Origin of the sequence: Catenibacterium sp. AM22-6LB, assembly GCF_003435615.1 — a bacterium.
GTDB classification, from domain to species: domain Bacteria; phylum Bacillota_I; class Bacilli_A; order Erysipelotrichales; family Coprobacillaceae; genus Catenibacterium; species Catenibacterium mitsuoka_A.
Genome location: NZ_QTUM01000002.1, coordinates 1 through 50,535, shown reverse-complemented (window position 1 = coordinate 50,535; position 50,535 = coordinate 1). Strand labels below are relative to the sequence as shown.

Sequence of the window (50,535 nt, the reverse complement as noted above, 5' to 3'; positions counted from 1 at the left end):
AAGGAAGACTATCGTTCCATCAAGGAATTATGTCATATTGCAAAGAATCTTACTAATCAGGCAATCTATAACATCAGACAGCATTACTTTGCAGAAGGCAAGTATCTCAATTATGAGAAGAATTATGCTCTTTTAAAGTCATCTGATAACTATAGAACGCTTAATTCCAATATGGCACAGCAGATACTGAAGGAAGTAGATGGTTCATTTAAATCATTTTTCGGTCTTCTTAAAAAGGCAAAGCAGGGAGAGCATGCACTTAAGGACTGCAGACTTCCACGCTATCTTCCCAAGGATGGATATACTACACTCGTCATTGGATTTGTAAGACTTAAAGGGAATAAGCTCATACTTCCATATTCAAACAGCTTCAAAAAGACACATAAGGCTGTTGAGATTACTGTTCCACCTATACTGCTTGATAAGAAAGTGAAGGAAATACGTATCATACCAAAGGCAGATGCCAGGTTCTTTGAAATTCAGTATACCTATGAAGCTGAATGCATTCAAAGGAATCTCAATACAACAAATGCACTGGCATTAGATCTTGGTATCAATAATCTTGTCACTAGAGTATCAAGTAAAGGTGAAACATTCATCATCGATGGAAGAAGACTTAAGTCCATTAACCAGTGGTTCAACAAGAAAAATGCAAGATTACAGTCCATCAAGGATAAGCAGCATTTTGGAAAGAAGCCAACCAACAGACAGAAGGCATTAGCACGCAGGCGTAACAATAGAATAAATGACTACATGAACAAGACTGCACGCAGGGTAATTGATTACTGTATCGATCATGATATCGGAACTCTTGTTGTAGGCTATAATGAAACATTTCAGAAGGATTCCAACATAGGCAGAAGAAACAATCAGACTTTCGTCAATATTCCTTATGGTAAGCTTAAAGACAAGCTTGAATATCTCTGTGAACTGAATGGCATCATACTTGTAATGCAGGAGGAGTCCTATACATCAAAAGCAAGCTTCTGGGATAAGGATGTCATACCAGTCTATAAGAGTGATGATACTGAAGAATACCATTTCAGTGGAAAGAGAATACATCATGGACAGTATAGAACAGCGAGTGGACAAGTTCTGAATGCAGACGTGAATGGTGCATTAAATATCATGCGTAAAAGTAGCGTTGTGGATGTAAATATCCTATACAGTAGAGGCGAAGTGGACACGCCTATAAGAATAAGGATTGCCTAGCAATAGGTGGAGACTTAAATATCAATCTTCTTAAACGGATGCATAAGCATCCTAGAAGCCTTGACTTCAAATACGGAGTATTAAGTTGAGGTAGTTCACATACCTCTCTATTTTCAAAATACAGTCTGTCAACTGATTAAGACTTTCAAAATCAAAAATTTAACTTTCTGATTGTATGTTTCAATCATTGCTTTTATTTCTGCATTTTTTTGTTAACTCATTACTAAAGCAAGGAGAATGTGACGTGCACTTATCCAAATATTAATTCATTTTATTTTCGTAATCTTACAATTCATGATAAATATTATCTACGTAAACAGTATCATTTTTAATACGATAAGGCATAAAATAGCGATGAGATAAAAAATTGATTCTTCGATATCCTAATTCTCTTAATTTTGGATTGTCACAGAGTTTCAAGCTTCCAGCAACATTTGACAAACCGATTTTTGTTGCCTCAAAGTCATTTAATAAATGTCTTGCAACCTGCTCAGTTTTCTTTTCAAACAAAAGATATGCAATGAATCTATCAAAATCTTCCTCTGCACCCTTCATTAAAACAATCTTATAATCCATATTTTGTCCTCAGATCAGAAATCACATGATCTGCATTCCTAAACTCTCCCTGTTCTCTAGACTTTTCTAATTTTGCAAGCATCTCTTTCTCAGTCATCGGAGCGTATGGATTTAACCCAGTCTGTCTTTTTATTTCAAAAGGAAATCCATTTGTCGCAACAGCCTGTGTTAAGAATATTCTGATTGCTGTTGTTGTATCTGTACCCAAATCTTTAAATAAAGCATCTGATTTACTCTTTAACTCGTCTTCTACTCTAACCTGAATTGTACTAGCCATATTCGGCACCTCGCTTCCATCTTTTTCTATATTATAATGCTATATCATATCTACTTCGATACATATGTATTGCTTTTGTAAAGTTTACTCCATCCACTTACATAATAATGATGTTGCATTCCACGACCTCATCGCCTTCCTATCAAGCGAATATTCGCAATCCGCTTTACTACCTGCTTTTTTCATGCATGAAAAAAGTCCCTCATTGAGGGACTCATATATTACATATGTTTCTTTGCAAAATTCCAAGTATCTCTGCACATATCATCAAGTGTCTTTTCAGCCACCCATCCTAACTGTTCTTTTGCACGAGTAGGATCTGCATAACATGTTGCAATATCACCTGCACGTCTTGGCTTGATTTCATAAGGAATCTTGATTCCATTAACTCTTTCAAATGCCTTAACGATTTCTAATACACTATATCCTTTACCTGTTCCTAGGTTACAGATATGAACACCTGGTGTTGCATATTTTTCAATCGCAAGAACATGACCCTTAGCTAAGTCTACAACATGGATGTAGTCACGTACACCTGTTCCATCCGGTGTATCATAGTCATTACCAAATACACCTAAGCAAGGAAGTTCACCAGTTGCAACCTTCATAATATAAGGCATAAGGTTGTTAGGAATTCCCTTTGGATCTTCTCCTAATAATCCTGATTCATGTGCACCAATTGGGTTGAAGTAACGAAGAAGTGTAACAGACATTTCTGGTACAGCATGCTGTACATCTGTTAGGATTCTTTCCATCATAGCCTTTGTAGAACCATATGGGTTTGTAGTCTGTCCTAATTCACAATCTTCAGTTAATGGGACAACCTTTGGATCACCATATACTGTCGCACTTGAAGAGAATACAATTGAAGGGACATGATACTTCTTCATAAGCTTAGCAACAATAAGAGCTGTCATTAAGTTATTTGTATAATATTCAATAGGCTTTACTACTGATTCACCTACTGCCTTGAAAGCTGCACAGTGAATGACTGCATCTAATTTATTTTCCTTGAATACTGCTTCTGTCTTATCTTCATCTAAAACGTTGAATTCATAGAACTTTACTTTCTTACCAGTAATTTCATGAATGGCATCTAAGGCTTCTGGTTTTGAATTTGAGAAGTCATCGATGACTACAACATCATGGCCGCTCTGTAGTAATTCTACACAGACATGACTACCAATATAACCTGCACCACCTGTAACTAGTACGTTCATATTTATTCCTCCACTACTTTACAACCGCCAAGTTTTCTTACTTTAAGTACATGACAGCTGCCTTCTCCAAATAATTTTTCAATTTCTTTCTTATATTCTGGGACAAAGTCATTTTCTACAAATGCCTGAATTGTACCTGCGAATCCACCACCATGTACTCTAGATACACCATGGTCTCCTAATACGATTTCACTTAATGCTAGACCTGCAGAAACTGCCTGATGCTTATAATCAAAGTCTGCATAAACATTCTGCAAGAACTTATAGCTTGAGTTACCAGATTCCTTGATCAACTTCTTGAATAAGTCAAAGTTATCATTTTTTAATGCTTCTACAATCTGAGGTACTCTCGCATTTTCCTTGAAGAAATGAATAGCTCTTAGAATTTCTCTATCATTCTTAACAGCCTCTCTTACATCAGCAAGATGATCAAAGAATTCCTTTTCATCTACTTCTCTTAAGAATTCCTTACCAAAGTAATGAGCGACATCCTTCATTTCAGCAGGAATAGCGCCATATGCATCTGTTAAGTCTGCATGGCTTCCCTTTGTATCAACGATACATAAACTATGATCATATTTAGAGAAGTCTACATCTACATGATTTACAACAGGATGTTCTGTATCCTTAAAATCAATAGAGATCAATCCACCAACGGCACATGCACACTGGTCCATTAATCCACAAGGCTTACCAAAGTAGACATTTTCAGCATACTGACCTACTTTTGCGATTGTAACCATATCGATGCTCATATCATTATATAAACCATCAATGATTGTACCAATAATTGTTTCAAAAGCAGCTGAACTAGATAAACCAGCCCCTACTAATACATCACTTGTAATGAATGCTTTGAAACCACCGATATTGTAACCTAGTTCTTTAAGTTTAGAAACAACACCTCTGATTAGTCCTTCTGAAGTACCTTCTTCTTCATCCTTCTTATCTAAATCATTTAAATGAATAGGTGCAATGTTGAAACTGTCAGATACAACATTGATTACATCATCCTGTCTAGCGACTACACCAATCGCATCTAAGTTGATTGAACCTGCTAATACACAACCATGCTGATGGTCTGTATGGTTACCTGAAATTTCACTTCTACCTGCAGCACTATAGATGCTGACATTTTCATCACCATAAAGTTCAATGAACTTATCTAATGCATTGGTATATCTATCTTTCTGATAATCTACAAGACTTGCATCTTCATATAAGTCTTTCAACATTTCATCATATTTATTAGTTTTAAATTCTTCTTTTAATAAGCTTGCTTTCATTTTGTTACCTCGAATGTATATACTGTTTCTTCTTTAAATTTTTTATTTGCCTTTAAAATGACCTTTGGTTTTTCTTCTTTATGAATACTGTCTGGTAAATAACTTGTTTCAATACATAATGCATCTTGTGGATGCATAGTGTAACCATATTTATCTAACTGTCCATCTAAGTAGTTTGCACTATATACCTGTGCTGATGGATATGTAGTAGATACAGTTAATTTAATACCAGTTTCTGGAGAATAAAGTTCTGCCTGATTTTTATCTGTATTAAATACAAATGGATGATCATAACCACGGGCTGTGATTAACTGTGGATGATTGTCTTTGATACAGTCTCCAATCACTTTTTCACTTCTAAAGTCAAATGGAGTATTTGTGACATCTAATAATTCACCTGTATATAATCCATCACCATCAACGCAGCCTACTTCGTCAGCATTGAGTTTTAATACATGATTATGAACACCTGATGCATGTCCATTTAAGTTGAAATATGAATGGTTTGTGATATTGATAATTGTATCCTGATCACTTGTTGCTTCATAGCGCATATGAAGTGATGTTCCTTCGATTGTATAATAAGCATAGAAATCTAATGTACCTGGATAGCCTTCTTCACCATCTTTAGATACATAGTGGAACTTGACACCATCTTCAATAAATTCATAATCAAATACCTTGTAAGAAAATCCTTCAATACCACCATGTAATGAGTTAGGACCATTATTAATAGGAACATTATAAGTCTTCCCATTTAATGTGAAAGTTCCCTTCTCAATACGGTTGCATACTCGTCCTACCAAAGCACCAAGATATGTACCATCTCTCTTCTGGTAATCTGATACTTCAGGGAAGCCTAATACACAATCACATGGATTTCCTTCTTTGTCCTTCACTACAGCTTTAAGTAGTGTGCAGCCAAAGTTTGTGACTTCTACATAGAAGTCTTTGTTTTCTAAGCCGATGACAACAATATCGTCATCTAATTCTTTCTTAATTTCTACCATAATCCCTCCACGAAGCGACTGAATCCTTCAATTCCTTCATCAGTCATTTTATATACACCAGCATCTTCTAATACTGCTACAAACTTCTTAGTGACTTCTACTTCTAGGAATTTATCAACATCCTCGTAGTCACAACTCTTAAGATATTTGTACCAGTCTGCATGCTTCTGTAATGATTCATTTGAATCAAAATCCGCATTACCTAATAGACACTGTTTGATATCTTCTAATTCGTTCTTTAATCTTGCAGGAAGAACAGCTAAGCCCATTACTTCAATCAAGCCGATGTTTTCCTTCTTAATGTGGTGATGCTGTGCATGAGGGTGGAAGATTCCTAATGGGTATTCTTCAGTCGTACGGTTATTTCTAAGTACTAGATCTAACTGATACTTTCCGTCCTTCATACGTGCAATTGGTGTTACTGTGTTATGTCTTACACCATCTGTATATGCAATGATATCTAGTGACTCATCACTATAATCAATCCATTTTTCAAGAATAACATCAGCCAAAGCAATGATTTTTTCTTTGGAAGTAGAGGTAAGTCTTAGAGTTGACAATGGCCAATACAACATATCTACCTGTACCTGGTCATGTTCATAACTCTTGATTACTTTCGCATCTTCCATAGGAAAATGATGACGACCGCCTTGGTAGTGATCATGGGTAAGGATAGAACCACCTACGATTGGTAGATCAGCATTACTTCCCAGCATATAATGAGGGAACTTATCTACAAATGCGAATAGATGCTCGAATGTATTGTGGTCAATTTTCATTGGCTGATGTTTTTCATTAAATACGATACAGTGTTCATTGTAGTAAACATAAGGTGAATACTGTAGGTAATAGCGATGATCTGCAAGGTCTAATGGGATAATACGATGATTCTGTCTCGCAGGATGCTTCATATTACCTGCAAATCCAACGTTTTCTTTACATAATAAGCAAAGAGGATAGTTTGTAGATTTGACATTCTTTGCAGCTGCAATCGCTTTAGGATCCTTTTCTGGTTTAGAAAGGTTAATAGTAATCTGAATATCACCATATTTAACATAATGGTTAAACTTGATATTCTTATCAATACGTGATTTACGAATATAGTTACTACTAATACTTAAATCATAGAAGTAGTCTGTTGCTTTTTCTGGAGATTCATTATAAAGAGTGTTGAACTTATTTACTACTTCACTAGGACGAGGCATGAGGCAGTTCATAAGTCTTGTATCAAATAAATCTTTTTCAGTCACAGAATCTGAAATCATACCTTTTTCTACTGCATAGTCAAGAATATGATCAATGATATCCTGTGCTATTTCTAATTTTTCATCGATTTCTTCTAGTTCAAATTCATCTAACTGAAGTAAGTCTAAAATTAAATTTGCGGCATAGTACAAATCATCTGTACCAATCATGCCTTTTTGTAACGCAAAGTTGAGTAATCTGTTGATCTGATGGTTCATTATGGGTTCTCCTCTTTTTTATTTTGTTATTTTCTTCATCTACTATGATAAACTTTTTAGTAAAATAATCAATACTTTTTTAATTATTTTTACTATTTTGTTTACTTGCTATTTTACTAAAATAAAAAAGAGAGGTTTTATTACTTCTCCCTGCATGAATTTCTAATAACTAATTGACATGGCAATTGTATTCTACATGGATAGCTGATATCCTCTTCTGTGATCATTCTATGTAACAATGAAGCCCCCATCTCTCCCATCTCACTTGAAGGTGCATAGACAGTAGATAATGTAGGTCGTGTGAAGTTACATGCATCCACATCATTGAATCCCATAATAGACACTTCTTCTGGCACCTTGATTTTTGCATCTAATAAAGCCTGCATAGCCCCCATCGCAAGAGGATCATTGGCACAGAATATTGCGGAAGGTATTTTTCCTTCTTCAATCACACGATTCATGACAGAATAACCTTCATCTCCAGTCATTTCATGATTGGTTGTAAATATCTCATATTTTATTCCTAAATATTCACAATATTTAATAAAGCTTTTCTTTCTAGAAATTGTTTGTAAAGACATCTCATCATATTCATTTCTTCCCATAAAACCAATTGTTTTATGTCCCTGCGAATGAAAATAGTTGACTACTTTACACATCGCGTCATCAAAATCCAATGAGATACAGACATTTGTGATAGGAGACAAATCCATATCCAGCAAAACAATTCTACTAGATAACTTACTAAATGTATCAAGATACTTCTTTTCAAACTTTCCAATACAAATAATACCATCCACACCTTCTAATACCTGTTTCATATTCATATCATCATATCTTACTTTTGTAGAAGCCATCTTTTCTTTTCTTAAATATTTCTCTACACCCTGTAAAATAGATAAGAAATAAGTATCTCTAAATTCCTGTTCAAATGTATAACACTGGATAATACCTATATTAAATGTTTTCTTCTTTTCTTTTGATTTTAAGGAGTAATTGAGTTCACTAGCCACTCTTAATATCTTCTCTTTTGTCTCAGGTAAAACCTTCAATGTTTTATCTTCATTTAATACTCTTGATACAGTTGCGATAGATACATCAGCTGCTTTCGCAACATCCTTAATTGTAGCCATTTATTTTTCCTCCTCAATATTACTATAATAATTAATATATCACAATCTAGATAAAACGAGGTAAAATTTTAGTAATATTTTAACCAATTTTAACGATATATTATTTTTTCCTTATTTTCATTGTATATATCAAACTTTTTTCTACCTTGCCTATAATTTCTTCATTTTTTTATTGACGAGTGTATTTCTACATGGTATTATAGGTGAGCAGTCAAGAAATGGGCCTGTAGCTCAGTTTGTTAGAGCGCACCCCTGATAAGGGTGAGGTCGATGGTTCAAATCCATTCAGGCCCACCATGTTTATTTAAAACCTTTTGGGGCCTTAGCTCAGCTGGGAGAGCGCCTGCTTTGCACGCAGGAGGTCAGGAGTTCGGATCCTCCTAGGCTCCACCATTTAGAAGTTAACAGACACATTTGTGTCTGTTTTTTTATTTCATTGCGTAAAAAAGAACCATAGTCCTATATATAAAGGATTATGGTTTTTTACTTTTAGTATCCTGCACCTGTGTCTGTATTCTTCATGATTTTTACAAGACGGCTTGTACCAAGTCTGTCAGCACCAAGTTCGATGAACTTTTCAGCATCATCAAATGAACTAATACCACCTGCTGCTTTTACTTTAACTCCTTCACCTACATGATCATGCATTAACTTTACATCATCAAATGTAGCACCTGCAGTTGAGAACCCTGTTGATGTCTTAATGTATTCTGCACCTGCATTTGTGACTAATTCACACATCTTGATCTTTTCTTCTTCTGTAAGAAGACATGTTTCAATAATAACCTTTAAGATTTTACCATCACATGCTTCATGAATCTGACGGATTTCATCTTCTACTTCTTCATATCTCTTATCTTTTAAGAATCCGATATTAATAACCATATCAATTTCAGATGCACCATTCTCAATAGCATCCTTTGTTTCAAATACTTTTACTGCAGTCGTACTGTATCCATTTGGGAATCCAATAACTGTACAGATAGGAAGTTTACCATCCACATATTCTGCTGCCTGTTTCACATAAGCAGCTGGAATACATGCAGATGCTGTACCATATTTGATTCCATCATCTAGGATCACCTTAATGTCTTCCCAAGTGGCACTCTGAGCCAATAATGTGTGGTCTACTTTTTTTAAAATATCATTTGTATTCATTTTATTTTTACCTCTCTTTACATATACCATTATAACAGTTTATCTAAAATAAAGTAGTCAATTGTGTTCTCTGGCATCTTAATTCCAATTTTTTTGTAATTATTGCACCTATAATCGTAAATGTCTCAGTTGCTTCTTACTCCCTTTTTCCTGGTAAAAAGAACAAGTTAAGCTCAAATTATAGTTTTCTTTGTTTCTATATTCCTATAATGCTATAATGGTTGAAATGTTAACAAGGGGGGTTAATATATGTTAGATGCATTTGCGAATAACTGGACAATACTTGTTGTTTCCTTCTTTATTTATAGTTTCTGTGGGTGGATATGGGAATCACTTATCTGCCCTATTGCCACAGGTCATAAGATACATAACAGTGGTTTCTTAACTGGACCTTGTATTCCTATTTATGGATCAGGTGCAATTGTTGTATGTGCTTTGTTTCCTATTTCTAAAGATTGGTCTCTCATCTTTATAGAAGGAGCGATTGTCGCATGCTTTATTGAATATCTCACATCTTATTTTATGGAAAAGATGTTCCATGCAAGATGGTGGGATTATTCTCAAATGAGATTTAACTTAAATGGTCGTATCTGTTTAGAAGGTTTCTTTATTTTTGGTTTCTTCTCTGTGACTGCAGTGAAGAATGTACAGCCACATCTGACTCATATGCTTATTCAATATGATTATATTCCAATGGTTATTGCTTCTACTGTGTGTATCACATTATTCACAAGCGACTTAATTACTACATTTGTAGAAGCCACTCATCTTGCGAAAAAACTTGAGACAGTCTCTCAGGATCTTAAGAAGTTTGCAGATGAACTAGAACTAGATATTCATAATGAAATTACAACAGATGATATCTTTAAGATTGCACGTCAATTAAAGGATAGTCACCGTGAACATCTTATTAAGAAATATTCACATCGTCGTTTAGTCAAGGCATTCCCTGATATCTTAAACAAATATCACACAAAAACTCAGAAATAACGCATCTGAGTTTTTTTCTTTTGTGTAAACGTTTATAATAAACAAGAGGAGGTATGACCATGGAAAAGAATGCATTATTTAAACTTAGTTATGGTTTGTATGTATTAGGTGTAAATGATGGTAATAAGCCTAATGGCTGTATTATTAATACAGCTGTTCAGCTCACAAGTAATCCTTATCGTATTGCAGTGACTGTGAATAAGGCGAATTACACCCATGATGTATTGATGAAGTCAAAGAATATGACTTTATCTGTGCTTGATATCACATGCCCTTTTGATATCTTTAAACGATTTGGTTTCCAAAGTGGTAAAGAGGTTAATAAGTTTGATGGTTTTGATATGTATGATTTGAAAGACTCATTACCTTACTTAACACAATATGCGAATGCATATATGGAAGGTCATGTTATAGAAACATTGGATGAGTTAACACATACGATGTTTATTGTAGAACTTGATGATGCTGTTATCTTAAATGAGCATGATTCTATGACATATGACTATTATTTCAAGAATGTGAAACCAAAACCAGAAAAGAAGAAAAAAGGATGGGTATGTAAGATTTGTGGATGGGTCTATGAAGGTGATGAATTACCTGAGGATTTAATCTGTCCTATCTGTAAACATCCGGCATCTGATTTTGAGCCACTTTAAGTAGGAGGAAAACGAATGTTTAATGTAAGACAAATAAGCGATGATTTTTATTATGTAGGAGGCAATGATAGACGTTTAGAACTATTTGAAAATGTTTATCCTGTTCCTGATGGTGTAAGTTATAATTCTTATTTATTAGTAGATGATAAGACTGTCTTATTAGATACTGCAGATGCAGCGATTGCTCATCAGTTCTTAGAAAATTTAGAACATGTGCTAGATGGTAGAACACTTGATTATGTAGTAGTCAATCATATGGAGCCTGATCATTGTGCAACACTTTGTGATATTGTAGTACGTTATCCTGATGTAAAGATTGTGGGTAATACTATGACATTCCGTATGATGAAGCAGTTCTTTGATTTTGATGTAGATAGCCATGCTATAGTCGTCAAAGATGGTGATACTTTAGAAACTGGACATCATGTATTAAACTTCGTTACTACGCCAATGGTTCATTGGCCTGAAGTTATGATGACTTATGATTCTACAACAGGTATCTTATTTAGTGCAGATGCATTTGGTACTTTTGGTGCACTTCATGGCAATCTATTTACAAGTGAAATGGATCTAGATGAATCATTCTGGGATGAAGCAAGACGTTATTATACAAATATTGTTGGTAAATATGGAGTACAGGTGACTAATGCCTTAAAGAAAGCCTCTACTCTTGATATTTCAATGCTTTGTCCACTGCATGGACCTATCTGGGATGAAGATATTAACTTAATGGTAGAACATACTGCTTCTTGGGCTGCTTATAAACCAGAAGTCAAGGGTGTTATGATTGCTTATGGTTCTATTTATGGCGGTACTGCCAATGCAGCTGAGATTCTTGCAAGTAAGCTAAGTGAAAAAGGTATTCACAACATTAAAGTATATGATGTATCTAAAACTGATCCATCTTATATCTTATCTGAAAGTTTCAAATATTCTCATCTGGTATTCGCAAGTGCATCTTATAATGCGGGTTTATTCACACCTATGCAGAACTTATTGATAGAAATCAAAGAACATCTTTTGCAGAATCGTACATGTGTTTTAATTGAAAATGGTACATGGGCACCAAGTGCTAAAAAGACTATGAAAGCTATTCTTGAACCATTATCTTGGAATTATATCGGTGAAGAGCTCACTATTAAATCACGTATGAAAAATGCAGATTTTGAAAAAATTGAAACTCTTGCTGATGTGATTGTAGAAGATATGAATAAAGAACATCAAGTAAAGGAAGAAGCTCCTGTGCGTAAATGGCGCTGTAAGATCTGTGGTTATGAATATAGCGGAGAAGAACTTCCTGAAAACTTTATTTGTCCTCTATGTAAACATCCTGCTTCAGATTTTGAAGAAATAACTGAATAATACATACAGCCAAGTCGAAGAAACATTTGTTTCTTCGACTTTTCTATTGACAACATATAAACATATTCATATAATTAAATATGTAAAAACGTTTATATGAGGAGGAGCCATGGAAAAGAGAAATGAATTCTTAAATGCGAATGAAGATGTTGTTTCAAAGGTTTTAGAGAATCAGCCTGATGATGAATATCTTTATGATTTAGCAGATTTATTTAAGACATTTGGTGATTCTACAAGAATCAAGATCCTCTATGCTTTATTTGAAGGTGAACTATGTGTTGGTGATTTAGCTACTATATTACAGCTTTCTCAGCCAGCCATTAGTCATCAGCTTAAAGTATTAAAGGATGCTAAACTAGTAAAGTTTAGAAGAGAAGGAAAGGTTATCTTCTATTCATTAGATGATGATCATGTAAGAAGTATTTTATCTATTGGTATGAATCATATTGAAGAGTAAAGGAGAAAATAATATGAAAAAGACTTATAAGGTAGATGTAGATTGCGCAAATTGTGCAAATAAGATGGAAGAAGCAGTAAAGAATACTCAAGGTGTTAAGGATGCCACTTTAAGTTTTATGACTTTAAAATTAAAGGTTGAGTTTGAGGATGGTGTAGATCCTCAGGCAGTTATGGAAAAAGCAAGAGAAAATTGTAAAATTGTTGAGGATGATTGCGAAATCTTCCTTTAATAAGGAGTGATAGAAATGACAAAGAAGCAAAAGAATGTTTTAAATAGAATTATTATTGCGATTGTCTTATTGATCGTAATTACTGTATTTAAGACAATTGTCCCTGTACCAGGCTATGTAGAGTTTATCCTCTATTTAATCCCCTACTTTGTGATTGGACATGATATTTTAAGAAAATCTATTAAGAATATCAGTCATGGTCAGGTATTTGATGAAAACTTCTTAATGGCTGTCGCAACAATCGGGGCTATGTGTCTTGGTGAATATCTTGAAGGTTCTGCCGTTATGGTTTTCTATCAGATTGGTGAATTATTCCAAAGTATTGCGGTTGGTAAGAGTCGTAAGAATATCGCTGCTTTAATGGATATTCGTCCTGATTATGCTAATATCATGGTGGATGGCGAGATTGAAGAAGTAGATCCTGATGATGTAGAGATTGGTAGTGAAATCATTGTTAATCCTGGTGAAAAGGTTCCTATTGATGGAATTATTGTAGAGGGTGATACAACACTCAATACAAGTGCCTTAACAGGTGAAAGTGTGCCTCGTAATGCCCATTGTGGTGATGAAATCTATAGTGGTTCTATTAATATGACAGCACGTATCACAGTTAAAACAACAAAAGAATTTGGTGAATCAACAGTTTCTAAGATTCTTGATCTTGTAGAAAACTCAAGTATGAAGAAATCTAAGACAGAAAACTTTATTACTAAGTTTGCGAAATATTATACACCTGTTGTATGTTATAGTGCGCTCGCTTTGGCTATTATTCCCCCTATTGTCTTAACTTTTATGGGACAGCCTGCTCATGTCGGTGACTGGATCTTTAGAGCCCTCACATTCTTAGTAATCAGCTGTCCTTGTGCTCTTGTTATTTCTATTCCATTAAGTTTCTTTGGTGGTATTGGATGTGCCAGCAAGAACGGTATTCTTGTAAAGGGTTCTAACTACCTAGAAACATTATCTGATGTTAAATACTTTGTATTTGATAAGACAGGTACATTGACTAAGGGTGTATTTGAAGTGACTGATGTTGTACCTGCCGAAGGTTTTGATAAAGACAACTTACTTGAATATGCTGCTTATGCAGAAAGTGCTTCAACACATCCTATCAGCGTCAGCTTAAAGAAAGCTTATAATCAGAAAATCGATAATACACTTGTAGATCATATTCAGGAAATTGCAGGACATGGTGTAGAAGCAGACTATAATGGTCATCATATTCTTGCAGGTAATGCGAAATTAATGAAATTAAAAAGTATTGATTATAGTGCTTATACAAAGGCTGGTACACTTGTATATGTAGCAGTTGATGACAAATATGCAGGTTGTATTGTGATTTCTGATATTATCAAGGATCATGCAAAAGAGGCTATTAGTGGTTTGAAATCATTAGGGGCTAAGGAAACTGTTATGTTAACAGGTGATAGTGCTTCTACTGCAGATCTTGTAGCCAAGACAATTGGCATTGATACAGTACACAGTGAACTTCTTCCTGCAGATAAGGTAGAAGAAGTAGAAAAGTTGTTAGCTAAGAAATCAGACAAAGAAAAACTTGCCTTTGTTGGTGATGGTATCAATGATGCACCAGTACTCTCTCGTGCTGATATTGGTATTGCGATGGGTGGTCTTGGTAGTGATGCTGCCATTGAAGCAGCAGATGTTGTTTTGATGGATGATGATCCATTAAAGATTTCACTTGCTATGAAGATTTCTACTAAGACATTAAGAATTGTAAAACAGAATATTGTCTTTGCGTTAGCTGTTAAGTTCATCTGTTTAGTATTAGGTGCACTCGGTATTGCGAATATGTGGCTTGCAATATTTGCAGATGTAGGTGTTATGATTCTTGCAGTCATGAACGCAACACGTGCTCTCACAATTCATAATTAAAGGTATCCTCAGGGATGCCTTTTTACATAATGACAATATACTTCTACTATAATGACTTTGTATTGATGGTAAACGTACTTGTGAGTATACTATATTTGAATGGAGATGTTCTATATGACAACAACAAACCTAAATATTCGAACTGATAAAGAAATCAAGGATCAAGCGGAAAAAATATTCAATGAACTTGGTCTAAATATGACAACAGCTGTAAATATTTTCCTGAGAACCGTTATCCGTGAACATGGTATTCCTTTTAAATTAAAACTGGAAGTACCAAATAATACTACAGTTTCTGCCATTGAGGAAGGCAGAAAAATGATGAAGAATCCTTCTTCTCCAAGATATTCTAGTATCGATGCACTTAAAGAAGCATTAGACGTATGAAATACGATATCTAGCAAATTAAAAAAGGTGAAAAATATGCTGTTATATATGCATAATCTTCACCTTTTTTTCTATCAACTCATCTAAATGAGTATACCTTTTAGATGATCACACTCATGCTGAATGATCTGTGCTGTAAAACCAATAAAAGTTTTAATCTTCTTTTTAAATGATTCATCAAAGTAAGACACCTTGATTGTGTCATAACGCTTTACTGTTTTTTGTCCTACATGAGATAAACATCCCTCTTCACATTCATGATAGTTACCACTTGTTTTAATGATTTCAGGATTATACATCACACGCATCTTTTCATCTTCTAAAAAGATAATAACTGCTTTATTATAGCCAATCATATTCCCTGCCATACCAACACATTCATGTAAATGTGCTTGAAGTGTATCCTTCAAATCAATGCCTATATATAAATCTTCTTTCGTTGCTTTTTCTGCTATCTGTGATAAGAAGAAATCATCCTTTACTATTTCTTTAATCATTCACTTATCCTCCTAAAACATATTATAGCATAAGAAAACAGGCTCATAAGAGCCTGTTAAGCATATTATAATCCTTTTTCAGTTAATTCTCTTGCAACATCATCTTTGATAGTTACGCCTTCTTCTTCAAGTCTTGCAATAGTATCCGCAAACTGAGGAAGGTATTTCTTATGGGCGATTAATAATTCATCCATAATACGTTTCGCTTTAGTACCAGCTACAATCTGTGGGTTGATTATGAAAGCCTGTAATAGAGTTCCATAATCACCTGTTACAGCAGCTTCTTCAACACATAATTCCATGTTCTTCATGCACTGTACCCATCCTCTTTCTGCTGGTTCTAATGGACCAAAAGCGATTGGACGTGCACCAGTACTTCCAATATAAGAAGATACTTCTACTGCACAATCAACTGGAAGATCAGGTACTGCACCATTATTCTTAGTAGTTACAACGATATGACTTAACTTATTTTCATAAATAGAGGCAATTGTTTCACAAGCCGCATCACTGTAATGTGCTCCACCACGTTTTGCAAGCTGTTCTGGCTTATGATCTAAGTTAGGATCCTTATATAATTCAAATAATTCATGTTCAGTCTGCTGTACCTGCTGACCTCTTGTTCCAACATTTGGATCATTGTATTCCTTTAAACCGTGTGCTAACATTTCTTCTTCACGATAGTAATATCTATGATATCCACAAGGAATCATATTCATACGTAATAACTGTTCTTTAAAGAATGGGATATCATGAATATTAGCTGGAATACCCATATCTTTACCTTCATACATTGCATTGATGATATCTTTAGTCACTTCATGACCATGTTCATCAAATACTTTATGCCAATGGAAATGGTTTAAACCTGCAAACTTATAAGTTAACTGATCCAATGTCTTTCCGATTGTTTTTGGTTCATCCATCATAGCACCTACTGGTACGTTACATAAACCAATAACCTTATCCCACTTACCATATTTCATAACTGATTCAGTAACCATTCCACTTGGGTTAGTGAAGTTGATTAACCATGCATCAGGACATAATTCCTTCATATCTTCGACAATGCTTAAGATAACTGGAATAGTACGTAATGCTTTGAAGATTCCTCCCGCACCATTTGTTTCCTGTCCTAACATTCCATAAGAGAATGGAATTCTTTCATCCTTGATACGTGCATTTAATAAACCTACTCTGAACTGTGTAGTAACGAAGTCTGCTCCTGGTAATGCTTCTCTACGATCTAATGTAAGATGTACTTTTACATCATAAGGAGATGCATCCCACATTCTCTGTGCCATTTTTCCTACGATTTCAAGTTTTTCTTTACCATCTTCGATATCACATAGCCAGATTTCTCTGATTGGTAATTCATCATATCTCTTGATGAACCCTTCCATTAATTCTGGTGTATAGCTGCTGCCTCCACCAATAGTAACGATTTTTACGCCTTCTTTATTCATTCTTGCGTACCTCCTTTGACAACATCATTATACGTAAAAGAAATAAAGAAAGCAGTAAAATGTAAGCGAAAACAACAGTGTTCTCTTTTTGTTCCTTATTTCTAAGGATTTTAGGGAACACTGTTCTATTTAATGATTGGGTTATCTGTTTTTCTACCATGGTCTGTAAATATGTTTTCACATTCCATAGAAGTCACTGTTTTATTTTCTAAATGTTCATCATAGCTAGTATTAAAATAACCTGCATAAAGAACATCAAGTAGATAAAGTAAAGAAAGATTAAAAGAGAATGTACCTAAATTATTAATTAACTTTTCTCTTGTGGATACATATAAACAGCAGTCTGACTGACTAGAAAGAGAGTTAGTCCCATAGGTTGTAATAGTAATAAAAGACAGTTTTCTTTCAATTAATTTATGACAGATAAAAAGACATTTTGATGTTTCACCAGAATAGCTGATGAGAATAAATAATGTATTGCTGGTACAATAACATGCTTCATAAAAAGCTTCATCCATGCTATCCAAAATATCTACCTTCTTACCAATTTTCATCATCTTTTCTTTAAAGGTATACGCAATTCCCTTCTGGGCACCTGATACGACAATCGCAATATGTTCCTTCTTTTCAATACGATTGATGGCTTCCTGAAGTATATCGTGATTGAGTAAAGAAATCGTATCCTGCAACGTTTCATCATAAAGTAATCCTACTTTATTCGCAATCACAATGTTCTTGTCATTTTGGGAGAATGGTCTATTACTATCTATTTTCTGAAAGTGTGTGGATAAGTATCGTATTTCTTCTAAATATTGTTTTTTGAAATCATTGAATCCTTCAAATCCTAATTTCTGAACAAAACGGACAACAGACGATGGGGCTAAAAATACTTCCTTTGCGACTGTTCTTACAGTCGCATTTTCTAGTTGTATGCCCTGATCTATCAAGTACTGTCCCAATCTTTTTTCATTAGGATTCATTGGACATTTTTCTAATGATTCTCTTATTAACATAGTTCTTTAAAAGGTATGAATGGCTCAGTCGTTTTATCTAATCTCTTTTCTAGATAAACTACATCTAGCCACTGATCAAACTTATAGCCACATTCATGGAAATGAGCAGCTTCTTTAAAACCATATTTTTCATGAAAAGCGATACTTGCATCATTTGGATAAGTGATACATCCATAAAGATTCGTAATATTCATTCTTGTAAGATAGTTAATCAAAGCATTATAAAGAAGATGACCTATTCCTTTATGACGCTTTTTATCATCGATATAAATAGATAATTCTGCAGAATGATCATAGGCGCGACGATCATACAATGTCCCTGCATAGGCATATCCTATCACATCTCCCTCTTCTACTGCGACTAGATATGGATATTTTTCTAAAGTATGACTGATACGATCTGCCATTTCTTTGACTGTCGGTGGTTCTAATTCAAATGTGATAGTTGTATTAAGGACATAAGGTGCATAAATTTTCTGGATAGACTCTGCATCCTCTACTGTTGCGATTCTAATAGTAATCATCATTGCTCCTCCTTATTATTTATCATATTTTATAATATTCTCAAAAAATTATAAAGCCTTAAACAATCTACTTAGCACTATTTGTGAAAACAATTTTGTGTCTGATAATCAGTATTTTCTTTTAAAAGATTACTGATTTTCAAAAATGAACTCTAGTTAAAGATTACGTTAAGATTAAATTTTAAAATTGATTACTTTACAATCGTCGCTTAGAAATAAGCACATCATCTTATGAAACGGTCAATATAGTACGTGACATTATATTTATGCATATGAAGAGAGGGATTCTCTACTGGTTTCGCATAGAAAAAAAATACCATGTATCACATTTTTTACACGTTTAACAGATGATGAATACGCAGAGCATTATTTTAATTTTAATGTCTGCAGGATGAGTGCAAGATTATCATTTGTTAAATTACAGTTTTCGATTAAGTTTTCAAGTTGATCACACTGTTCACCGTCATCTATAACGTCGAAACGACTGCGCCATATTGTCGGTAAGATTCTATCATCGTTATCAGGGTCAAAACAACCAAATGAACGTTCCATGTATTCATATGCGATAGGATTGACATTCGGTTTAAAGAATGTACAAACACAATTGAATAACCATTCCGGGTCGATATTTGAGATAAAACCATCATATACACTTGCCGTTATTTCAGGGTCATATCCTGCTTGAATAAAAGCATTCCGACACTGTTCTTGATATGGTCGGTATTTTTTCTTAAGTTCAGGATTGCGTTGAATGTCTTTAGCTTTGATACATTTAAAATCAACATCTGGATGTTCCACATCTAAAAAATGACGTTTATCATAATTGTTTTTGCCTTCTGTCTGTTGGTTGACTTCCTACCAAAGTGTTGCCTATCCTTGATGAACTGTAATCTTGCATTTTCCTTGTTTTTCTTTTAAAGTAAAGAATACTCAATAAGAAAACATATATTAAGGACTGAATCCATTATTGGGTTCAGTCCTTTTAATACTATATTCCTGATACAACTTTAATCATTAATAATACTAATACAATTGGAATTAATGGTTTAATAATCTTAGAACCGTTATTCACAACCATTCCAGCACCTACATAATGTCCTGCAATACTAAAGCATGAAGCAGCAAGTCCTAATCCCCATAGAATCTTACCTGCTAAGATAAATGTAACTAATGCTGAAATGTTTGAAGATAGATTTACTACCTTTACATTTCCTGTCGCCTTGTCTATTGGCATCTTCGCAAACTTAGTAAATACAAGTAATAAGAATGTACCTGTTCCTGGACCATAGAATCCATCATAGCAGCCAATCACAAATGAGCATACAATCGCAATCAAATATTGTTTAGTCTTTGTCATTCCCACTGGAACTTCTACATCCATATTCTTATCTTTTAATACACAGATTGCGACAACTGGCAAAAGAACAACTAATACCATCTTTAGAATATAATCACTCATAATGAGTGTAAGATTTGCACCTGCGACAGAACCAATGAGTGCGCCAATGACTGTTCCTGGTACAAATCCCCAATCTACTTTCTTATTCTTAATAAGTCTTGCAGTCGATACAACAGTGCCTGTTGAAGATGATAGCTTATTTGTCGCAATTGCGGCGTGTACTGGTATTCCTGCAAACATATAGGCTGGAAGTGAAATCAGACCTCCCCCACCTGCAATTGAATCTACAAAGCCCGCTAGAAATACTAACGGACATACAATGAAATAAATCCCCATTTTCCCTTTTCCTTTACATAAGATATAAGAGGTGAATACATCGATTCCCTATTTTAGCGATTTAAGAAAGAGATGTAAACTACCTTTTTATCTGAGAAACATTTAATATGTTTTGTTAGACAGTGTCTAGCAAAGTTCAAAACTCTATTTTAAGGTAAAACAAAAACTCCCAAAAGGGAGTTCTTGAATGTCTCTTGTAATAAGTGATAAATAATATTATCTCTTTGAGAACTGTGGAGCACGTCTTGCTTTTTTAAGACCGTATTTCTTACGTTCTTTAACTCTTGAATCACGAGTTAATAAGCCAGCTGCCTTTAATGTTGGTCTGTAATCAGAACCAGCTTCAAGTAAAGCTCTTGCGATACCATGACGGATAGCACCAGCCTGACCTGAGATACCTCCACCATTAACATTAACTTTTACATCGAACTTATCCTTTGTACCAGTTAATTCTAATGGCTGGTCAACGATCATTAATAATGCGTCTGAAGGAAGGTATTCCTTAGCAGCCTTACCGTTGATTTCGCATTTACCAGTACCTGGTGTTAAGATAACACGAGCTACTGAAGATTTTCTACGACCTGTTCCTCTGTACTGTACGTTTGCCATTTATTCTTCCTCCTACTTTAACTTTAATTCTACTGGTTTCTGAGCAGCATGTGGATGTTCACTACCAGCATAAACAAATAATTTCTTAGCCTGCTGTCTGCCAAGAGTGTTGTGTGGAAGCATACCTTTGATGGCTGTTTCTACGAATCCAGTTGGATTCTGTTCCTGGAACTGTCTAGCAGTTTTAACTTTTAAACCACCTAAGAATCCAGAATGGTGATAGTACTTCACCTTGTCTAACTTCTTACCTGTCATTACTACTTTTTCTGCATTGATGATAACTACATAGTCACCAGTGTCTACATGTGGAGTATAAGTAGGCTTGTTCTTACCTCTTAATACTGTAGCAACCTGAGATGCTAAACGACCTAATGTAAGACCAGTTGCATCTACAACATACCATTTTCTTTCAATTGTGGCTTCTTTAGCCATTGTTGTTTGTCTCATTCTTTTTTCTCCTTTTAAAATAACCTTACCGGGGTCTTTTTAAAATGATTTTATCCAGGGAAACGTATTGTCCGTTGATAAGGGTCAGACTGTTTCCTGAACAAACAAACTCATGCATTCTTGTATCAAGGTGTAATACCCCTTGAACAGAACAATCTTATTATAGCAACACACGCACTTTTGTCAATGATTAAAGGAAAAATTCTCTTGAATTTTTCTATTGTTTTCCTTTCTTGAATTCGATGTGATCAAGAACATGAAGATGGTATTCTTTAGCTAGTTTTTCTAGGTAATGATACATCTCACAGCTGAGTTGTTCAGGTGAATGAGCATCTAATCCAAGAATAATATCATTGCCTATCATAGAGGCAATCTGAAAGAAATAGGCATTAGCATAAGGATAAACATCCTTCCCATTCATCTTCACTTCACCTTTACGTACACCTCCTGCATTAAGTTCTAGAGGGGTGTTTGTGGCTTTTGCCTTCTTACATATACGTAAGATAACTTCTTTGCTGACATCGTCTATTTTTCCATATCCCATTAAAAAGAGATCAGGATGGGCTATGTAAGTGAATAGTCCTGTATCCATGGCTTTTTCTAATTCTTCTACATAATTAAGTAAATCTTTTTTTGTAAGATTCTTTCTACCATAGTAACAGTCATGGATGCTATGTTTATGGAAATGATGTCCTAGAATCAAATAATCGACTTCTCCAGAGCTTAATAAGTTCTGATAGTAATCTAGGTAGTCTTCAAAGAATTCTGCCTCAAATCCCTTATATATCTTGATATAGTGGAAATGCTTCTGACAGTTGTTAAGCGCATCTAGATAATCTTCTTTTTCATCATAAGGCATACGCATCTTAGGACCATTTCTTAAAAAAGCGCCTATACATGATTTAAGACCTTGAATAGAACGAATTGAAGGAAGTGAGTGAAGAAGATGAGAACGGTAATGAGGTAAAGCGATATGACAGCTCATGCCTATTTCTTGATAGCCTTCATGTAATGCTGCTTCTATCATTTCATATTCATTTCCTACTGCATGTCCACAGCGATATGTGTGGGTATGATAGTTAATCATCTTCTTCATAATACACTTCCTGTAAGTAAAGACCTTCTGGTTTGGCCTTAAATAAACATTTTTTCTTTCCTTTAGAGTTAAGCAAGTCTTCTACAAATTCTTTTGTACGCCAATGGGATCCTACTTGAATAAGTGCACCAGAGATTAAACGGACCATATAGCGACGAAATCCATTTCCTACAAATCTCATTGTGACAATCCCATCTTCTTCTTGTATATCAATTGTTTCTATAACACGGATTGTATCTCCTAAACCGTTAAAGACACAAAATGAGGCAAAGTCATGTTCTCCTAAAAAAATCTTTGCACACTCCCTCATAGCTTCTATATCTAATGGACGATTGTGCTGATAGACATAGAGTCTCTCTATTGGGTTATAAGGTTTTGTAGAAACAAGATAACGATATTCTTTCTTTTTTGCACTATAGCGTGCATGAAAAGATTCATCAACTATGAATGAATCCTTGATATAGATATCATCAGGAAGGAAATTGTTTAAGGCACGAATCCATTGTTTTTCAGGTATTTCTTTATTGATATCATAATGAAAGACCTGCCCTACTGCATGGACACCCGCATCTGTTCTTCCTGATGAGTGAATTGTAACTTCTTCATGAGTAATCTTATAAATGGCTTTTTGTATTTCTTCTTGTACTGTACGTTTATCTGGCTGGATCTGCCATCCATAGAAGTGTGTACCATCATAAGCCACTATACATTTTATTCTCATAGTATAAAGCTCAATACTACAACACCTGTCACAACAATAAGTGAAAAGATGAGAGAAAGTGTATCACCTAAATCCCACTTTACCTGATGGTAACGTGTTCTTGTTGCTTCTGGGTTATAGTTTCTACTTTCCATAGCATTTGCGAGATCATCTGCACGCATGAAGGCAGAGATAAATAACGGAATAATTAAAGAGACAATGGCAGAAACCTTCTCTTTAAATGTGCCTTCCTGGAAGTCTACACCTCTAGATGCCTGTGCTTTCATGATTCTTTGTGTTTCTTCTAATAATGTAGGAATGAATCGTAAAGCGATAGAGATCATCATCGCAATTTCATGAGTTGGAAAACCAACCTTCTTAAGTGGTCCAAAGAGTTTTTCTAGACCTAGTGTTAAGTCTAATGGCTTTGTACAGGCTGTTAGAAGGGTTGTCATAGAGATAATTAAGATTAAACGTATAAGAATATAGGCTGTCTGTTTTAAGGCTCCAGAATAGATTTTAACAGGTCCTAGAGTACATACGACAGAACCAGTCTGTAAGAATAAGAGATTGAATAAGGCAAGAAAAGCCATCATGAAAATCATTGGCTTCATAGCCTTCATAACATCCTTGAATGAAATCTTAGATAAAAGAAGACATAAAATGACATAGGCAGATAAAATACCATAACCAATAAAACCTGCATCAAAAAATACAGCAATTAAGAATAATAAAAGAAGACCTATTTTTAAACGTGGGTCTCTTTTATGTATAAAAGAGTTAAGAGGAAGATAACGTCCTATGATCATGCTATCCATTGTATTCTCCTCCTATTGCGTTAACTAATTCATCTATATCTTTAATAGATGGGTTGATATGGAAACCACCCATATTAAGTTCTTGAATGAAATCAGTAATAACAGGTAAATCAATACTCATTGATTCAAGATAGTCTCTTTCACTAAAGAGTTCATCTACATCGCAATATCGTTCTACTTCACCATGGTTCATGACTACTACATGATCACAATATTGTAATACATGGTTCATATCATGAGAGACCATGATAACTGTCTTACCACTTTCCTGGAACTTCTTAAATAATTCCAACATTTCTTTAGCCCCTTGTGGATCTAAACCTGCTGTTGGTTCATCTAAGACAAGAATATCTGGTTCCATGGCAAGTATTCCAGCAATGGCTACTCTTCTTTTTTGTCCACCTGATAATTCAAATGGTGATCTTTCAAGATATGATTCATCTAAGCCAACGAGCTTTAATACCTTACCTGCACGTTCTTTCGCCTCTTCTTCAGACATACCGAAGTTAGTAGGACCAAAGATAATATCTTTCTCGATAGTTTCTTCAAATAACTGATATTCTGGAAACTGGAAAACTAAACCAGCTTTTTTTCTTAATGGTTTTAAAACTTCTGGTTTTTCTCCAGCACGAATCACAAATTCATCAATATCTACTTCACCATTAGATGGTAAAAGCAAGGCATTGATATGCTGGATGAGAGTAGATTTACCACTTCCAGTATGACCAATAAGAGCTGTAAAGGAACCCTGAGGGATTTTTAAAGAGACATCCTTTAAGGCAATATATGAAAATGGAGTGTTTTCTCCATATATATAATTTACTTTTTTAAATTCAATTGACATAATTCTTTCACCAGCTTTTCTTTATTTATGATTGGTTTAATTGGATAGCCTGAATCATGAAGTTTTTTAGAAATCTTATAGGCAAATGGTACATCTAAGCCAATACGTTCTAACTCTTCCTTTTGTGTTAATACTTTTTCAGGAGTTCCTTCATCAATAATATGACCATTATCTAATAATATGACATAATCTGAAAGAGCTGCTTCTTCTATATCATGAGTAATAGAGAGAATAGTCATATTCTGTGTTTGATTGAGTTCATGAACAAGATTGTTGATTTCAATCTTACCGCGAGGATCAAGCATACTTGTGGCTTCATCTAAAATAATAATAGATGGATGCATTGCAAGGATTCCTGCAATGGCGACACGCTGCTTCTGTCCTCCTGAAAGTTTTGTAGGTTCATGATCTAGGAATTCAGTCATGTTGACTTTTTTCGCATATGTCTGAATGATATCTTCCATATCTTCTGTAGGAACACATAGGTTCTCTAAACCAAAGGCAATATCATCTCTGACTGTTGAACCAATAAACTGGTTATCAGGATTTTGGAATACAATACCTACCTTTTCTCTAACATCATAGAGATGTTCTTCATCTAAGTGGATACCATCTACAGTGATATCACCTGTTTTTGGTTCAAGTAAACCAATAATTAATTTCGCAATCGTACTTTTACCAGAACCATTATGACCTAATACAACTGTATAGCTGCCTTTAGGTACTGAAAAAGAAATTTGATCAATTGTTTTGGCACCTTCTTCGTACTCAAAACTTAGATTATTTATGTCTACCGCATTTGCCATAGTTAGCCTCCTAATTATTAAAACACGTGTTCTAAGTGTATCATTTTATTTTTGTTTCATCAATATATTCATATTCTGAGTACTGATCATCTATTTCCCCGGCAATACTGAGTTTATAGTTAAGATTCTCTTTATAGTTAAGTGAGAAATAACAGCTATAAAGAATATCTAATATACAGGTAATAGATTCAGTGGATGCAAAATCCCCAATCTTAGTATTCAACATTTCTCTTGATGAGATTCTTAAGCTCACATCTGATAATTTAACAAGTGTACTTTTAGAAATACTTGTAATCGCAATAATTGGTGTATGTTTACTTTTTAGTTTCTTCGCAAGATGGATTATATGTGTTGTTTCACCAGAATAAGAGATAATAATGGCACAGTGTTCAGGACCACTCATGGATGCTTGAACTAGGTCATTACCAGATATCATAACGGTATCGACACGTTCTTGAATAGAATACATCTTCTGGGCAAAAGATTGAGCCAAATGTTGTTTATTAGGTCTTGTATATATATCAATATACTTGGCATCTCTTAAGAGTTTTAATGCATTCATAAGATCATCATGTTTCATCAAGTGTTTTGTATCTTCTATTGTCTCTTCATGTAGTTTAAATATATTATTTGATATAACAGAAATATCATCACTTATTAGAAACGGAATAGACGCATCGATGTCCTGAGATGCATACATATACTCTAATTCTTCTAGAAATGCTTTTTTGAATTGATTCCAGCCATCATAACCCATTTTCTTTGCGATACGTATTAATAGTGAAGGGCTAGTAAAAGTTGCTTCAGCGATCTCTTTAGTAGTCATATTTTTGATATCCATGCCTTTATTTAAAATAAATTGGATAATGAGTGCTTCAGAATCACTGAAATGTGTTTGTTCAATTTGATGAATGATCATAGTTTTCACCTCTATCGCCCATTATAGTGAAAAGAGGCCTAAAACGCAAAGAAAACAGCTTTTAGGCTGTTTTCTTTAAGTCATCTATCTTTTGTTTAAATTCTTTTAGTCGTCTTTGTTCTTCTTGATAGCTAGAATAAAGATGATCGACTTCATCCATATAATATTGATTTTTCTCTTTTGAGAAATAATGTCCTATGCTATTTTTAGCACGTTCATTTAGTTCTTTTTTTATTGCTTCTAGATTTTCCATATGACCTATTAATTGATTCTTCTTTTTATCATATGTTTTCTCTAGTTTTTCTACATTTATAAGTATATCGTTATTCTTATCAATGTCTTTTAAATGTTTCTGATCATTAAAATAACGATTGAATGAATCTTTTGCTTTACTAATAGCCTTCTTATAAAGCTCATCTTTGTCATCACACTTCAACTGAGTGGATAATATATGCAAAGATATATTATAGTGATCGGAAGTGGGAGTTTGATTTACTGAAGGTTTTGGACGCTTTTTGCTGACTTGTCGAGGGTCAGTGGAATTTGTATAAGAAGCTTGCTGAAGGCTTTTTATGTTTGATTTCATACTAGTGACTCCCTCCTTTCCGATTACAGTTGTATCATAATCAAGAATTTGCTAGATGACAACAACATTTTTTTAATTGTAAACAACGTATACAAATGAATTCCCTTACAATGTAAAATTGTGTGAATGTGATTTGAACAAAAAAAATACCAGAATCAACCTGGTATTCGTATTACTTAATCAGTTTAAATGTAGTTTTATTCATTGTAGAACTATCATGTCCTATGAATAATTCAAATTCGCCAGGTTCGCTATCATAAGTCATGTCGCTTCTATAAAACTTTAACATATCATTATTAATAATAAATTCAACTACTTTCTTTTCTTTACTTCTTAAGCTGACTTTTTTTATAGCTTTTAATTCTTTTACTGGTCTTGAAACAGAAGCTACTTTATCCTTTAAATAGAGTTGTACCGTCTCTGTCCCATCATAATCAGATGTATTTTCAATTATGACAGTGGCTTCAATCAATCCATCCTTTTTCAATATTTCTGAATTCAATGTAATAGATGAATATTTAAAATCACTATAAGATAAACCATATCCAAAACAGTAAAGTGGATCATTTGGTGCATCTATATATTTAGAAATGAAGCGATTATTATCTGACTTATTAATTAGTGGCCTACCTGTTGGTAAATAGCTATAATTAATAGGACATTGCCCTACATGATAAGGAAATGAAATAGAAAGTCTTGCTGAAGGATTCGCTATACCAAACAATATATCTGCAATACCATTACCACCCTCTATTCCAGGGTACCAGCATTGCATAATGGCATTACTAATTTTAGTGATTTCATTGAGAATGAGTGGTCTACCACTAAATACAAGAGTAATAATAGGTTTATTTAGTTTTGATAATTCTTTTATTAAATTCATCTGCACATCTGGTAACTTTAAATCAACTCGTGAAGCTGCTTCACCACTTTGATATGGATGTTCACCTACTGCAAGAATAATAACATCTGAATGGTCAGCACATTTTATAGCTCTTGCAAGTTCATCAGAATCATCAATTAAAGAACTATCTATACTACTTTTTCCAAATAATTGATTTAATTCATTTACAACAGTATAATCATCTAACATTTGACTACCAATACAAGAACAAAGATTATTGCTGTATTGTTTGAGTCCTTTTTTTAGATTGACAACTTCCTTATCATCAACTGTAAAAGACCACATTCCACATAGTTCCCTGCTTTCGCTATAAGGCCCAATGAGTGCTATTTTAGTATCCTTCTTTAAAGGCAGAATATTGTCTTCGTTCTTTAATAAAACACAAGATTTTGTCACTGCTTCACGCGCTTTTGATTTGAATTCCTTAGATAATATATATTGCTTTTCTGCTATTGAATTTGCTCCTCGATATGGATTTTCAAATAGACCCAAATCATTTTTTAACTTTAATACTCTTAAGGCAGCTTCATCTATATATTTTATATCTAATTCACCATTTTTAATGAGCTGACTTAAATTATTAGCATAACATGCAGTCATCATATCAATATCAGTACCTGCTCTTATAGCCATAGAAGCTGCAATTTTTTCATTCTCCGCTACTCCATGATTAATTAACTCTTTTACTGCAGAATGATCAGATATGGTTACTCCATTAAATCCCCATTCATTTCTTAAAACGTCTCTTAATAATTTTTTATTTGCAGTAACAGGAATACGATTTATCGTATTAAATGATGTCATCACCATCTTACAACCTGCATTTATTGCAGCTTGATATGCAGGAAGATATTCTTCTCTAAGAGTTCGCTCAGATAACTCTACAGTATTATAATCTCTGCCTGATAAAACGCCTCCATAACCTGCAAAATGTTTTATACATGAAGCAATATTCTTATTTGGATCATTAGTTCCTTGGTACCCCTTAACCATTGCAGAAGCATATTGGCTATTTAAATACGTATCTTCACTATATGTCTCCATTACACGTCCCCATCTTGCATCATGAACCATATCAACCATAGGCGAGAATGTAACATGAATACCACTCACTGCTGCTTCTTTTGCAGCTATTTCAGCTGTTTCTTCAACCATTTGAAAATCAAATGAACACCCCAGTGCAATAGGAATTGGAAATACTGTTTTATAACCATTAATAATATCAGCCATAAATAGTAAAGGAATTTTATGCTTACTTTTTTTTAAATATTCATTCTGAATAGTTCTTATGTCTTGTGCATTAGTTGCATTTAATATAGATCCAACATAAGGTATCATATTCTCATCGATTCCAATAGAACTAATGGGACCTGTTTTTATTGCATTATTTCTACTAAAAAAATCAGGATTTAATTGAATTAACTGACCAATTTTTTCTTCTAAACTAAGTGAATTAAATAACTCAATTAAATTATCTTCTCTCATCTTTATCCTCCATTTTTTAATTGCTATAAATAATTATAGCTCATCCCTATATTTATATAATTGTTAAAATAGAGATGAGCTAATCTTTGTACCGATTGTAAAATAATAAACCAAAAGAAATAAAACAATCGTCTTATTTGATTTAAGGTAGGTCAAACGCGTTCTTCTATTTATAATCCATTATTTTCAATTACATTTCGATAGTAGTAAAAACTATCTTTTTTGATTCTTTGACATTCTTTAATGTTGAAATTATCACGATCTACAAATATTAACCCATATCTTTTATCAAATCCTTGTGATGAGGATAAAATATCCACAAAACTCCAATGCTGATAACCAATAAGATTTACACCTTCATCTAAAGCCTTCTGCATCTGCTCAATATGATCATGCAAATATTGAACACGTTTTATGTCATGAACTTTTCCGTCACATAACTCTTCCAATTCACTCCATCCGTTTTCACAAATCATAATAGGCTTTTTAAAACGTACATAACACTCTTTTAATGCCATTTTTAAAGCTCTGGGATCATAGCTCCAATTCCATTGTCCATATTCTAAATATGGATTCTTTTTAATATCAACATCTATTCCAATATTAAAACTTCCATTTCTAGAAGTTGCACTTACTGTTTGAGTACAATACCAATTCACTCCTAGATAATCAGCTGTACCTTCTTTTAAGATAGAATCATCTTCCTCTAAAATATTAGGAACCGTATCTTCTTTTATCCATTTATTCATTACCACAGGATTAATTGTTCCATAAACATATGTTTCCATAGGTGCAAAAGCCATCATATCTTGAATATCATATGCAAGTGCAACATCATCAGGATGACAAGTTTCTGGATAAAAAGTTGGATAAGATACACATGGTCCGATATGTGCATTAGGATACATTTTATGACATGTAATAATCGCCTTTGCACTCGCTAAATACATATTATAATCACACTGTACTAATTTTTTTGAAAGTTGTGGATCATCCTTTTTTAGCCCAAGCATATCATGCATCATTACCATTACATTTTGTTCATTAATTGTTAACCAATAATTCACTTTGTTTCCAAATAGTTTAAAACATGTACGACAATAATTCTCATATAAATCAATACATTTTCTTGAAACAAAACCTTCATACTTTTCTACTAATGCCCATGGTATATCAAAGTGTAATAATGTCACAACAGGTTCTATATGATTTTCAACTAATAGGTCGATAAGTTTCTTATAATAAGCAACCCCCTCACTATTAATAGTCCCCTCACCATCAGGATAGATTCTTGCCCAACTAATTGAGAAGCGATATGATTTTAATCCTAATTCTTTCATTAAAGAAACATCTTGCTCTAAATGATGATATCCATCGCTTGCTACAGAACTGTCTGCTTGAATATCTCTTTTTGCTTTACATCTTTCATCCGCCACTGTCCATCCTTTACCATCTTCTAAATAGGCACCTTCATACTGGAATGCACTTGTAGCAGCTCCCCACAAAAATTTTTTAGGAAAACTCATTTTAATTACCTATCTTTTCTTCTTCTAATGCAGCATTATCTGCTAACTTAAAGAATGGATAATAAATTGCGGTATTAAGTGCTACTAAAATAATAACTAAAACCAATAATGCAATACCACCTGATAAGAAATACTTAATAAATACAGGAGTAGTCCAAGGTAATAATTCCATCATTGGATTGTAAGTGAATGGTACAACTATTAAATATATCCACGCTACAATTCCAGAAATAACACAGTTTAGAGTCATCGGAATAAAAAAGAATGGATTTAAAATAATTGGCATACCAAAGATTAGTGGTTCATTAATATTAAAGATATGAGGAACTAAAGCTAATTTAAACATCTGTTTATAACGTTTAGATTTAGCACTAATCATAGAAATTAATAATCCAAGTGTATTACCATTTCCTCCAATACCTGCAATAAGATAAACAAGTAAAGGTAATACATATAACATATCCTGACCTTTTCCAAACTTATCAATATTATCTAACATCATGACATATAAAACACTGCTGACTGGTCCCTGAATAGTCTGTGGATGAATTCCAAACCACCAGAATACATTACTTAAGAATAAGACAAAGATTAATGCTGGAATAGAAGTACCAATAGCTAATAAAGGTTTTGCGATAATCTGAGATACAAATTCAGTAACATACTTATATGAAGTATATGAGAAACCTGCACGTACTGCAAATAATAATCCAAAAACAATCATTGCAACGAAAATGGGTTCTAATGATTCAGTAACCATTGATGGAACTGAATCCGGCATTTTGAAAGTAATATTTTTTTCACATAAATAACAATATAGGTGACCAACACAAAGAGAAACAATTAAAGCAAGCACAATAGCTGAAGCGCCTAAATTACTAATAGGTAATGCTGCAACTGTTTCTTTTCCTACTGTAACACTCTGAGGCATAAGTAAGATAAAACCTGCAAGAGAAATAAAACCACAAGTAATTCCGCTCTGTTTTCTATTAACTGCGAAATTATATGCAATTGCAAATACTACATAAATAGAAATCACACTAGTACTAGCAGTTAATGCTGCATCAATAGAATCTTTAAGTCCTATTTTTGCTAGCCAATCAGTAAATCCTGTAATAGGTAAGTTCCCTATTATTGAAAAAATAATTAATCCCAACGTAATAGGCATTAATTTTACAAATCCAGCTGAGATAGCCTTTAGAGACTGGTTATCACTCAACTTCTGAGCAACTGGAGTAACAAAATCTTGTAATCCTTTTTCTAAATTTTTAAACATTTTTTATATCCCCTTTCAAATTTGATTACAATACCATTATACGGATAACGCTTACACAGAATGGTATAATCTATAGTAATTTGGTAAATTATATTGTTTGTTTTATTTGATTGATGTTAATATAAATAAGAGGTATCTTATGATTGAAACATTTTTAAAAAATATTGATTATTTCTATGAAACTACAAAAATCCCTATTTTTATACTTAATTCTAATAATGTGATTACCGCTTGTACTCAAGATTTTTTTAAGTTACCTAAGGATTGTTTTAAACATTTATTAAAGTCTTCTATTATTAAATGGAAAAAAATTGGTATCTTGAATACAAAAAGTGATATTATCTTCTTTATTAAGTATAAAGACAATATGATTTGTATTGGTCCAATGTTGTTAAATTCTATATATCAATATCGTTCAATAAAACAAATCACTTTTTTTAATTTCTTAAAAACTAAACCCCAATTAGATGAAGTCCAAAAAAAATGTACCACCTTTAATGATCATTCATTTACTTATATACAGATTATTTATCATCTTCTAACGAACGATGTACTCACTATAGAGGATATTAGAAAAATTCTTCATGAGAATAAGCAAAGTGAATCAAAAGATGATCTAGAGGAATTAAAAATAACTAAAAGAGAATATACAAATCAAATTTACACTTTTCTTGATGAGCAAAAATTTTTAAAGTATATACATGATGGAGATAGTATATCTGCACGTACTCTTATTGCTAAACTGATTAAAAACGAATCAGAACTGCTTTCTAACGATAAAATTCAATCAACAAAATATAAAATAGTGTCCATTGTTACATTAATTACTAGACAGGTAATAGAAACTGGTGTCCATCTTGAAGATGCCTATGGTTTAAGTGATGTATGTATTAGAAAGGTAGACACAGCACAAGATATGAATCGATTAAATGAAGTACTTATGCGTACAATTATTGACTTTTGCACCTTAGTAAAGAAAAACCTATCAACTCAATATCCCTTATGGACAAGAACATGTATAGAGTACATTAATCAAAATTTACATAGAAATATTTCACTTGATGATATTGCAAGTGAAATCAATATGAATGGAAAATATGTATCTGTACAATTTAAAAAAATAACTGGAGAAGGCCTCGTCGAATATATAAACAGAAAAAAAATAGAAGAAAGTCAATTTCTTCTAATTAATACAAAATTATCTATTTTAGAAATCTCAACAATATTAAATTATACCGATCAAAGTCATTTCACTAAAATATTTAAAAAATATACTAAAATGACTCCTAAACAGTATCGTAATATGTATTGAAAAAGAAGTGGCTATATAATAATACGCCACTTCTTTTTCAATTAAAATACCACAATTATTTTTGGTATTATTTCTTAAGTTTAGCTAATTTTTTCTTTAAATCTGCAATTCTGTTATTTTCTTCTTCATAATCAGCTAACATCTGATTAACAGCTTTCTTTGCATATTCAGCGGCATCTTCAGTAAATGTCTTATTTAGTTTATCTGTTGCTGTAACTTCGATTTCTTTCTTTAATGCATTAAGGTTTTCTACATGGCCATCCAACTGAGCTTTCTTTTTATCAATGATTTTTTCGATTTCTTCTGCATTACAAACTACATCTTGCTCATGATTTTCTGGGAAAACTGGTGCATCTTTAAAGTAACGATCATATGATTCTTTTGCTTTTTCAATAATTTTGTTAGTATTCATAATTATTTCCTCCATTATTTCTTGATTTCATCAAGCTTCTTTTCTAAATCATCAATTCTTTTTCTTTCTTCTTCATAATCTTTAAGCATCTGGTTAACAGTTGTCTTAGTATATTCTTCTTTATCTTTAGGGAATGTGTTATTAAGAACGGTTGCAGATTCACCTTCAAGTTCTTTCTTAAGTGTGTTTAAGTTATTAACATGTCCTTCAAGCTGGTTTACTTTTTTATTGATGATTTCTTTCATCTTTTCTTTATCAAAGACTACATCCTGTCCATGGTTTTCTGGTAATTTTGGTGCATCCTTGAAATAACGATCATATGAGTCCTTTGCCTGATCTAAAATCTTTTTAACATCTATATTCATAATTGCTTCCTCCTCTTTTCTTTACGAGTTCATCATAGTCTTATATTTACTCATAAACAATGATTTAAAAACTACTTTAAACCTAGTTGACAAAGAGAAGCACTTACATTTTATGAATTTGTGAATACCATTTACAAAATAGAGGAAAAGAAAAACCCCTATGAAACCATAGGGGCTTTGTGATTAGAATAATCCGATGATTGCCATTGGGGCATTGTCACCTTTACGGTTATAAGTTTTGATAACTCTAGTATAACCACCGTTCTTACCTTTGAACTTAGGTGCAACATCATCAAATAGAACCTGTACAGCTGTCTTTCCAGTTGCTGGATCTACTACATTCTGAAGAATAGCAGCAGCCTGTCTTCTTGCATGAAGATCTCCTCTAATACCAAGAGTGATTAATTTATCAACGACTTTACGTACTTCTTTAGCACGAGTAGCAGTTGTTTCAATCTTACCATGCATGATGACATCAGTAGCTAAGTTACGTAACATAGCTTTTCTATGACTAGATACACGGCCTAATTTTCTATTGTTTGCCATTAGTGTACTCCTTCCACAAACTTAGTCCATTGGTTTAAAACCAAGACCTAATTCATTTAATTTTTCTTTAACTTCTTTTAAAGACTTCTTACCAAGGTTACGAACCTTAATCATATCGTCTTCAGTCTTAGAAGCTAATTCTTGAACAGTCTGAATTCCTGCTCTCTTTAAGCAGTTGTATGAACGTACAGAAAGGTCAAGTTCTTCAATAGTCATATCAAGAACCTTGTTACCTGTATCTTGCTGTACTTCACTCATAACGTCCATATTCATTGCCTGATCAGTTAATTCAACGAACATATTTAAATGTTCAACTAATACTTTTGCAGCAATTGCAAGAACTTCATGAGGTTTAATTGAACCATCAGTTGTAATCTCCATAGTTAACTGATCATACTTTGCTGACTGACCAACACGAGTTGGTTCAACTAAATATGCTACATTAACAACAGGAGAGAAGATAGAATCAGTAGGAATTACGTCAACACTGTTAACGAACTTCTTATTCTGATCTGCACTCATGTAACCTCTATCTTTATGAGCATACATTTCCATATAGAAATGCTGACCTTCAGCAACATGAGCAATTACTAAATCATTAGAAATCATCTTAACTTCAGAAGGACATTGAATGTCTGCACCAGTTACAGTAGCTGGACCAGTGACATCAATAACCATTGTTACATCTTCATCAGAATCTAATTCAAATACTAATTTCTTAATATTTAAGATGATAGCTGTAACATCTTCTAAGACACCATCAACTGCTGAGAATTCATGAATAGCGCCATTGATTTTTACTGCAAATACTGCAGCACCTGGCATAGATGATAATAATACTCTTCTTAAAGAGTTACCTAAAGTAGTACCAAAACCTCTTTCTAAAGGTTCGATGATAAACTTACCATAATTTTCATCTTCATTGTATGTATCAACAGTGAAATTTGCTTTTTCAAACTTTTGCATTGTTTCCCTCCTCTTTGAGATATTTATTTTATATAAATGTAATATAAATCAAATTATCCACGAGGACGTTTTGGTGGACGACATCCATTATGTGGGATTGGAGTAACGTCAGTGATTGCAGTTACTTCTAAACCAGCAGCTGAAAGAGCTCTAACAGCAGCTTCACGTCCTGGACCAGGACCTTTTACACATACTTCAACAGATTTCATACCATGATCCATAGATGCCTTTGCAGCAGCTTCAGCAGCCATCTGAGCAGCATATGGAGTAGATTTTCTTGAACCTTTGAATCCAAGAGCACCAGCGCTTGACCAGCTAATAACGTTACCGTGTTCATCAGCAACTGTTACGATTGTATTGTTGAATGTTGAATGAACATGAGCAATACCTTTTGCTATATTCTTCTTTACACGTTTTTTACCACGTACAACTTGTTTTGCCATTTGTTCTGCCTCCTACTACTTCTTCTTTCCAGCAATTGGAGTAGCTTTACCTTTACGCGTTCTAGCGTTAGTCTTAGTTCTCTGTCCACGTACTGGAAGTCCTTTACGATGGCGAAGCCCTCTGTAGCAACCAATTTCCATTAATCTCTTAATGTTTAACTGAGTTTCTCTACGAAGGTCACCTTCAGTTTTAATATGTTCAACTTCTTTACGAATTTTTGTTTCTTCTTCTTCTGTAAGATCCTTTACTCTAACATCTTCAGAAACGCCAGCAGCTGCTAAGATTTTCTTAGCTGTTGTTGGACCAATACCATAGATATAAGTTAAAGAAACTACCACACGCTTATCGCGTGGGATATCAATACCAGCTATACGAGCCATTGTCTATTGTTCCTCCTAAAAATAATTAACCTTGTCTCTGTTTATGCTTTGGGTTTTCACAGATTACCATTACTCTACCCTTACGCTTGATTACTCTGCACTTGTCGCAGATTGGTTTTACAGATGGTCTTACTTTCATCTTGTGTCTGCCTCCTTTGGGAAGATCTATTTGTGTCTAAATGTGATTCGCCCACGTGTTAAATCATATGGAGAAATTTCTACTGTTACTTTGTCCCCTGGTAAAATGCGAATGTAATTCATACGGATTTTACCAGAAACGTGAGCTAAAATAACTACTCCATTATCCAGCTGGACTTTAAACATTGCGTTTGGTAATGTTTCTACGACCGTTGCCTGGACTTCAATTACGTCATCTTTCTTCTTTGCCAAAATCGATCAACTCCTTATGTACCTTTGTCATGATTTCATAGCCATCTTCAGTGATAGCTACAGTATGTTCATAATGTGCAGCTAATGAATGGTCTGCAGTCTTAACTGTCCAGTTATCATCCATTACTTTAACCTCGGCTTTGCCTAAGTGCGCCATAGGTTCAACTGCAATACACATACCTTTTCTTAATTTTGGTCCTCTGCCTGGTTCACCCCAGTTAGGAATGCTAGGATCTTCATGAACCTCTGTGCCAATGCCATGTCCTGTATAGTCTCTAGGCGTTGAGCAGCCATGACTTTCAAGGTAAGTCTGAACAGCATGTGAAATATCAGAAACTCTGTTACCTGGTTTAACTTGTTCTAAACCAGCATAAAGCGACTGTTCACATACTTCCATAAGATGTTTTGCCTGCGGAGATACATTGCCAATCGCAAATGTCCACGCAGAGTCCCCATGATATCCTTTCCAGCATGCACCTACATCTACAGAGATAATATCTCCATCTTTAAGTACATAACCATTGGGAATGCCATGAACAACAACATCATTTACAGACGTGCAAACAGCACCAGGAAAATTATAAAGATTTAAGAAAGATGGTGTACAACCATTCTTTCTTATAATCTTTTCACAGAAATCAGATACCTGTTCTGTTGTTAAACCCGGTTTAAGCCATTTAGCGAGTTCCTGATGAACTAAACCTACAACATGACCAGCATGTCTCATTAGGTCAATTTCACGTTCATCCTTGATTGTAATCATTATTTGGCCTCCAGATTTTTCTTGATATCTGCATAAACAGCATCCATAGACTGGTCGCCATTAACGTTAGTTAATTCGCCCTTCATTGTATAATAGTCAATAAGTGGTCTAGTCTGCTTTTCATAAGTATCAAGTCTAACCTGTACAGCTTCTTCGCTCTCATCAGGACGCTGATAGAGTTCTCCACCACACTTGTCGCATACGCCTTCAGTTTTTGGTGGATTGAAAACGACATGATAAGTGGTTCCACAATCCTTACAAGTTCTACGACCTGAAAGTCTCTTGATTAACTTTTCAGATGGCACATCAATATTGATGACAGCATCAATATCAAAGCCAAATTCTTTCGCGATACTTTCTAGTTCTCTAGCCTGAATGATAGTTCTTGGGAAACCATCAAGAATAAAACCGTTCTTAAAAGAATCAATATTTTCCTTTAAGAATTCCCTTACCATTTCAACTGTGTATTCATCTGGAACAAGATGCCCAAATTGAATAAAATAACTAGCAATTACCCCGAACTTTGTTTTTTCCTTTAAAGCTTTTCTAAAAAGGTCACCAGTTGAGATCTGGTACAAGCCGTACTCCTCCACTAATTTTTTAGCCTGAGTCCCTTTGCCTGCCCCAGGAGGGCCCATAAGAATAATATTCAAATTCTATTCCTCCTTCTAATTGCTACTTTCTTATATAACCATGATATTCTCTTCTTGTCAACATACTTTTTATTGCTCTTACAGTTTCTAACGCAACACCAGTTACGATAATCAATCCTGTACCCCCTAGAGACAATGCATTATTTGATGTCATCTTCCAGATTTCTGGAGCGATGATTGGAATAGATGCAATGATTGCTAGGAATAAAGATCCTACCACAGTTACACGATTTAAGACAGTTCCAATATATTTCTTTGTATCATCACCAGTACGAACACCAGGAATTGCGCCACCACTCTTCTTTAAATCTTCACTGATCTTCTTAGCGTCGATCTGTAAATTAGAATAGAAGAATGTGAATAGAATAATCATAACAATATAGAGAACGAATCCTATAGGTTTCTGATAATTCAAGATATTGTCAATCATCTGAGTTGTAGAAGTAGACTTCATGAAACTGATGATTGTTCTTGGTGCTGCTAAAACTGATGCAGCAAAGATAACTGGAATAACTGAAGAACTATTAATCTTAATTGGAAGATTAGTAGATTCTTTAGTATGCATGACTGTCTGTGTATTTGTTGCATAGATAATAGGAATTTTTCTTATTGCTCCTTCTTCAAATACAACAAACACGACAATGGCTAAATATACGATAACAAATAAGATGTACCAAGCTAAGCTTGTTGCAGTCTTATAAGCACTTCCGAATGTAACCATTGATTTAAAAGACGAGATAAAACTATTTGGAAGGTTAGCGACGATACCAGTGAAGATCAATAGTGAAGTACCATTACCTACACCTTTAATAGTAATCTGATCACCTAACCACATTGTGAACATAGAACCTGCAGCCATAACTATAACTACATAAACATATGTCCAAATAGAACTACTCGCTAGAATACTATAACCCTTATCGAATGCATATGTCAATGACCCACCTTGAATTATTGCTAATGCAAGCGTTAACACACGAGTTACTTTATCCTTTTTCTTTTTACCTGTATTACCTTCTTTATTCCACTGAGCTAAAGCTGGGATAACATCCATAGATAATAACTCAATAATAATAGAAGATGTAATATAAGGAGAAACCCCCAAAGAAAATAATGAGAATTTCTCCAATGTTCCTCCACCAAGCATATTCATAATTCCGAAGATTCCTGAAGAGGTAGCGGCGCTTGTGATTGCACTTGTATCAATATAAGGAATCACAATGCCTGCTCCTAAACGGAATACGAATAGTATACCTAGTGTAAAGACGACCTTACGACGCAATTCACCTTTTTTAAATACTTCTTTAAAAAAGTTTAGCATCTTAGATCACCTCAGTTTTTCCACCTGCAGCTTCAATTGCCTTTACAGCTGATTTTGAGAATTTGCTAGCCTTTACTGTTAAAGCAACATTTAATTCGCCTCTGCCTAAGACTTTTAAACCGTCTAATGCTTTCTTAACTAGCTTAGCTTCCATAACTGCTTCTAAATCTACAACAGCACCATTTTCGAACTTATTTAAGTCTTCAACGTTGATGATTGCATATTCCTTAGCATTATGATTAGTGAAGCCACGCTTTGGTAAGCGCATGAATAATGGAGTCTGTCCACCTTCAAATCCTGGTTTCTTACCTCCACCAGATCTAGCGCCCTGACCTTTCTGACCTCTACCAGATGTCTTACCATTACCAGAGCTTGTACCACGACCTACACGATTTCTGTTACGACGTGCGCCGTCATTGTATTTGAGTTCATGTAATTTCATTGTTTACACCTCCTACTTGTCTTCAACTTTTACTAGGTGTCTTACTGCGTTGATCATGCCTTTGATTGTTTCTGTTTCATACTTTTCAACAGAAGCATGCATTTTGTTTAATCCTAACGCTTTAAGAGTAGCCTTCTGGTTTTCTTTACCACCAATAGGGCTTTTTACAAGCGTAATCACAACTTTTTTATTTTCTGCCATTTTTACGCTCCTCCTATCCATAAATCTTTTCGACTGTGATGTCTCTTAATTCTGCTACCTGTTCAGCAGTCTTTAATGATGCTAAACCTTCGATTGTTGCTCTTACCATGTTAATTGGAGTTCTTGATCCAAGTGACTTAGATAAGATATCAGAGTAACCTGCTAATTCAACTACTGCACGGACAGGTCCACCAGCGATGATACCAGTACCTTTTGCAGCTGGTCTTAAGAATACTGAACCAGATTTGAAGTTACCTGTAATTTCATGAGGGATTGTACCATTAATTGATGGAACAGTGATAAGGTTTCTCTTAGCAGCTTCTTCAGCTTTTCTAATTGCATCAGGTACTTCGTTAGCTTTACCTGTACCGAAACCAACACGACCCTTTCTATCACCAATTACTACTAAAGCAGCGAAACGCATTTTACGTCCACCCTTAACAACTTTAGTAACACGGTTGATAGTAACAACTCTAGTTTCGAATTCCTTAGGAGCTCTCTGTCTTCTGTTGTTTTTTCTATTTCTTCTAGGGTTATTGCCTCTTCTAGAGTTTTCTCTAGAATTTTCTCTAGGTTTACGTTCTTCCATTATTTGACCTCCCTCTTAGAATTTTAATCCAGCTTCTCTTGCAGCTTCTGCAAGTGCCTTTACTCTACCATGATAGATATATCCACCACGGTCGAATACTACTACATCAATATTTTTAGCAAGTGCTCTCTTAGCGATTTCTGCACCAACAGCAGCAGCTGCTTCAATGTTTGAACCATTTTCTAACTTCATGTCTACAGAAGATGCTGATACAAGAGTTACACCCTTAGTGTCATCGATGATCTGTGCATGAATATGAGAGTTTGAACGGAACACATTAAGACGTGGTCTTTCTGGAGTTCCAGAAATCTTATTACGAACTCTAGCATGACGTCTTAAACGGATAACGTTACGTGATTCATTCTTTGCCATGATTCGATTTTCCTCCTTAGTTTATAACTACTTCTTACCAGCAGTTTTACCTTCTTTTCTGATGATATGTTCATCAGAATATTTAATACCTTTACCCTTATAAGGTTCAGGCTTCTTCCAAGCTCTGATTACTGAAGCGACATGTCCAACTCTTTCTTTAGAGATACCAGATACTGTGATTTCAGTAGCTGATGGACATTCAACTTTCACACCTTCTTCGATTTCAACTTCTACTGGGTGTGAATAACCAATATTCATTACTAATTTATTACCCTGCATCTGAGCTCTATAACCGATACCAACGATTTCAAGTTTCTTAGAGAAACCATCTTTAACGCCTTCGATCATGTTTGCAAGTAAAGCTCTAGTTGTACCATGTAACTGCTTGTTTGATTTTTCTTCACTGTGTCTCTTACATTCAATTTCATTACCATTAACTTCAATAGTAATTAAGTTAGAGAACTGTCTAGTAAGAGTTCCCTTAGGACCTGTAACAGTGACAGTGTTATCAGCAGCAACGTCTACGTTTACACCTTCAGGTACGATAATAATCTTTTTACCAATACGAGACATTGTTTGACCTCCTAAATAATTTTATTACCAGATATAAGCTAATACTTCTCCACCGATATTCTTAGCTCTTGCTTCTTTATCAGTCATAAGTCCTTGAGAAGTAGATAATACTACGATACCTAAACCATTTAATACTTTAGGAATTTCGTTTACTTTAGCATACTGACGTAAACCTGGTTTAGAAACTCTCTTTAAACCAGTGATAACTCTTTCGTTACCTTTATATTTTAATGTAATAACAATATTCTTATGATTTCCTTCTTCATTTACTACGAAGTCAGTAACAAAACCTTCATTCTTTAAGATGTTTGCTAAATCATTCTTTAGGTTTGAGTAAGGGATAGAAACAGTTTCATGTTTCTGCTGATTCGCATTACGAATTCTAGTTAACATATCTGCAATTGGATCTGTTGTAACCATTTATATGTCCTCCTTCCGTATGTGACTTATAAATTACCAGCTTGCCTTCTTAACACCAGGAATTTCACCTTTATAAGCTAATTCTCTGAAGCAAATACGGCATAACTTGAATTTTCTAATAACTGAATGTGGGCGTCCACAACGTTCGCATCTAGTATATTCACGAACTTTGTATTTCTGAGGACGTTGCTGTTTAACTTTCATTGATGTTTTTGCCATAATTCTGTCCTCCTAATTATTTAGCAAAAGGCATGCCAAGTTCTGTTAATAAAGCGCGACCTTCTTCGTCAGTCTTTGCTGTAGTAACAAATACGATATCCATACCTCTTAACTTTGCAACCTTATCGAAATCAATTTCAGGGAAGATTAACTGTTCTTTAACACCTAAAGTGTAGTTACCTCTTCCATCAAATGAATTCTTAGGTACTCCTCTGAAGTCTCTTACACGAGGAAGTGAAATACTTACTAACTTATCTAAGAATTCATACATTCTTTCACCACGTAAAGTGACTTTACATCCGATAGCCTGACCTTCACGTACCTTGAAACCAGCGATTGATTTCTTAGCAGTAGTAACGATTGGCTTCTGACCTGAGATTAATGTCAATTCTTCTACAGCTTCTTCTAAGAATTTAGAATTGTTGACTGCATCACCAACACCGATATTAATAACGATCTTTTCCATTTTAGGAATCTGCATTGTAGATTCATAACCGAACTTCTTCATTAAGTTCTTTGTGATTTCGTTTGTATAACGTTCCTGTAAACGGTTCATGTATTATCCTCCTTCCCCTTATTTCTTCTTATTTTCGATTACAGCACCTGTTTTCTTATTAACACGTACTTTTTTACCATCTTCAATTTTGTAGCCAAGTTTAACGATTTCCTTAGCTTTTGTATCATAGTAAGCAACATTAGAAGCATCGATTGGAGCTTCTACAGTAATGATTCCGCCTTCAGGATCTGCCTGAGAAGGTTTAACATGCTTTGTTACCTTCTTAACACCTTCAACGACAACTCTATTACCTTTAATTGCAAGAATTTCGCCAGTCTTGCCTTTTTCGCTGCCTGCAATGACCTGTACTGTATCACCTACACGTAATTTCATATCTTTCGTTCCTCCTATAATACTTCAGGAGCTAATGATACGATTTTCATGAAATCAGCATCTCTTAACTCTCTAGCGACTGGGCCAAAGATACGTGTACCCTTAGGTGTATTGTCATCTTTAATGATTACGCATGCGTTATCATCGAAACGGATTACTGAACCGTTTTCACGCTGTACACCGTATCTTGTTCTAACGATAACAGCTTTAACGACTTCACCCTTCTTTACAGTTCCGCCTGGAGCCGCTTGCTTTACAGTAGCAACAACGATATCACCGATGCTACTTGTCTTTCTATTTGAACCACCAAGGTTTCTGATAACTAAAACTTCTTTAGCGCCTGTATTGTCAGCAACTTTTAATCTACTTTCGTTCTGGATCATAGTAGTGACCTCCTTTCAGACTGTATTAGATAATTTCTGCTTTCTTTACGATTTCTACTAAACGGAAACGCTTTGTTGCAGATAATGGTCTTGTTGCCATAATCTTTACTGTATCTCCAACACGTGCTTCATTATTTTCATCATGTGCATGGAATTTCTTTGATGAATTCATACGCTTTCCGTATAATTTATGCTTTACATGTGTTTCAACAAGTACAGTTATAGTTTTGTCCATCTTAGTAGAGATGACTGTGCCAGTATAGACTTTTCTGTTATTTCTTTCCATAATCTCTCTCCTACTTTTCAAGTTCTCTTTCTCTAATAACTGTTTTGATCTTTGCGATTGATTTTCTTACTTCTTTGATACGAGCAGTATTTTCAAGCTGACCAGTTGCCTGCTGAAATCTTAAACTAAATAACTCTTTTTTGAATTCTTCTACTTTCACAAGTAGATCTTTTGTTTCAATACTTCTAATATCTTGTACTTTCATGAGTTACTCACCTCTTCCAATAATCTTGCATCTGACAGGTAACTTATGAGAAGCAAGTCTTAATGCTTCACGAGCAGTTGCTTCATCAATCTGACCAACTTCGAACATTACGCGGCCTTTCTTAACTACAGCTACCCACTGTTCTGGAGCACCTTTACCTGAACCCATACGTACTTCCAAAGGCTTCTTAGTCTTTGCTAAGTGTGGGAAGATTCTAATCCAAACCTTACCACCACGGTTCATATGACGGTTGATTGCGATACGGGCTGCTTCAATCTGTCTTGAAGTGATCCAAGCACCATCAAGAGCTACTAAACCGTAGTCACCGAAAGCAACTGTCTTACCGCCCTTAGCCTTACCTTCATATTTAACTCTATGAGGTCTTCTATATTTTGTTCTCTTAGGCATCAACATGATTATTTATCCCCTTTCTTCTTTGCAGGAAGAATTTCTCCCTTACAAATCCAGACTTTAACTCCTAGCTTACCATAAGTAGTAGCAGCTTCTGCAGTGGCATAATCAATGTCAGCTCTGATTGTATGTAGTGGAACTACACCTTCAGAATATCCTTCACTTCTAGCGATATCAGCACCGCCTAAACGACCTGAAACTGAAGTCTTAATACCTTTAGCACCGTTTCTCATTGCATTCTGAATAGCTCTCTTCTGAACTGTTCTGAATGAAGCACGGTTTTCAAGCTGTTCTGCGATTCTATCAGCTACTAACTGAGCGTTAGTATCAGCATTCTTAATTTCTACTACGTTGATAAATACTTTCTTATCACTGATAAGACCCATTAATTCTTTTCTTAAAGCATCAATGGCTTCTCCGTCTTTACCAATCACTACACCAGGTCTTGATGTGTGAACAAAGATATTGACGCGTTTCTTTGATCTTTCAATATCGATCTTTGCTACGTATGCTCTCTTTAACTTAGCCATTAAGAATTCACGGATCTTAACGTCTTCTAATAAGTAATTAGCAAAGTCTTTCTTATCAGCATACCATCTTGAACTCCAATCACGGTTAACACCAACACGGAATCCAACTGGACTTACTTTCTGACCCATTGTTCGTCCTCCTATCTTTCTTCAACCACACAAGTGATGTGGCATGTTCTCTTTAAAATTTGAGTTCCAGAACCTTTAGCTCTTGCGCGGAATCTCTTTAATGTTGGACCTTCGTCAACATAAATCTTCTTAATATATAACTTATCTTCGTCTGCACCTTCATTATTAACAGCGTTAGCCTTAGCAGAGTTAACAACCTTGATAATAGCAGGAGTAGCACTCTTGTTTGTGAATTCAAGAATTCCGAGTGCTTCCTTAACTGACTTACCACGGACTAAGTCAACGACTAATCTAGCTTTCTGAGGTGATACACGAATAGTTTTTGCTGTTGCTCTTGCTTCCATGTTCAAATCCTCCTATTTATTAAGCAGCCTTATCATTGGCTGTGTGGCCTTTGAATGTTCTAGTTGGAGCAAATTCTCCTAACTTATGACCAACCATATCTTCTGTTACATAAACTGGAATATGTTCTTTACCATTGTATACTGCGAAAGTATGCTCAATAAACTGAGGGAAAATAGTAGAACGTCTTGACCAAGTTTTGATAACTTCTTTTTTACCAGCAGCATTTAATGCTTCAACCTTTTTCATCAAATGTTCATCGACGAAAGGTCCCTTTTTTAAACTTCTTGCCATGATTACTTATCCTCCTTCTTATTTAGCATTACGACGACGTACGATCAATCTGTTAGAATGTTTCTTGCTGTTTCTAGTCTTAACACCAAGAGCTTTCTTACCCCAAGGAGTAAGTGGAGCTTTACGACCGATTGAAGTTTTACCTTCACCACCACCATGTGGATGGTCATTAGGGTTCATTACAGAACCACGAACAGTAGGTCTAACACCTTTCCATCTCATACGTCCAGCTTTACCGTAATTAACAAGACCATGGTCTTCGTTACCTACAGCACCAACTGTAGCACGGCACTTCTTTAAGAATTTTCTTACTTCACCAGACTGAAGTCTAACAATTACATATTTTTCTTCAGAACCAAGGATCTGAGCTGAAACACCAGCAGAACGAGCTAACTGTCCGCCCTTACCAGGATGCATTTCAATATTGTGGATAGTTGTACCTTCAGGCATGTTACCCATTTCCATACAGTTACCAACTTTAACGTCAGTAGTTTCACCAGAAACAACTACAGTTCCTACTTCTAGTCCCTTAGGAGCTAGGATATATCTCTTTTCACCATCAGCGTAATTGATTAAAGCGATGTTTGCAGATCTGTTTGGATCATATTCGATAGTAGCAACCTTACCAGGTACTCCATCCTTATTACGCTTAAAATCAATAACTCTGTATTTTCTCTTATGTCCACCACCATGATGTCTAGTAGTGATCTGACCCATATTGTTACGGCCACCTTTTTTCTTATAAGGAGCAAGTAATGACTTCTCTGGAGTAGAAGTAGTGATTTCTTCTTTAGTCAAAGCAGTCATGTTTCTACGACCGTTACTTGTAGGCTTATATGCTTTAATTGGCATGTTTAATCCTCCTATTTAAATATCTGAAATGGAGTGCATTTCAATAGTTTATATTAATTATTCTTCTTCACCGAATAAATTGATGCTGTTACCTTCTGCTAAAGTTACGATTGCTTTCTTTCTTCTAGCAGTCTTACCAACATAACGACCAACTCTCTTAGTCTTAGCTCTAACGTTGATTGTGTTTACGCTAGTAACCTTAACATTGAACATAGCTTCTACAGCCTGTTTGATTTCAGTCTTGTTTGATGATAAAGCAACATCGAAAGTATATTTGTTTTCTTCCTGCATTAACTTCATAGTCTTTTCAGTTAAAACAGGTTTTCTTAGTACGTCAGTAATGTGAGCCATTATTTTAGTACCTCCTCAACTGCCTTGATAGCTTTTTCAGTCATCATAAGCTTTGTGCAATCCATAACGTCATAAACGTTTACGTTTCTAGCTTCGATAACTTTAACACCAGGAACGTTTCTAGCAGATAATACTAAGTTTTCTTCTAATGTATCAACAACGATTAATGTCTTTCTTGGGTTTTCGAAGTTACCTAAGAAATTAACAACATTCTTAGTCTTGATTGTATCAAAAGCAAGATTATCTAAAGCAACTAATTCCTGATCGATTACTTTCTGTGATAATACAGATCTTAATGCAAGATTCTTAACTTTCTTGTTAATCTTGAAGTCATAGCTTCTTGGAGTAGGACCAAAGACAATTCCTCCACCGCGCCACTGTGGTGCACGGATAGAACCCTGTCTAGCACGTCCTGTACCCTTCTGTCTCCAAGGTTTCTTTCCACCGCCTGAAACTTCGTGACGATTCTTCACCTTGTGAGTACCCTGTCTTAATGAAGCTCTCTGTAGTAAGACTACATCAAAGATTGCCTGGTTATTTGGTTCGATTCCGAATACGTTTTCGTTAAGTTCTAAATCGTTTAATTTTTCACCATTCTGATTAAATAATGCAATATTCAACATTAGTTTTTCCTCCTTCCACTTCATTATTCTGCAACTGCTTCACTAGCATAATTTACTAATTCAGCAGCTTCGTTTGTTTTTCCGTTTGCCTTGATACCAGACTTAACGACTACTAAGCCTTTCTTAGGACCAGGTACTGATCCGCTAACTAGTAATACGTTCTTTTCTGCATCAACTGCAACAATTTCAAGATTCTGAACTGTTCTTGTGTTTCCACCCATCTGACCTGGAAGATTCTTACCAGGAGCAATTCTGTTTGGAGCGATTGGACCCATAGAACCTACGATTCTGTGAGCTCCAGAACCATGTCCCTTTGGACCGATGTGCTGTCCGTGTCTCTTGATAACACCCTGATAGCCTTTACCTTTACTTGTACCTGTTACGTCAACTACTTCACCAGCTACAAAGCTATCAACAGATACTGTCTGTCCAACTTCATAACTCATCATTTCGTCAAAACGAAATTCTTTAATGAAGCGCTTAGGAGCTGTGTTTGCTTTAGCAACCACACCTTTTTCTGGCTTGTTTGCAAGCTTTTCTCTCTTGTCTTCGAAACCAACCTGGATTGCGTTGTATCCATCAGTTTCAACAGTCTTCTTCTGAAGAACTACGTTTGGAGTTGCTTCGATAACTGTAACTGGGATTAACTTACCATCAGTTGTGAAAACTTGAGTCATTCCGATCTTACGACCTAAGATTCCTTTCATGAGTTACACCTTTTACCTTTCTTATAACTTAATTTCAATATCTACACCACTTGGTACTTCTAATCTAGTTAAAACATCAACTGTTTCTGGTGTAGGGTTCACTACGTCGATTAAACGTTTGTGAGTTCTGATTTCGAACTGTTCACGAGAATCCTTATACTTGTGAACTGCTCTTAAGATCGTATAAATTTCCTTTTCTGTAGGTAATGGTACAGGACCAACTACCTGAGCACCAGACTTCTTAGCTGCAGCTACGATCTTTTCTGCAGATGCGTCTAGGATCTTGTGATCAAAAGACTTAAGTCTGATTCTGATTTTGTTGTTTGCCATGATTATTCCTCCTTGTCTATTCGTTAGACAACGCTCAATGCGAATTCCCTGAGCACTCTTCCGTTCATGACAACGGCTGTCAGCGTTTCAGCAACCTCGCACATCTTCGCGTTTCACAACGGTCATATAATACCGTAATAAAACAGAGAAATCAACCCCTTTTTACACTTTTTTTAGGTTTTTTTAATAAATTTTTCATTGGTTTATTCAATGCTTTTTGAATAATGAATGTAAGCGCAAACATTCAGAAAACAATATAAAAATAGTTTATTTTCTTTTTAAAAGGTCATTTTTTTACATATCTGAATCTATATCAAATAAGATTGTATACAATAATATAGTGCTCAGGGTATAAGAAAACACACCTATGAAGGTGTGTTCTATACTTTATGCCTTTTAATTTTCTTTATAGCCTTACCAACAGTATATCCTGTACATAAGATAATAACCACAATACAGATTGCGACAATATATTCATTGATCTTAATTGCATCACCATTGAGCTTAGCACCATCAAGTGCATCAGAAATACGATGTCCTCGTACAACTAAACGCTGTGTATTGATTCCATAGGGTGTACATGTAAATAATGTACATAAATCTTTTCCTTCTTCTATTTCAAATAAACTATAGTCATCCGGTTCTATAGTTGCGATATGGTCTACTTTATATGTTAATACACGATCATAGACATGAAGATAGAAGATATCCCCTTTTACTAGTTCATCTAGTTCTGTAAAGAGTTTGGCACTTGGAAGACCTCTATGGCTTGATAAGACACAATGTGTTGATTTACCTCCAACAGGTAAGCTAGACCCTTCTAGATGCCCTACACCTACCTGTAGGACAGATTCATTCACTGTATGATGAATAGAGAGCTTACAGCTAATCTTTGGAATAACAATATAACCCATCATTCCTAAACCATCCGCATCCAATAAGCTATTGTATGTAGCTAATTGTTCCTCTGTAGGAGTAAAACGTGCATCATTTAATACCAAGGTCTTATTGTAAGCAACAGCCGCATCTATTGCTGCCTGTTTTTGTTTTTGTGTCATCTTCTTCATTTTATCAGAATAGTTTGCGACTACTTTTGATTGATATAATGAATTCCAACACTCACTTACTGTTGGGTAAAGTAATAAGGAGAGTCCTGTAATAAAAATGAGTACTGCGATAATTGTAGATATATGTTTTCTCATCTTTACAATCCTCTGCCACTCAAAATGTGATTAAATATACTCACATCGAGATAATGTAAGTTCTCACGAA

General features: G+C 34.6%; 68 protein-coding genes and 2 tRNA genes. 11 read left to right on the top strand and 59 right to left on the bottom strand.

What is annotated here, in order from left to right:
- Positions 1-1,212, top strand: a 1,212-nt coding sequence (locus DW269_RS01125) for an RNA-guided endonuclease TnpB family protein (RefSeq protein WP_117458229.1), incomplete at its 5' end; no start/stop codon positions are given.
- 285 nt (positions 1,213-1,497) lie between these two features.
- On the opposite strand, the gene DW269_RS01120 is transcribed toward DW269_RS01125, so the two are convergent.
- From DW269_RS01120 to DW269_RS01090, 7 genes are all read right to left on the bottom strand, one after another.
- Positions 1,498-1,788 (bottom strand): type II toxin-antitoxin system RelE/ParE family toxin, encoded by a 291-nt coding sequence (locus DW269_RS01120; RefSeq protein WP_117458169.1) that lies wholly within the window; start codon positions 1,786-1,788, stop codon positions 1,498-1,500.
- A complete protein-coding gene (locus tag DW269_RS01115) occupies positions 1,778-2,065 on the bottom strand; it encodes a type II toxin-antitoxin system RelB/DinJ family antitoxin (RefSeq protein WP_117458168.1) in 288 nt (95 codons plus the stop codon). The genes DW269_RS01120 and DW269_RS01115 overlap by 11 nt, the downstream gene beginning before the upstream one ends.
- Positions 2,066-2,286: 221 nt before the next feature.
- Complete coding sequence (gene galE / locus DW269_RS01110) at positions 2,287-3,285, bottom strand: UDP-glucose 4-epimerase GalE (protein ID WP_117458167.1); 999 nt, start codon at positions 3,283-3,285, stop codon at positions 2,287-2,289.
- A gap of 2 nt (positions 3,286-3,287) precedes the next feature.
- On the bottom strand, positions 3,288-4,571 hold the full coding sequence (locus DW269_RS01105; RefSeq protein ID WP_117458166.1) for a galactokinase family protein: 1,284 nt from the start codon (positions 4,569-4,571) through the stop codon (positions 3,288-3,290).
- A complete protein-coding gene (locus tag DW269_RS01100; protein WP_117458165.1) occupies positions 4,568-5,581 on the bottom strand; it encodes an aldose epimerase family protein in 1,014 nt (337 codons plus the stop codon). The genes DW269_RS01105 and DW269_RS01100 overlap by 4 nt, the downstream gene beginning before the upstream one ends.
- Positions 5,575-7,044, bottom strand: coding sequence for a UDP-glucose--hexose-1-phosphate uridylyltransferase (gene galT / locus DW269_RS01095; RefSeq protein ID WP_117458164.1), 1,470 nt, complete (start codon positions 7,042-7,044; stop codon positions 5,575-5,577). The genes DW269_RS01100 and galT overlap by 7 nt, the downstream gene beginning before the upstream one ends.
- A gap of 140 nt (positions 7,045-7,184) precedes the next feature.
- Positions 7,185-8,177, bottom strand: coding sequence for a LacI family DNA-binding transcriptional regulator (locus tag DW269_RS01090; protein ID WP_117458163.1), 993 nt, complete (start codon positions 8,175-8,177; stop codon positions 7,185-7,187).
- Between the two features lie 220 nt (positions 8,178-8,397).
- On the opposite strand from DW269_RS01090, the gene DW269_RS01085 reads away from it, so the two are divergent.
- Positions 8,398-8,474 (top strand) — tRNA-Ile (locus DW269_RS01085).
- Positions 8,475-8,493: 19 nt separating this feature from the next.
- Positions 8,494-8,570, top strand: a tRNA-Ala gene (locus tag DW269_RS01080).
- A 96-nt stretch (positions 8,571-8,666) separates the two neighbouring features.
- Here DW269_RS01080 and deoC read toward each other — a convergent pair.
- Positions 8,667-9,335, bottom strand: a complete 669-nt coding sequence (deoC, locus tag DW269_RS01075) for a deoxyribose-phosphate aldolase (RefSeq protein ID WP_022424984.1) — start codon at positions 9,333-9,335, stop codon at positions 8,667-8,669.
- A 249-nt stretch (positions 9,336-9,584) separates the two neighbouring features.
- On the opposite strand from deoC, the gene DW269_RS01070 reads away from it, so the two are divergent.
- From DW269_RS01070 to DW269_RS01040, 7 genes are all read left to right on the top strand, one after another.
- Positions 9,585-10,325, top strand: coding sequence for a putative ABC transporter permease (locus tag DW269_RS01070; RefSeq protein ID WP_117458162.1), 741 nt, complete (start codon positions 9,585-9,587; stop codon positions 10,323-10,325).
- Between the two features lie 59 nt (positions 10,326-10,384).
- Positions 10,385-10,981, top strand: coding sequence for a flavin reductase (locus DW269_RS01065; RefSeq protein WP_117458161.1), 597 nt, complete (start codon positions 10,385-10,387; stop codon positions 10,979-10,981).
- A 15-nt stretch (positions 10,982-10,996) separates the two neighbouring features.
- Entirely contained in the window at positions 10,997-12,343 is a 1,347-nt protein-coding gene (locus DW269_RS01060; protein ID WP_117458160.1) for a rubredoxin-like domain-containing protein, read from the top strand.
- A 109-nt stretch (positions 12,344-12,452) separates the two neighbouring features.
- Entirely contained in the window at positions 12,453-12,800 is a 348-nt protein-coding gene (locus tag DW269_RS01055) for a metalloregulator ArsR/SmtB family transcription factor (RefSeq protein ID WP_006505676.1), read from the top strand.
- A gap of 13 nt (positions 12,801-12,813) precedes the next feature.
- Entirely contained in the window at positions 12,814-13,032 is a 219-nt protein-coding gene (locus tag DW269_RS01050) for a cation transporter (protein ID WP_117458159.1), read from the top strand.
- A 15-nt stretch (positions 13,033-13,047) separates the two neighbouring features.
- Complete coding sequence (locus DW269_RS01045) at positions 13,048-14,925, top strand: heavy metal translocating P-type ATPase (RefSeq protein ID WP_117458158.1); 1,878 nt, start codon at positions 13,048-13,050, stop codon at positions 14,923-14,925.
- A 114-nt stretch (positions 14,926-15,039) separates the two neighbouring features.
- A complete protein-coding gene (locus DW269_RS01040) occupies positions 15,040-15,312 on the top strand; it encodes a type II toxin-antitoxin system RelB/DinJ family antitoxin (protein ID WP_117458157.1) in 273 nt (90 codons plus the stop codon).
- Between the two features lie 83 nt (positions 15,313-15,395).
- On the opposite strand, the gene DW269_RS01035 is transcribed toward DW269_RS01040, so the two are convergent.
- From DW269_RS01035 to DW269_RS00950, 18 genes are all read right to left on the bottom strand, one after another.
- Complete coding sequence (locus DW269_RS01035; RefSeq protein WP_117458156.1) at positions 15,396-15,809, bottom strand: peptide deformylase; 414 nt, start codon at positions 15,807-15,809, stop codon at positions 15,396-15,398.
- 65 nt (positions 15,810-15,874) lie between these two features.
- Entirely contained in the window at positions 15,875-17,275 is a 1,401-nt protein-coding gene (locus DW269_RS01030) for a 6-phospho-beta-glucosidase (RefSeq protein ID WP_117458155.1), read from the bottom strand.
- 125 nt (positions 17,276-17,400) lie between these two features.
- On the bottom strand, positions 17,401-18,255 hold the full coding sequence (locus tag DW269_RS01025) for a MurR/RpiR family transcriptional regulator (protein WP_230310133.1): 855 nt from the start codon (positions 18,253-18,255) through the stop codon (positions 17,401-17,403).
- Between the two features lie 26 nt (positions 18,256-18,281).
- Complete coding sequence (locus tag DW269_RS01020) at positions 18,282-18,812, bottom strand: GNAT family N-acetyltransferase (protein ID WP_226793465.1); 531 nt, start codon at positions 18,810-18,812, stop codon at positions 18,282-18,284.
- Positions 18,813-19,178: 366 nt separating this feature from the next.
- Positions 19,179-19,610 (bottom strand): hypothetical protein, encoded by a 432-nt coding sequence (locus tag DW269_RS01015; protein WP_117458152.1) that lies wholly within the window; start codon positions 19,608-19,610, stop codon positions 19,179-19,181.
- A gap of 190 nt (positions 19,611-19,800) precedes the next feature.
- Positions 19,801-20,547: a TSUP family transporter gene (locus tag DW269_RS01010; protein ID WP_117458151.1), complete on the bottom strand. Its 747-nt coding sequence runs from the start codon at positions 20,545-20,547 to the stop codon at positions 19,801-19,803.
- 216 nt (positions 20,548-20,763) lie between these two features.
- Entirely contained in the window at positions 20,764-21,156 is a 393-nt protein-coding gene (gene rpsI / locus DW269_RS01005; RefSeq protein ID WP_117458150.1) for a 30S ribosomal protein S9, read from the bottom strand.
- A gap of 12 nt (positions 21,157-21,168) precedes the next feature.
- Positions 21,169-21,603, bottom strand: coding sequence for a 50S ribosomal protein L13 (gene rplM, locus DW269_RS01000; protein WP_006505660.1), 435 nt, complete (start codon positions 21,601-21,603; stop codon positions 21,169-21,171).
- A gap of 217 nt (positions 21,604-21,820) precedes the next feature.
- Positions 21,821-22,699, bottom strand: a complete 879-nt coding sequence (locus DW269_RS00995) for a PHP domain-containing protein (protein ID WP_117458149.1) — start codon at positions 22,697-22,699, stop codon at positions 21,821-21,823.
- On the bottom strand, positions 22,683-23,420 hold the full coding sequence (truA, locus tag DW269_RS00990) for a tRNA pseudouridine(38-40) synthase TruA (protein WP_117458148.1): 738 nt from the start codon (positions 23,418-23,420) through the stop codon (positions 22,683-22,685). The genes DW269_RS00995 and truA overlap by 17 nt, the downstream gene beginning before the upstream one ends.
- A complete protein-coding gene (locus DW269_RS00985) occupies positions 23,417-24,217 on the bottom strand; it encodes an energy-coupling factor transporter transmembrane protein EcfT (RefSeq protein ID WP_022425033.1) in 801 nt (266 codons plus the stop codon). Before DW269_RS00985 ends, truA begins: the two co-directional genes overlap by 4 nt.
- Positions 24,210-25,061, bottom strand: coding sequence for an energy-coupling factor transporter ATPase (locus DW269_RS00980; protein WP_117458147.1), 852 nt, complete (start codon positions 25,059-25,061; stop codon positions 24,210-24,212). Before DW269_RS00980 ends, DW269_RS00985 begins: the two co-directional genes overlap by 8 nt.
- Positions 25,037-25,867, bottom strand: a complete 831-nt coding sequence (locus tag DW269_RS00975) for an energy-coupling factor transporter ATPase (protein ID WP_117458146.1) — start codon at positions 25,865-25,867, stop codon at positions 25,037-25,039. Before DW269_RS00975 ends, DW269_RS00980 begins: the two co-directional genes overlap by 25 nt.
- A 40-nt stretch (positions 25,868-25,907) precedes the next feature.
- Entirely contained in the window at positions 25,908-26,786 is an 879-nt protein-coding gene (locus DW269_RS00970; protein ID WP_117458145.1) for a MurR/RpiR family transcriptional regulator, read from the bottom strand.
- 61 nt (positions 26,787-26,847) lie between these two features.
- The gene (locus tag DW269_RS00965; protein ID WP_117458144.1) at positions 26,848-27,372 is read right to left on the bottom strand and encodes a hypothetical protein; all 525 of its coding nucleotides are present in this window, start codon (positions 27,370-27,372) and stop codon (positions 26,848-26,850) included.
- A 172-nt stretch (positions 27,373-27,544) separates the two neighbouring features.
- Complete coding sequence (gene bglX, locus DW269_RS00960) at positions 27,545-29,761, bottom strand: beta-glucosidase BglX (protein WP_117458143.1); 2,217 nt, start codon at positions 29,759-29,761, stop codon at positions 27,545-27,547.
- Between the two features lie 170 nt (positions 29,762-29,931).
- A complete protein-coding gene (locus tag DW269_RS00955) occupies positions 29,932-31,287 on the bottom strand; it encodes a glycoside hydrolase family 1 protein (RefSeq protein ID WP_117458142.1) in 1,356 nt (451 codons plus the stop codon).
- 1 nt (position 31,288) lies between these two features.
- The gene (locus tag DW269_RS00950) at positions 31,289-32,563 is read right to left on the bottom strand and encodes a PTS sugar transporter subunit IIC (RefSeq protein ID WP_117458141.1); all 1,275 of its coding nucleotides are present in this window, start codon (positions 32,561-32,563) and stop codon (positions 31,289-31,291) included.
- Between the two features lie 139 nt (positions 32,564-32,702).
- Between DW269_RS00950 and DW269_RS00945 the strand changes: the two genes are divergently transcribed.
- Complete coding sequence (locus DW269_RS00945) at positions 32,703-33,875, top strand: AraC family transcriptional regulator (RefSeq protein WP_117458140.1); 1,173 nt, start codon at positions 32,703-32,705, stop codon at positions 33,873-33,875.
- Between the two features lie 67 nt (positions 33,876-33,942).
- Here DW269_RS00945 and DW269_RS00940 read toward each other — a convergent pair whose 3' ends face one another.
- The 33 genes from DW269_RS00940 to DW269_RS00780 form a co-directional block, all read right to left on the bottom strand.
- Positions 33,943-34,287, bottom strand: coding sequence for a hypothetical protein (locus DW269_RS00940; protein WP_233502416.1), 345 nt, complete (start codon positions 34,285-34,287; stop codon positions 33,943-33,945).
- A 14-nt stretch (positions 34,288-34,301) separates the two neighbouring features.
- Positions 34,302-34,652 carry a hypothetical protein gene (locus DW269_RS00935; RefSeq protein WP_117458138.1) on the bottom strand — a complete coding sequence of 117 codons (351 nt, stop codon included), beginning with the start codon at positions 34,650-34,652 and terminating at the stop codon, positions 34,302-34,304.
- 183 nt (positions 34,653-34,835) lie between these two features.
- A complete protein-coding gene (rplQ, locus tag DW269_RS00930; protein WP_006505650.1) occupies positions 34,836-35,198 on the bottom strand; it encodes a 50S ribosomal protein L17 in 363 nt (120 codons plus the stop codon).
- Positions 35,199-35,219: 21 nt separating this feature from the next.
- Positions 35,220-36,164, bottom strand: a complete 945-nt coding sequence (locus DW269_RS00925) for a DNA-directed RNA polymerase subunit alpha (protein WP_022425040.1) — start codon at positions 36,162-36,164, stop codon at positions 35,220-35,222.
- Positions 36,165-36,217: 53 nt separating this feature from the next.
- Positions 36,218-36,607 (bottom strand): 30S ribosomal protein S11, encoded by a 390-nt coding sequence (gene rpsK / locus DW269_RS00920; protein WP_006505648.1) that lies wholly within the window; start codon positions 36,605-36,607, stop codon positions 36,218-36,220.
- 15 nt (positions 36,608-36,622) lie between these two features.
- On the bottom strand, positions 36,623-36,988 hold the full coding sequence (rpsM, locus tag DW269_RS00915) for a 30S ribosomal protein S13 (protein ID WP_022425041.1): 366 nt from the start codon (positions 36,986-36,988) through the stop codon (positions 36,623-36,625).
- Between the two features lie 25 nt (positions 36,989-37,013).
- Positions 37,014-37,127: a 50S ribosomal protein L36 gene (rpmJ, locus tag DW269_RS00910; protein ID WP_006505646.1), complete on the bottom strand. Its 114-nt coding sequence runs from the start codon at positions 37,125-37,127 to the stop codon at positions 37,014-37,016.
- 26 nt (positions 37,128-37,153) lie between these two features.
- Positions 37,154-37,378, bottom strand: coding sequence for a translation initiation factor IF-1 (infA, locus tag DW269_RS00905; protein WP_006505645.1), 225 nt, complete (start codon positions 37,376-37,378; stop codon positions 37,154-37,156).
- Entirely contained in the window at positions 37,359-38,141 is a 783-nt protein-coding gene (gene map / locus DW269_RS00900) for a type I methionyl aminopeptidase (RefSeq protein WP_022425042.1), read from the bottom strand. The genes infA and map overlap by 20 nt, the downstream gene beginning before the upstream one ends.
- Positions 38,141-38,794: an adenylate kinase gene (locus tag DW269_RS00895; protein ID WP_022425043.1), complete on the bottom strand. Its 654-nt coding sequence runs from the start codon at positions 38,792-38,794 to the stop codon at positions 38,141-38,143. The genes map and DW269_RS00895 overlap by 1 nt, the downstream gene beginning before the upstream one ends.
- A gap of 22 nt (positions 38,795-38,816) precedes the next feature.
- Positions 38,817-40,115, bottom strand: a complete 1,299-nt coding sequence (gene secY, locus DW269_RS00890; RefSeq protein WP_117458137.1) for a preprotein translocase subunit SecY — start codon at positions 40,113-40,115, stop codon at positions 38,817-38,819.
- A 1-nt stretch (position 40,116) separates the two neighbouring features.
- The gene (gene rplO, locus DW269_RS00885; protein ID WP_006505641.1) at positions 40,117-40,557 is read right to left on the bottom strand and encodes a 50S ribosomal protein L15; all 441 of its coding nucleotides are present in this window, start codon (positions 40,555-40,557) and stop codon (positions 40,117-40,119) included.
- A gap of 12 nt (positions 40,558-40,569) precedes the next feature.
- Positions 40,570-40,758 carry a 50S ribosomal protein L30 gene (gene rpmD / locus DW269_RS00880; RefSeq protein ID WP_022425045.1) on the bottom strand — a complete coding sequence of 63 codons (189 nt, stop codon included), beginning with the start codon at positions 40,756-40,758 and terminating at the stop codon, positions 40,570-40,572.
- A gap of 13 nt (positions 40,759-40,771) precedes the next feature.
- Positions 40,772-41,347, bottom strand: coding sequence for a 30S ribosomal protein S5 (gene rpsE, locus DW269_RS00875; RefSeq protein WP_117458136.1), 576 nt, complete (start codon positions 41,345-41,347; stop codon positions 40,772-40,774).
- Between the two features lie 15 nt (positions 41,348-41,362).
- On the bottom strand, positions 41,363-41,719 hold the full coding sequence (gene rplR / locus DW269_RS00870; protein ID WP_022425047.1) for a 50S ribosomal protein L18: 357 nt from the start codon (positions 41,717-41,719) through the stop codon (positions 41,363-41,365).
- 27 nt (positions 41,720-41,746) lie between these two features.
- Entirely contained in the window at positions 41,747-42,292 is a 546-nt protein-coding gene (gene rplF / locus DW269_RS00865) for a 50S ribosomal protein L6 (RefSeq protein WP_117458135.1), read from the bottom strand.
- Between the two features lie 24 nt (positions 42,293-42,316).
- Complete coding sequence (rpsH, locus tag DW269_RS00860) at positions 42,317-42,712, bottom strand: 30S ribosomal protein S8 (RefSeq protein WP_006505636.1); 396 nt, start codon at positions 42,710-42,712, stop codon at positions 42,317-42,319.
- 33 nt (positions 42,713-42,745) lie between these two features.
- Positions 42,746-42,931: a type Z 30S ribosomal protein S14 gene (locus tag DW269_RS00855; RefSeq protein WP_003536834.1), complete on the bottom strand. Its 186-nt coding sequence runs from the start codon at positions 42,929-42,931 to the stop codon at positions 42,746-42,748.
- 16 nt (positions 42,932-42,947) lie between these two features.
- The gene (gene rplE, locus DW269_RS00850) at positions 42,948-43,487 is read right to left on the bottom strand and encodes a 50S ribosomal protein L5 (RefSeq protein WP_006505635.1); all 540 of its coding nucleotides are present in this window, start codon (positions 43,485-43,487) and stop codon (positions 42,948-42,950) included.
- Positions 43,488-43,505: 18 nt separating this feature from the next.
- A complete protein-coding gene (gene rplX / locus DW269_RS00845; RefSeq protein ID WP_117458134.1) occupies positions 43,506-43,820 on the bottom strand; it encodes a 50S ribosomal protein L24 in 315 nt (104 codons plus the stop codon).
- Between the two features lie 14 nt (positions 43,821-43,834).
- Positions 43,835-44,203: a 50S ribosomal protein L14 gene (gene rplN, locus DW269_RS00840; protein ID WP_006505633.1), complete on the bottom strand. Its 369-nt coding sequence runs from the start codon at positions 44,201-44,203 to the stop codon at positions 43,835-43,837.
- Positions 44,204-44,228: 25 nt separating this feature from the next.
- The gene (gene rpsQ / locus DW269_RS00835; RefSeq protein ID WP_187012199.1) at positions 44,229-44,492 is read right to left on the bottom strand and encodes a 30S ribosomal protein S17; all 264 of its coding nucleotides are present in this window, start codon (positions 44,490-44,492) and stop codon (positions 44,229-44,231) included.
- 7 nt (positions 44,493-44,499) lie between these two features.
- Positions 44,500-44,694, bottom strand: coding sequence for a 50S ribosomal protein L29 (gene rpmC / locus DW269_RS00830; protein WP_006505631.1), 195 nt, complete (start codon positions 44,692-44,694; stop codon positions 44,500-44,502).
- Between the two features lie 3 nt (positions 44,695-44,697).
- Positions 44,698-45,108, bottom strand: coding sequence for a 50S ribosomal protein L16 (rplP, locus tag DW269_RS00825; protein WP_117458133.1), 411 nt, complete (start codon positions 45,106-45,108; stop codon positions 44,698-44,700).
- Between the two features lie 2 nt (positions 45,109-45,110).
- Positions 45,111-45,764, bottom strand: a complete 654-nt coding sequence (gene rpsC, locus DW269_RS00820; RefSeq protein WP_117458132.1) for a 30S ribosomal protein S3 — start codon at positions 45,762-45,764, stop codon at positions 45,111-45,113.
- Between the two features lie 11 nt (positions 45,765-45,775).
- Entirely contained in the window at positions 45,776-46,108 is a 333-nt protein-coding gene (gene rplV, locus DW269_RS00815) for a 50S ribosomal protein L22 (RefSeq protein WP_006505628.1), read from the bottom strand.
- A 19-nt stretch (positions 46,109-46,127) separates the two neighbouring features.
- Positions 46,128-46,400 carry a 30S ribosomal protein S19 gene (gene rpsS, locus DW269_RS00810; RefSeq protein WP_006505627.1) on the bottom strand — a complete coding sequence of 91 codons (273 nt, stop codon included), beginning with the start codon at positions 46,398-46,400 and terminating at the stop codon, positions 46,128-46,130.
- A gap of 18 nt (positions 46,401-46,418) precedes the next feature.
- Positions 46,419-47,252: a 50S ribosomal protein L2 gene (rplB, locus tag DW269_RS00805; protein WP_117458131.1), complete on the bottom strand. Its 834-nt coding sequence runs from the start codon at positions 47,250-47,252 to the stop codon at positions 46,419-46,421.
- 57 nt (positions 47,253-47,309) lie between these two features.
- Positions 47,310-47,603, bottom strand: coding sequence for a 50S ribosomal protein L23 (gene rplW, locus DW269_RS00800; protein ID WP_006505625.1), 294 nt, complete (start codon positions 47,601-47,603; stop codon positions 47,310-47,312).
- Positions 47,603-48,226 (bottom strand): 50S ribosomal protein L4, encoded by a 624-nt coding sequence (gene rplD, locus DW269_RS00795; protein WP_117458130.1) that lies wholly within the window; start codon positions 48,224-48,226, stop codon positions 47,603-47,605. The genes rplW and rplD overlap by 1 nt, the downstream gene beginning before the upstream one ends.
- A 23-nt stretch (positions 48,227-48,249) precedes the next feature.
- The gene (rplC, locus tag DW269_RS00790) at positions 48,250-48,933 is read right to left on the bottom strand and encodes a 50S ribosomal protein L3 (RefSeq protein ID WP_117458129.1); all 684 of its coding nucleotides are present in this window, start codon (positions 48,931-48,933) and stop codon (positions 48,250-48,252) included.
- Positions 48,934-48,954: 21 nt separating this feature from the next.
- Positions 48,955-49,263 carry a 30S ribosomal protein S10 gene (gene rpsJ / locus DW269_RS00785; protein WP_006505622.1) on the bottom strand — a complete coding sequence of 103 codons (309 nt, stop codon included), beginning with the start codon at positions 49,261-49,263 and terminating at the stop codon, positions 48,955-48,957.
- A 380-nt stretch (positions 49,264-49,643) separates the two neighbouring features.
- Complete coding sequence (locus DW269_RS00780) at positions 49,644-50,465, bottom strand: class C sortase (protein WP_117458128.1); 822 nt, start codon at positions 50,463-50,465, stop codon at positions 49,644-49,646.
- Positions 50,466-50,535: the final 70 nt, after the last annotated feature.

Bases quoted from the DNA above. Each gene is read 5' to 3' on its own strand.
- rpsE (WP_117458136.1), bottom strand. From the start codon at position 41,347: ATGGAAGAACGTAAACCTAGAGAAAATTCTAGAGAAAACTCTAGAAGA.
- rplB (WP_117458131.1), bottom strand. From the start codon at position 47,252: ATGCCAATTAAAGCATATAAGCCTACAAGTAACGGTCGTAGAAACATG.
- rplX (WP_117458134.1), bottom strand. From the start codon at position 43,820: ATGAAATTACGTGTAGGTGATACAGTACAGGTCATTGCAGGCAGCGAA.
- galE (WP_117458167.1), bottom strand. From the start codon at position 3,285: ATGAACGTACTAGTTACAGGTGGTGCAGGTTATATTGGTAGTCATGTC.
- rplV (WP_006505628.1), bottom strand. From the start codon at position 46,108: ATGGAAGCAAGAGCAACAGCAAAAACTATTCGTGTATCACCTCAGAAA.
- deoC (WP_022424984.1), bottom strand. From the start codon at position 9,335: ATGAATACAAATGATATTTTAAAAAAAGTAGACCACACATTATTGGCT.
- rplQ (WP_006505650.1), bottom strand. From the start codon at position 35,198: ATGGCAAACAATAGAAAATTAGGCCGTGTATCTAGTCATAGAAAAGCT.
- DW269_RS00975 (WP_117458146.1), bottom strand. From the start codon at position 25,867: ATGGCAAATGCGGTAGACATAAATAATCTAAGTTTTGAGTACGAAGAA.
- DW269_RS01105 (WP_117458166.1), bottom strand. From the start codon at position 4,571: ATGAAAGCAAGCTTATTAAAAGAAGAATTTAAAACTAATAAATATGAT.
- DW269_RS00955 (WP_117458142.1), bottom strand. From the start codon at position 31,287: ATGAGTTTTCCTAAAAAATTTTTGTGGGGAGCTGCTACAAGTGCATTC.
- rpsJ (WP_006505622.1), bottom strand. From the start codon at position 49,263: ATGGCAAACAACAAAATCAGAATCAGACTTAAGTCTTTTGATCACAAG.
- DW269_RS01050 (WP_117458159.1), top strand. From the start codon at position 12,814: ATGAAAAAGACTTATAAGGTAGATGTAGATTGCGCAAATTGTGCAAAT.
- DW269_RS00995 (WP_117458149.1), bottom strand. From the start codon at position 22,699: ATGAAGAAGATGATTAACTATCATACCCACACATATCGCTGTGGACAT.
- rpsM (WP_022425041.1), bottom strand. From the start codon at position 36,988: ATGGCTCGTATAGCTGGTATTGATATCCCACGCGATAAGCGTGTGGTA.
- DW269_RS01010 (WP_117458151.1), bottom strand. From the start codon at position 20,547: ATGGGGATTTATTTCATTGTATGTCCGTTAGTATTTCTAGCGGGCTTT.
- DW269_RS00945 (WP_117458140.1), top strand. From the start codon at position 32,703: ATGATTGAAACATTTTTAAAAAATATTGATTATTTCTATGAAACTACA.
- DW269_RS00985 (WP_022425033.1), bottom strand. From the start codon at position 24,217: ATGGATAGCATGATCATAGGACGTTATCTTCCTCTTAACTCTTTTATA.
- rpsK (WP_006505648.1), bottom strand. From the start codon at position 36,607: ATGGCAAAACAAGTTGTACGTGGTAAAAAACGTGTAAAGAAGAATATA.
- DW269_RS01025 (WP_230310133.1), bottom strand. From the start codon at position 18,255: ATGAATCCTAATGAAAAAAGATTGGGACAGTACTTGATAGATCAGGGC.
- DW269_RS01045 (WP_117458158.1), top strand. From the start codon at position 13,048: ATGACAAAGAAGCAAAAGAATGTTTTAAATAGAATTATTATTGCGATT.
- secY (WP_117458137.1), bottom strand. From the start codon at position 40,115: ATGCTAAACTTTTTTAAAGAAGTATTTAAAAAAGGTGAATTGCGTCGT.
- DW269_RS01030 (WP_117458155.1), bottom strand. From the start codon at position 17,275: ATGAATAAAGAAGGCGTAAAAATCGTTACTATTGGTGGAGGCAGCAGC.
- rplO (WP_006505641.1), bottom strand. From the start codon at position 40,557: ATGAAATTACATGAACTCAAATACAATGACGGCGCACGTCGTAACAGA.
- DW269_RS00950 (WP_117458141.1), bottom strand. From the start codon at position 32,563: ATGTTTAAAAATTTAGAAAAAGGATTACAAGATTTTGTTACTCCAGTT.
- rpsS (WP_006505627.1), bottom strand. From the start codon at position 46,400: ATGGCAAGAAGTTTAAAAAAGGGACCTTTCGTCGATGAACATTTGATG.
- rpmD (WP_022425045.1), bottom strand. From the start codon at position 40,758: ATGGCAGAAAATAAAAAAGTTGTGATTACGCTTGTAAAAAGCCCTATT.
- rplP (WP_117458133.1), bottom strand. From the start codon at position 45,108: ATGTTGATGCCTAAGAGAACAAAATATAGAAGACCTCATAGAGTTAAA.
- DW269_RS00925 (WP_022425040.1), bottom strand. From the start codon at position 36,164: ATGCAAAAGTTTGAAAAAGCAAATTTCACTGTTGATACATACAATGAA.
- DW269_RS01040 (WP_117458157.1), top strand. From the start codon at position 15,040: ATGACAACAACAAACCTAAATATTCGAACTGATAAAGAAATCAAGGAT.
- rpsC (WP_117458132.1), bottom strand. From the start codon at position 45,764: ATGGGTCAGAAAGTAAGTCCAGTTGGATTCCGTGTTGGTGTTAACCGT.
- rplW (WP_006505625.1), bottom strand. From the start codon at position 47,603: ATGGCTCACATTACTGACGTACTAAGAAAACCTGTTTTAACTGAAAAG.
- DW269_RS00780 (WP_117458128.1), bottom strand. From the start codon at position 50,465: ATGAGAAAACATATATCTACAATTATCGCAGTACTCATTTTTATTACA.
- DW269_RS00965 (WP_117458144.1), bottom strand. From the start codon at position 27,372: ATGAAATCAAACATAAAAAGCCTTCAGCAAGCTTCTTATACAAATTCC.
- truA (WP_117458148.1), bottom strand. From the start codon at position 23,420: ATGAGAATAAAATGTATAGTGGCTTATGATGGTACACACTTCTATGGA.
- DW269_RS01120 (WP_117458169.1), bottom strand. From the start codon at position 1,788: ATGGATTATAAGATTGTTTTAATGAAGGGTGCAGAGGAAGATTTTGAT.
- rpmJ (WP_006505646.1), bottom strand. From the start codon at position 37,127: ATGAAAGTAAGACCATCTGTAAAACCAATCTGCGACAAGTGCAGAGTA.
- rpmC (WP_006505631.1), bottom strand. From the start codon at position 44,694: ATGAAAGTACAAGATATTAGAAGTATTGAAACAAAAGATCTACTTGTG.
- rplM (WP_006505660.1), bottom strand. From the start codon at position 21,603: ATGAGACAAACAACAATGGCTAAAGAAGCCACAATTGAAAGAAAATGG.
- rplC (WP_117458129.1), bottom strand. From the start codon at position 48,933: ATGAAAGGAATCTTAGGTCGTAAGATCGGAATGACTCAAGTTTTCACA.
- rplN (WP_006505633.1), bottom strand. From the start codon at position 44,203: ATGATCCAGAACGAAAGTAGATTAAAAGTTGCTGACAATACAGGCGCT.
- DW269_RS01070 (WP_117458162.1), top strand. From the start codon at position 9,585: ATGTTAGATGCATTTGCGAATAACTGGACAATACTTGTTGTTTCCTTC.
- DW269_RS01090 (WP_117458163.1), bottom strand. From the start codon at position 8,177: ATGGCTACAATTAAGGATGTTGCGAAAGCAGCTGATGTATCTATCGCA.
- DW269_RS00935 (WP_117458138.1), bottom strand. From the start codon at position 34,652: ATGAATATAGATGTTAAAAAGATTTTAGATCAGGCAAAGGACTCATAT.
- rplD (WP_117458130.1), bottom strand. From the start codon at position 48,226: ATGTTGAATATTGCATTATTTAATCAGAATGGTGAAAAATTAAACGAT.
- DW269_RS01100 (WP_117458165.1), bottom strand. From the start codon at position 5,581: ATGGTAGAAATTAAGAAAGAATTAGATGACGATATTGTTGTCATCGGC.
- rpsI (WP_117458150.1), bottom strand. From the start codon at position 21,156: ATGGCAAACGTACAGTACAGAGGAACAGGTCGTAGAAAATCTTCAGTA.
- DW269_RS01065 (WP_117458161.1), top strand. From the start codon at position 10,385: ATGGAAAAGAATGCATTATTTAAACTTAGTTATGGTTTGTATGTATTA.
- DW269_RS00855 (WP_003536834.1), bottom strand. From the start codon at position 42,931: ATGGCAAAAACATCAATGAAAGTTAAACAGCAACGTCCTCAGAAATAC.
- DW269_RS01060 (WP_117458160.1), top strand. From the start codon at position 10,997: ATGTTTAATGTAAGACAAATAAGCGATGATTTTTATTATGTAGGAGGC.
- rplE (WP_006505635.1), bottom strand. From the start codon at position 43,487: ATGAACCGTTTACAGGAACGTTATACAAACGAAATCACAAAGAACTTA.
- DW269_RS01055 (WP_006505676.1), top strand. From the start codon at position 12,453: ATGGAAAAGAGAAATGAATTCTTAAATGCGAATGAAGATGTTGTTTCA.
- bglX (WP_117458143.1), bottom strand. From the start codon at position 29,761: ATGAGAGAAGATAATTTAATTGAGTTATTTAATTCACTTAGTTTAGAA.
- DW269_RS00980 (WP_117458147.1), bottom strand. From the start codon at position 25,061: ATGTCAATTGAATTTAAAAAAGTAAATTATATATATGGAGAAAACACT.
- map (WP_022425042.1), bottom strand. From the start codon at position 38,141: ATGATTACAATCAAGGATGAACGTGAAATTGACCTAATGAGACATGCT.
- rplR (WP_022425047.1), bottom strand. From the start codon at position 41,719: ATGGCAAAGAATGAATCACGTAACGTTATCCGTTTAAGACGTCATGCT.
- rpsH (WP_006505636.1), bottom strand. From the start codon at position 42,712: ATGGTTACAACAGATCCAATTGCAGATATGTTAACTAGAATTCGTAAT.
- DW269_RS01020 (WP_226793465.1), bottom strand. From the start codon at position 18,812: ATGATTACTATTAGAATCGCAACAGTAGAGGATGCAGAGTCTATCCAG.
- DW269_RS01035 (WP_117458156.1), bottom strand. From the start codon at position 15,809: ATGATTAAAGAAATAGTAAAGGATGATTTCTTCTTATCACAGATAGCA.
- DW269_RS00940 (WP_233502416.1), bottom strand. From the start codon at position 34,287: ATGAATACTAACAAAATTATTGAAAAAGCAAAAGAATCATATGATCGT.
- DW269_RS01115 (WP_117458168.1), bottom strand. From the start codon at position 2,065: ATGGCTAGTACAATTCAGGTTAGAGTAGAAGACGAGTTAAAGAGTAAA.
- rplF (WP_117458135.1), bottom strand. From the start codon at position 42,292: ATGTCTCGTATTGGTAAAAAGATTATTATCGTACCTGAAGGTGTAAAC.
- DW269_RS00970 (WP_117458145.1), bottom strand. From the start codon at position 26,786: ATGATCATTCATCAAATTGAACAAACACATTTCAGTGATTCTGAAGCA.
- galT (WP_117458164.1), bottom strand. From the start codon at position 7,044: ATGAACCATCAGATCAACAGATTACTCAACTTTGCGTTACAAAAAGGC.